Origin of the sequence: Desulfosporosinus shakirovi, assembly GCF_020595055.1 — a bacterium.
GTDB lineage: Bacteria > Bacillota > Desulfitobacteriia > Desulfitobacteriales > Desulfitobacteriaceae > Desulfosporosinus > Desulfosporosinus shakirovi.
Genome location: NZ_JAJDOO010000010.1, coordinates 57,672 through 115,342, shown reverse-complemented (window position 1 = coordinate 115,342; position 57,671 = coordinate 57,672). Strand labels below are relative to the sequence as shown.

General features: G+C 41.6%; 56 protein-coding genes, 1 pseudogene and 1 riboswitch (2 of these 58 cut by a window edge). Of the genes and pseudogenes, 42 read left to right on the top strand and 15 right to left on the bottom strand.

All coding sequences use genetic code 11. The features are described from left to right. The 11 genes from LJE72_RS11050 to LJE72_RS11000 form a co-directional block, all read left to right on the top strand. Nucleotides 1-1,123, top strand: partial view of a nitrogenase component 1 gene (locus LJE72_RS11050; protein WP_229247634.1) — the 3' portion only. The gene continues 122 nt to the left of window position 1, outside the view; 1,123 of the gene's 1,245 nt are visible here — the last part of the coding sequence; the start codon falls outside the window, past its left edge; its stop codon occupies nt 1,121-1,123. Next, entirely contained in the window at nt 1,120-1,362 is a 243-nt protein-coding gene (locus LJE72_RS11045) for a hypothetical protein (protein WP_229247633.1), read from the top strand. The genes LJE72_RS11050 and LJE72_RS11045 overlap by 4 nt, the downstream gene beginning before the upstream one ends. A 24-nt stretch (nt 1,363-1,386) precedes the next feature. Beyond that, a complete protein-coding gene (locus LJE72_RS11040; RefSeq protein WP_312038925.1) occupies nt 1,387-2,319 on the top strand; it encodes a nitrogenase component 1 in 933 nt (310 codons plus the stop codon). Between the two features lie 29 nt (nt 2,320-2,348). Further along, nucleotides 2,349-3,410 (top strand): ABC transporter substrate-binding protein, encoded by a 1,062-nt coding sequence (locus LJE72_RS11035; protein WP_229247631.1) that lies wholly within the window; start codon nt 2,349-2,351, stop codon nt 3,408-3,410. Continuing rightward, on the top strand, nt 3,353-3,544 hold the full coding sequence (locus LJE72_RS11030; RefSeq protein WP_229247630.1) for an iron chelate uptake ABC transporter family permease subunit: 192 nt from the start codon (nt 3,353-3,355) through the stop codon (nt 3,542-3,544). Before LJE72_RS11035 ends, LJE72_RS11030 begins: the two co-directional genes overlap by 58 nt. Further along, complete coding sequence (locus LJE72_RS11025; protein ID WP_229247629.1) at nt 3,541-4,326, top strand: ABC transporter ATP-binding protein; 786 nt, start codon at nt 3,541-3,543, stop codon at nt 4,324-4,326. Before LJE72_RS11030 ends, LJE72_RS11025 begins: the two co-directional genes overlap by 4 nt. Before the next feature lie 18 nt (nt 4,327-4,344). Continuing rightward, entirely contained in the window at nt 4,345-4,875 is a 531-nt protein-coding gene (locus LJE72_RS11020; RefSeq protein WP_229247628.1) for a cob(I)yrinic acid a,c-diamide adenosyltransferase, read from the top strand. Nucleotides 4,876-5,217: 342 nt separating this feature from the next. Continuing rightward, on the top strand, nt 5,218-7,905 hold the full coding sequence (locus LJE72_RS11015) for a sensor histidine kinase (protein ID WP_229247627.1): 2,688 nt from the start codon (nt 5,218-5,220) through the stop codon (nt 7,903-7,905). Then, on the top strand, nt 7,895-8,578 hold the full coding sequence (locus LJE72_RS11010; protein ID WP_229247626.1) for a response regulator: 684 nt from the start codon (nt 7,895-7,897) through the stop codon (nt 8,576-8,578). Before LJE72_RS11015 ends, LJE72_RS11010 begins: the two co-directional genes overlap by 11 nt. A 27-nt stretch (nt 8,579-8,605) precedes the next feature. Then, nucleotides 8,606-9,940, top strand: a complete 1,335-nt coding sequence (locus LJE72_RS11005) for a TrkH family potassium uptake protein (protein WP_229247625.1) — start codon at nt 8,606-8,608, stop codon at nt 9,938-9,940. Between the two features lie 12 nt (nt 9,941-9,952). Then, nucleotides 9,953-10,603, top strand: a complete 651-nt coding sequence (locus LJE72_RS11000; protein WP_229247624.1) for a potassium channel family protein — start codon at nt 9,953-9,955, stop codon at nt 10,601-10,603. A gap of 88 nt (nt 10,604-10,691) precedes the next feature. Here LJE72_RS11000 and LJE72_RS10995 read toward each other — a convergent pair whose 3' ends face one another. Beyond that, nucleotides 10,692-11,741, bottom strand: a complete 1,050-nt coding sequence (locus tag LJE72_RS10995) for a response regulator transcription factor (protein WP_229247623.1) — start codon at nt 11,739-11,741, stop codon at nt 10,692-10,694. A gap of 537 nt (nt 11,742-12,278) precedes the next feature. Here LJE72_RS10995 and ald point away from each other — a divergent pair. After that, nucleotides 12,279-13,418, top strand: a complete 1,140-nt coding sequence (gene ald, locus LJE72_RS10990; RefSeq protein ID WP_229247622.1) for an alanine dehydrogenase — start codon at nt 12,279-12,281, stop codon at nt 13,416-13,418. A 197-nt stretch (nt 13,419-13,615) separates the two neighbouring features. On the opposite strand, the gene LJE72_RS10985 is transcribed toward ald, so the two are convergent. Further along, nucleotides 13,616-14,836 carry a sensor histidine kinase gene (locus LJE72_RS10985; RefSeq protein WP_229247621.1) on the bottom strand — a complete coding sequence of 407 codons (1,221 nt, stop codon included), beginning with the start codon at nt 14,834-14,836 and terminating at the stop codon, nt 13,616-13,618. Nucleotides 14,837-15,213: 377 nt separating this feature from the next. Here LJE72_RS10985 and LJE72_RS10980 point away from each other — a divergent pair, with 377 nt between their 5' ends. The 6 genes from LJE72_RS10980 to LJE72_RS10955 all read left to right on the top strand — a co-directional run bounded on the left by LJE72_RS10980 (nt 15,214) and on the right by LJE72_RS10955 (nt 22,656). Beyond that, nucleotides 15,214-16,716 carry a glycine betaine uptake BCCT transporter gene (locus LJE72_RS10980; protein ID WP_229247620.1) on the top strand — a complete coding sequence of 501 codons (1,503 nt, stop codon included), beginning with the start codon at nt 15,214-15,216 and terminating at the stop codon, nt 16,714-16,716. A gap of 382 nt (nt 16,717-17,098) precedes the next feature. Further along, complete coding sequence (gene mtgA, locus LJE72_RS10975) at nt 17,099-18,019, top strand: [methyl-Co(III) glycine betaine-specific corrinoid protein]--tetrahydrofolate methyltransferase MtgA (protein WP_229247619.1); 921 nt, start codon at nt 17,099-17,101, stop codon at nt 18,017-18,019. Nucleotides 18,020-18,038: 19 nt separating this feature from the next. Beyond that, entirely contained in the window at nt 18,039-19,469 is a 1,431-nt protein-coding gene (mtgB, locus tag LJE72_RS10970) for a glycine betaine--corrinoid protein methyltransferase (protein WP_312038924.1), read from the top strand. Nucleotides 19,470-19,503: 34 nt separating this feature from the next. Further along, nucleotides 19,504-20,151, top strand: coding sequence for a glycine betaine-specific corrinoid protein MtgC (gene mtgC, locus LJE72_RS10965; RefSeq protein ID WP_073030548.1), 648 nt, complete (start codon nt 19,504-19,506; stop codon nt 20,149-20,151). A gap of 209 nt (nt 20,152-20,360) precedes the next feature. Beyond that, the gene (locus LJE72_RS10960) at nt 20,361-21,854 is read left to right on the top strand and encodes a glycine betaine uptake BCCT transporter (protein ID WP_229247617.1); all 1,494 of its coding nucleotides are present in this window, start codon (nt 20,361-20,363) and stop codon (nt 21,852-21,854) included. 106 nt (nt 21,855-21,960) lie between these two features. After that, nucleotides 21,961-22,656, top strand: a complete 696-nt coding sequence (locus LJE72_RS10955; protein WP_229247682.1) for a DUF1638 domain-containing protein — start codon at nt 21,961-21,963, stop codon at nt 22,654-22,656. A 151-nt stretch (nt 22,657-22,807) separates the two neighbouring features. Here the strand turns inward: LJE72_RS10955 and LJE72_RS10950 are convergent, their stop codons facing one another. The 3 genes from LJE72_RS10950 to LJE72_RS10940 all read right to left on the bottom strand — a co-directional run bounded on the left by LJE72_RS10950 (nt 22,808) and on the right by LJE72_RS10940 (nt 25,506). Next, nucleotides 22,808-23,488, bottom strand: coding sequence for a corrinoid protein (locus LJE72_RS10950; RefSeq protein ID WP_229247616.1), 681 nt, complete (start codon nt 23,486-23,488; stop codon nt 22,808-22,810). An 11-nt stretch (nt 23,489-23,499) separates the two neighbouring features. Next, nucleotides 23,500-24,774: a PocR ligand-binding domain-containing protein gene (locus tag LJE72_RS10945; RefSeq protein WP_229247615.1), complete on the bottom strand. Its 1,275-nt coding sequence runs from the start codon at nt 24,772-24,774 to the stop codon at nt 23,500-23,502. Nucleotides 24,775-25,158: 384 nt separating this feature from the next. Further along, nucleotides 25,159-25,506: a YggT family protein gene (locus tag LJE72_RS10940; protein WP_229247614.1), complete on the bottom strand. Its 348-nt coding sequence runs from the start codon at nt 25,504-25,506 to the stop codon at nt 25,159-25,161. A gap of 226 nt (nt 25,507-25,732) precedes the next feature. On the opposite strand from LJE72_RS10940, the gene cooS reads away from it, so the two are divergent. From cooS to LJE72_RS10875, 13 genes are all read left to right on the top strand, one after another. Next, on the top strand, nt 25,733-27,664 hold the full coding sequence (gene cooS, locus LJE72_RS10935) for an anaerobic carbon-monoxide dehydrogenase catalytic subunit (protein WP_229247613.1): 1,932 nt from the start codon (nt 25,733-25,735) through the stop codon (nt 27,662-27,664). A gap of 867 nt (nt 27,665-28,531) precedes the next feature. Continuing rightward, a complete protein-coding gene (locus LJE72_RS10930; protein ID WP_229247612.1) occupies nt 28,532-29,212 on the top strand; it encodes a cobalamin B12-binding domain-containing protein in 681 nt (226 codons plus the stop codon). Next, on the top strand, nt 29,205-29,903 hold the full coding sequence (locus LJE72_RS10925; protein ID WP_229247611.1) for a GntR family transcriptional regulator: 699 nt from the start codon (nt 29,205-29,207) through the stop codon (nt 29,901-29,903). The genes LJE72_RS10930 and LJE72_RS10925 overlap by 8 nt, the downstream gene beginning before the upstream one ends. A 58-nt stretch (nt 29,904-29,961) precedes the next feature. After that, nucleotides 29,962-31,812, top strand: a complete 1,851-nt coding sequence (locus LJE72_RS10920) for an ASKHA domain-containing protein (RefSeq protein ID WP_229247610.1) — start codon at nt 29,962-29,964, stop codon at nt 31,810-31,812. Between the two features lie 480 nt (nt 31,813-32,292). After that, entirely contained in the window at nt 32,293-33,105 is an 813-nt protein-coding gene (locus tag LJE72_RS10915; protein ID WP_229247609.1) for a methyltetrahydrofolate cobalamin methyltransferase, read from the top strand. Nucleotides 33,106-33,216: 111 nt separating this feature from the next. Beyond that, nucleotides 33,217-33,855 (top strand): cobalamin B12-binding domain-containing protein, encoded by a 639-nt coding sequence (locus tag LJE72_RS10910; RefSeq protein WP_229247608.1) that lies wholly within the window; start codon nt 33,217-33,219, stop codon nt 33,853-33,855. 1 nt (nt 33,856) lies between these two features. Further along, complete coding sequence (locus LJE72_RS10905; protein ID WP_229247607.1) at nt 33,857-35,011, top strand: uroporphyrinogen decarboxylase/cobalamine-independent methonine synthase family protein; 1,155 nt, start codon at nt 33,857-33,859, stop codon at nt 35,009-35,011. A gap of 20 nt (nt 35,012-35,031) precedes the next feature. Next, entirely contained in the window at nt 35,032-35,175 is a 144-nt protein-coding gene (locus tag LJE72_RS10900) for a hypothetical protein (RefSeq protein ID WP_200797925.1), read from the top strand. A gap of 247 nt (nt 35,176-35,422) precedes the next feature. Further along, nucleotides 35,423-36,781, top strand: a complete 1,359-nt coding sequence (locus LJE72_RS10895; RefSeq protein ID WP_229247681.1) for an MFS transporter — start codon at nt 35,423-35,425, stop codon at nt 36,779-36,781. A gap of 136 nt (nt 36,782-36,917) precedes the next feature. Beyond that, nucleotides 36,918-37,775: a methyl-accepting chemotaxis protein gene (locus tag LJE72_RS10890; RefSeq protein ID WP_229247606.1), complete on the top strand. Its 858-nt coding sequence runs from the start codon at nt 36,918-36,920 to the stop codon at nt 37,773-37,775. A gap of 45 nt (nt 37,776-37,820) precedes the next feature. Further along, on the top strand, nt 37,821-39,251 hold the full coding sequence (locus LJE72_RS10885; RefSeq protein WP_229247605.1) for an MFS transporter: 1,431 nt from the start codon (nt 37,821-37,823) through the stop codon (nt 39,249-39,251). A 103-nt stretch (nt 39,252-39,354) separates the two neighbouring features. Continuing rightward, a complete protein-coding gene (locus tag LJE72_RS10880) occupies nt 39,355-39,690 on the top strand; it encodes a DUF6951 family protein (RefSeq protein WP_229247604.1) in 336 nt (111 codons plus the stop codon). A gap of 17 nt (nt 39,691-39,707) precedes the next feature. Then, nucleotides 39,708-40,262, top strand: coding sequence for a DUF2284 domain-containing protein (locus tag LJE72_RS10875; protein WP_229247603.1), 555 nt, complete (start codon nt 39,708-39,710; stop codon nt 40,260-40,262). 147 nt (nt 40,263-40,409) lie between these two features. Here LJE72_RS10875 and metA read toward each other — a convergent pair whose 3' ends face one another. From metA to crcB, 3 genes are all read right to left on the bottom strand, one after another. Next, the gene (gene metA, locus LJE72_RS10870) at nt 40,410-41,333 is read right to left on the bottom strand and encodes a homoserine O-acetyltransferase MetA (protein ID WP_229247602.1); all 924 of its coding nucleotides are present in this window, start codon (nt 41,331-41,333) and stop codon (nt 40,410-40,412) included. A gap of 133 nt (nt 41,334-41,466) precedes the next feature. Next, nucleotides 41,467-42,759 (bottom strand): homocysteine synthase, encoded by a 1,293-nt coding sequence (locus tag LJE72_RS10865; protein WP_229247601.1) that lies wholly within the window; start codon nt 42,757-42,759, stop codon nt 41,467-41,469. A gap of 135 nt (nt 42,760-42,894) precedes the next feature. Further along, nucleotides 42,895-43,001: riboswitch (SAM riboswitch) on the bottom strand. A 511-nt stretch (nt 43,002-43,512) separates the two neighbouring features. Beyond that, entirely contained in the window at nt 43,513-43,887 is a 375-nt protein-coding gene (gene crcB / locus LJE72_RS10860; RefSeq protein WP_229247600.1) for a fluoride efflux transporter CrcB, read from the bottom strand. A 288-nt stretch (nt 43,888-44,175) separates the two neighbouring features. On the opposite strand from crcB, the gene LJE72_RS10855 reads away from it, so the two are divergent. Then, a complete protein-coding gene (locus LJE72_RS10855) occupies nt 44,176-45,102 on the top strand; it encodes a LysR family transcriptional regulator (RefSeq protein WP_229247599.1) in 927 nt (308 codons plus the stop codon). Between the two features lie 91 nt (nt 45,103-45,193). After that, nucleotides 45,194-46,270, top strand: coding sequence for a radical SAM protein (locus tag LJE72_RS10850; protein WP_229247598.1), 1,077 nt, complete (start codon nt 45,194-45,196; stop codon nt 46,268-46,270). A gap of 62 nt (nt 46,271-46,332) precedes the next feature. Here LJE72_RS10850 and LJE72_RS10845 read toward each other — a convergent pair whose 3' ends face one another. The 5 genes and pseudogenes from LJE72_RS10845 to LJE72_RS10825 all read right to left on the bottom strand — a co-directional run. Next, nucleotides 46,333-46,752: a YueI family protein gene (locus LJE72_RS10845; protein ID WP_229247597.1), complete on the bottom strand. Its 420-nt coding sequence runs from the start codon at nt 46,750-46,752 to the stop codon at nt 46,333-46,335. 91 nt (nt 46,753-46,843) lie between these two features. Then, nucleotides 46,844-47,314, bottom strand: coding sequence for an HAD family hydrolase (locus tag LJE72_RS10840; RefSeq protein WP_229247596.1), 471 nt, complete (start codon nt 47,312-47,314; stop codon nt 46,844-46,846). A 45-nt stretch (nt 47,315-47,359) separates the two neighbouring features. Then, entirely contained in the window at nt 47,360-47,542 is a 183-nt protein-coding gene (locus LJE72_RS26525) for a sensor histidine kinase (protein ID WP_312038920.1), read from the bottom strand. Nucleotides 47,543-47,735: 193 nt separating this feature from the next. Beyond that, the gene (locus tag LJE72_RS26520; RefSeq protein ID WP_229247595.1) at nt 47,736-48,155 is read right to left on the bottom strand and encodes a hypothetical protein; all 420 of its coding nucleotides are present in this window, start codon (nt 48,153-48,155) and stop codon (nt 47,736-47,738) included. A 55-nt stretch (nt 48,156-48,210) separates the two neighbouring features. After that, a pseudogene (locus LJE72_RS10825) lies at nt 48,211-48,519 on the bottom strand (response regulator); the annotation flags it as partial. 251 nt (nt 48,520-48,770) lie between these two features. On the opposite strand from LJE72_RS10825, the gene LJE72_RS10820 reads away from it, so the two are divergent. The 3 genes from LJE72_RS10820 (at nt 48,771) to LJE72_RS10810 (ending at nt 50,396) form a co-directional block, all read left to right on the top strand. Continuing rightward, nucleotides 48,771-49,250 (top strand): permease, encoded by a 480-nt coding sequence (locus LJE72_RS10820; RefSeq protein WP_229247594.1) that lies wholly within the window; start codon nt 48,771-48,773, stop codon nt 49,248-49,250. Next, nucleotides 49,247-49,786, top strand: a complete 540-nt coding sequence (locus LJE72_RS10815) for a permease (RefSeq protein WP_229247593.1) — start codon at nt 49,247-49,249, stop codon at nt 49,784-49,786. The genes LJE72_RS10820 and LJE72_RS10815 overlap by 4 nt, the downstream gene beginning before the upstream one ends. 88 nt (nt 49,787-49,874) lie before the next feature. Then, nucleotides 49,875-50,396: a DUF2179 domain-containing protein gene (locus LJE72_RS10810; protein WP_248286313.1), complete on the top strand. Its 522-nt coding sequence runs from the start codon at nt 49,875-49,877 to the stop codon at nt 50,394-50,396. A gap of 256 nt (nt 50,397-50,652) precedes the next feature. Here LJE72_RS10810 and LJE72_RS10805 read toward each other — a convergent pair whose 3' ends face one another. Beyond that, nucleotides 50,653-50,916, bottom strand: a complete 264-nt coding sequence (locus LJE72_RS10805; protein WP_229247592.1) for a hypothetical protein — start codon at nt 50,914-50,916, stop codon at nt 50,653-50,655. 278 nt (nt 50,917-51,194) lie between these two features. Here LJE72_RS10805 and LJE72_RS10800 point away from each other — a divergent pair, with 278 nt between their 5' ends. Together LJE72_RS10800 and LJE72_RS10795 are read left to right on the top strand one after the other, a co-directional pair. Then, nucleotides 51,195-51,623 carry a universal stress protein gene (locus LJE72_RS10800; RefSeq protein WP_229247591.1) on the top strand — a complete coding sequence of 143 codons (429 nt, stop codon included), beginning with the start codon at nt 51,195-51,197 and terminating at the stop codon, nt 51,621-51,623. Between the two features lie 197 nt (nt 51,624-51,820). Beyond that, entirely contained in the window at nt 51,821-52,249 is a 429-nt protein-coding gene (locus tag LJE72_RS10795) for a universal stress protein (protein ID WP_229247590.1), read from the top strand. 95 nt (nt 52,250-52,344) lie between these two features. Here LJE72_RS10795 and LJE72_RS10790 read toward each other — a convergent pair whose 3' ends face one another. Beyond that, nucleotides 52,345-52,854: a hypothetical protein gene (locus LJE72_RS10790; protein WP_229247589.1), complete on the bottom strand. Its 510-nt coding sequence runs from the start codon at nt 52,852-52,854 to the stop codon at nt 52,345-52,347. Between the two features lie 756 nt (nt 52,855-53,610). Between LJE72_RS10790 and LJE72_RS10785 the strand changes: the two genes are divergently transcribed. From LJE72_RS10785 to LJE72_RS26515, 4 genes are all read left to right on the top strand, one after another. Then, nucleotides 53,611-55,221 (top strand): sigma-54 interaction domain-containing protein, encoded by a 1,611-nt coding sequence (locus LJE72_RS10785; RefSeq protein WP_229247588.1) that lies wholly within the window; start codon nt 53,611-53,613, stop codon nt 55,219-55,221. A 796-nt stretch (nt 55,222-56,017) separates the two neighbouring features. Continuing rightward, nucleotides 56,018-56,893: an FAD binding domain-containing protein gene (locus LJE72_RS10780; RefSeq protein WP_229247587.1), complete on the top strand. Its 876-nt coding sequence runs from the start codon at nt 56,018-56,020 to the stop codon at nt 56,891-56,893. 4 nt (nt 56,894-56,897) lie between these two features. Beyond that, complete coding sequence (locus LJE72_RS10775) at nt 56,898-57,365, top strand: (2Fe-2S)-binding protein (protein WP_229247586.1); 468 nt, start codon at nt 56,898-56,900, stop codon at nt 57,363-57,365. Between the two features lie 24 nt (nt 57,366-57,389). Beyond that, on the top strand, nt 57,390-57,671 hold the beginning of the coding sequence (locus LJE72_RS26515; RefSeq protein ID WP_312038918.1) for a xanthine dehydrogenase family protein molybdopterin-binding subunit. The gene runs 984 nt beyond the window's last position; the window shows 282 of its 1,266 coding nt (coding positions 1-282); the start codon lies at nt 57,390-57,392; its stop codon lies off the right edge, out of view.

The following is a 57,671-nucleotide window of genomic DNA, read 5'->3' as shown; positions in this document are numbered from 1 at the left end:
AGAATTGGTCAATTTGGCCTTATGTGTGCGGGGCATTGATGTCCTGGCAGCAGGTCCTTCATCCTGCTCAAGAGTATTATATTTTCGAGCCGCGAAAAAGAGGTTGAACGAAAGGTTATTCCTGCTTCAGGTATCCAGCCACGATTTTGCAGCGGGGAAGCATCTGGAAAAATTGGAGGAGGCGCTAGAAGGTCTTGTGAGTTCGCGCCGCTCAAAAGCGATCATCGTTTATATTACCTGTGCCGATATTCTTACAGGTACAGATTTCGTAGGAATAACGAAACGAATTGAAACTCAATATGGAATACCTGTGAAGATTTTTGAGCGGGGACCGCTTTCTCGGAGACGGACACTTCCTAAAGAGCGACTGGGGGATATTTTTATTGATTTACTGCAAAGGGGCATTTCACAAGAGGAGCAATGCCACATCAATGTGTTAGGGGATGCAGGAAAACTTCCTCAGTATTCAGGGCTGAGGCAGATATTCAGAAACTATTGCTCTAGTGAGAAGATTAGAGAATTTGCGGCACTGGATTCCTACGAAGAATTTGAAGACCTGGCAAACGGAAAGCTAAATATTGCTTTGGATTCTTTTGGTTATGATTTGGCGGTGCGCATGCGGAAAAAATGGGACATACCCTTACTATACTTGCCAGCTCAGTACAATATGAAAGATATAAAACATAGCTATTCAGCATTGATGGAGGGATTGCAGGTCACTTGGGATTATAGTCAGGATACCCACGAGTACCATAGGCTTGCTGCTGGAGTCACTGACGCATTAGATGGAAAACGAATTGCGGTGGGAATTGGGCCCAGGTCTTTTGAGCTTGCCCATACGTTAGAGTTGATCGGTCTTCCTGTTGAGGTTATATTTGCCGAAACAGCGAACAAACAAGATATGACGTATATTGAAGCACTCGCCTTTATGGGAAGTAAGGCGGAAGTTTATTTAGTTTCAAACATAGCCTTTGAAACTCAGACGAGGGGGTTTGAAGGGATAGATATAGCTATTGGCGAAAAAGCAGCGTTTTATTGTCTGACATCCAAAGAGGTATTATTGAGTGTGGATTACCATTTCGGGTACGAAGGTATTTTGGGAATTTTGGAGGGTATGCGATGAGTGGACTTTTGACCCGCGTGCCTTCGCTGGCAAGTGATTATTCTGGTGCCTGCTCTCTTCTCTTTGCTCTGCCTTCACTCAACCTTTTGTACTCGCCCGGCGGGTGTAGCAGTGCAGTTATTGAATGTGATGAAATTAGAGATTTGAGTCAAACCTTGTTCTTTAGCTCCAAGCTGGGAGAGCTGGAGGCCGTCATGGGCTCAGAAGATGAATTTCTGTTTCAGGCGGAAAGGCTTTGAGCACAAAATCCTCAGGTCGAATGCATTGCAATTATGGGTACGCCGGTCCCAGCTTTGACGGGAGTCGATATTGACTCAATGGCAACTAAGCTAAGCAGGAGAACAGGCTTGACCACTTTAGCCCTTCCTATGGAAAGATTTGAGACTTATTACTCTGGGGTTTACAATATGCTGCTAACCTTGGGTAAGCATTTTCTGGAAAGGAGGGAGAAGAAGATAAATCAAGTGAATATCATCGGGTATACGCCCCTAAGTCTGGGCAAGGAAATACATTTAACCAAACTTATTGACGAACTGGAGAAGTTCGGACTGGAAATTAATTGTTCACCATTAGAGAAAATAGACATGGCAACCTATAAGAAAATGTCCGCTGCAGCCTTGAACTTGGTTGTGTCACATGAGGGTGTAGGGTTTGCTCAATATATGAAAAATGAATATTCCATACCTTATGTCATGCATGTGCCTGTGGGTTTGTGGGGCATGCAGCGGCTATATCAGGATTTGGCGGAGATAGTAGACATTCCCCTGGGCAATGCAAGCGAGCAACACTACGTTCCGACTGGTAAACCAAAGTTTAGAAAGAGAGCTGTCGTGATAGGCGAACCTCTCTTTGCTTCCTGTACGGCCTCGTGTCTGCGTAACGACTTTGGTCTTGACTATGTTAAGACAACTAGTCTGATAAAAATAGATAGACGAATGCAGAAAGTTTATCAGGAAAAGGCACTTGCCGATGTCCATTTGCTTGAGGATGAAGAAGCACTGGTCCAGTGGATTGATATAATTCAGCCGGATATCATTGTCGGAGACCCGCTGTATCAGAGACTTCTGGGCGAAGGCAGCCCCCAGTATGTGCCTATCCCACATGTGGGTTTGAGCGGACCTATGTATTCCGGTACACATTACGAGTTCATCGGAAAAAGAGGGTATGATTATTTGGCCAGCTTTATCGAGGTATAACATTTTAACAATACATTGGAGGAATTTACATGATCAAGCATTATAAAAGAAGAAAGGCCTTATTATCACTTCTACTAGTAACGTTTTTAATGTTAAGCCTCGCGGGTTGTCAATCCCGTGGGAATGAAATAAAGACGTCATCTAATCAATCCTCTGGGACAAAAATTGTCACAGATTTGCTGGGCAACCAAGTAACAATCAAAGCTAATGTAGAAAAGATTGCCGTTGTGCCTATTCCTTGGGCTACTATTGTCTATGCAGTTGACGGGTCGGGTGAAAAAATTGTGGGGATGCATCCGTCTGCTATGAAGGCCTACGAAAAAAACATTTTGAAGGCTATGGCGCCTGAAATGGCTAACATTAATTCAACCTTCGTCGATAATAATTTTAATGTCAATTACGAAGAGGTAGCCAAGCTAAAGCCTGATTTGGTCGTCATTTGGGATTATCAGCCGGAAGTAGGCAAAAAGCTGGCAGAGATCGGTATCCCTTCTGTGGCTATCAAATATGGGACCCTTGAGGATGTTCAAAAGGGGATCGAGCTGGTGGGTGAGATATTAAACCAGCAAGAGCGGGCAACTGCGCTTATCCAGTATCAACAGGATACTAATAGCTATCTCAAGTCTAAGGAGAGTTCACTAACGAGTCGGGATAAACCTAAGACCCTGTATCTGAGAGATGAACAACTGCAAGTAGCCACAGGTGAATCTGTGAATAAAATCATGATCGATACTGCAGGCGGGGTGAACGTGGCAAATGAGGTGACGGGAGACAACTGGAAGAAAGTTACAATGGAACAGGTTATAGCCTGGAATCCGGAAGTGATCATTCTGAGTAACTTCTCCGAAATATTACCCGAAGATTTATATGAGAACAAGTATTCAGGTCAAGATTGGAGTACAATCGAGGCTGTAAAAAATAAGAGAGTGTATAAAGCGCCTATGGGTATTTATCGCTGGGACGCACCTTGTGTGGAAACTCCCTTGATGATGAAGTGGCTGGGTAAGGATTGGTTATACCCCATATCTGCCGTATGCTTGTGGGAGAAGACCATAAGAACCTGCTTCCTGCCTCTTGTATTATTGGAGTGATTTTTATGATTATTGTCGATATGATTGCGCGTACGGTGACGGCTGCAGAAATCCCGATTGGTATCTTAACGGCCCTTGTGGGAGCGCTATTTTTTGCGATTCTCTTTAAAACAGCGAAAGGCGATTGGCAATGATACTTGAAGTGAAAAATGGATATTTCGGATATACAAAAGACAAGGATATATTACAGGATATCTGCTTTACTCTTGGTGAGCAAGAAATTATGACCATCCTAGGCCAGAATGGTACTGGCAAAACGACGATTTTAAAGTGCGTGACAGGGATTCTAAAATGGCGGCAAGGTCAGACGAGGTTTGATGGAAGGTCTATAGATTATTCCAGGGCAGCTCAAAAGCAGAATTCTATTGGTTATGTTCCGCAAGCCCATGGATTCTCTTTTCCCTATACGGTCAGAGAACTTGTAACCATGGGTCGGGCTAGGCATGTTGGGCTTTTTTCTGTGCCCTCGGGAAAGGATAAAAAAATAGCAGATGAGGCAATTGATGAAGTAGGCATCAGTTCCATTCGAGACAAGTTGTGTAATCATTTAAGCGGCGGACAATTGCAACTAGTCTTCATTGCCAGAGCTTTAGCCAGTGAACCTAAGGTGCTGGTTCTAGATGAACCAGAATCACACTTGGACTTTAGGAATCAATTTATGATCTTAAATCTTATGAGAAGATTGGTCAAAGAACGCTGCCTAGCTTGTATTATCAATACTCATTACCCGGAACATGCTCTGCGTCTGTCTGATACTACGTTGCTCTTGGGTGAAAAATCTTATTTGTTCGGAAGGACTAAAGAAATTATTACGGAAAAAAGAATTGAAGAGTATTTCGGAATTAGTGTAAAGATCTTGCCAGTGCCCTATAAAGGGGAGGAGATCAAAGCCTTTGTCGTATTAGATAGTATTTAAGAGGAAGGAAATGTAAGCATGGAACAAGGACTTATCCATATTTATACTGGTGCAGGGAAAGGAAAGACAACTGCTGCAGTGGGGTTGGGAATCCGGGCCTATGGACAGGGACTTAAGGTCCTGATGGTTCAGTTTTTAAAAGGATGGGATACCGGGGAAATGAAGGTCATCGCTACCTTAGAACCGTGCTTTCAACTCTTTCGATACAAGGAAAATGACAAATTCGTTTGGAATATGACTGATGAAGAAAAAAGTGGGCTGGAAAGAGAAATGCGGATTGGTCTGAACTATATTGTGGAAGCAATCATGAGCGAGAAATGGGACATGATCATCATGGATGAGATTATGGCTGCTGTGAATTATGGATACCTACCACTTGAAGAGGTAGTCGAGATTGTAAAGAACAAACCACTAAAACTCGAACTGGTATTGACCGGGCGAGATGCCCCAGTAAAGCTGATGGAGTTAGCTGATTATGTCTCGGAAATCACTGCTCGCAAACATCCCATGACCAAGGGCATAATAGCGCGAGAGGGAATTGAGTATTAAGATTGGACGGTACTAACAAAAACAACGGGGCAGTAACAGAACTTGTTTAAGGTTTGTTACTGTCTCATTGCTTTTCACTTCTTAAGTAGGGTGGGTTCTTGGTCAAGGTTGCCCATTCCCTTCTCCGATGGGCATTCGAAGCGGCAGTATCAATGGATGCGAATCTAATTTTTGACTTAAACATATAAAAATAAGTATAAATATTTATATTTTCTTTATGGTCCTTTCTTAATTTTTTATGACTTTTATATGGATAATAGATTTATAATAAAGCTTATATTCAGTATTAAAGATTGGGTTTGTTAGACAATAGAGATGTACGAATAAATTAAGGGTGATGTAATGGCAAAGGGAAAACTAACAATTTTCTTAGGTGCTGCTTCAGGGGTCGGGAAAACTTATGCGATGTTAGAAGCGGCCTTAGGCAGATTGTCGGAAGGTATAGATGTGGTTATAGGTTTAGTAGAAACTCATGGTAGAGCGGATACTGAGGGGATGCTCAAAGGTTTAACGGTCATTCCCTGGAGATCTCAAGATCATAGGGGTAAGATTCTTCGGGAAATGGATTTGGATGCAGTCTTGAAACGACGCCCTCAACTTGTCTTGATTGATGAACTTGCCCACTCTAACGCAGAAGGATCTCGGCACAAAAAACGTTATATGGATGTCAAAGAATTATTGTCAGCGGGAATCAACGTTTACACTACCTTGAATATTCAGGACTTAGAGACGCTCAATGATATAGTAATCCAAATTACAGGGGTTACCGTACGGGAGACAGTTCCCGACCAAGTTTTAGAAACGGCGTCCCAGATTCAGCTGATTGATATCCCGCCCGAGGAGTTAATTCAAAGGTTAAAAGATGGTAAGGTGCATGTTCCCGACCGAGAAACAGAAGGTTTCAAAAACTTCTTTCGTCCCGGCAATATCAACGCTCTGAGGGAGTTGGCCCTTCGCTATACAGCTCAACGAGTGGATCGCCAGCTAGAATCCTATAGACGAGTCCATGGAATCAATGGACCATGGCCAACAGGAGAAAAGATTTTGGTTTGTATAAGTGCCAGCCCCTTCTCAGCTCAGGTGATTCGGATTGCAAAAAGAATGTCAGAGAAGGTACAAGGAGAATTATTGGCCGTGCATGTCGAAACTCTGCGACGGTTTCCCGGCAGTGAGGCTGAGAAAGATTCAATGGCTAAAAATCTTCGCTTGGCAGAGGAAATGGGAGCAGAAATTATTGGAATGACGGGAGACAGTGTCGCAGAAGCTATCTTAGAAACAGCTAGAAAACACAATGTTTCTCAGATAATTATTGGAAAACCTGAGCATACGCGTTTTTGGGAGATAATTAATGGGTCCGTCGTGGACAAAGTGATTCGGCAAAGTCAGGGTATTAGTATTCATGTTATCCCTGGAAGCCAACAAGAGATAGGACCAGCTCAAGTTCAGGAAGTGAAGAATAGGGAAGAAGCAGGATCTAATACCCAATGGTGGGCTTCTCCAAAAATCCTTCCCTATCTGGTCTCTAGCTTGATGGTGATGGTAATGACGTTATTTTTTAGCTTAGTAAGTCCATTTTTAGGACTGGTTAATATTTCTTTGGCCTATATACTCCCTATTCTAATCAGTGCGGCCCGCTGGGGAACTTTTCCCGCTATCGCGACTGGGTTAATGGGGACGATCGCCTTTGATCTTTTTTTTGTTCCTCCCATTTTTAAATTTACGGTTGCTGATCTCCGGTATTTAATCAGCTTTGCTATTTTTATGTTGGTGGGTTTAATTACCGGAACTCTATCAGATCGATTGAAAAAACAGGTGAATTATTCTCGGCAGCGCGAGAGCAGCATTTCAGCACTTTATTCTCTAAGTCGAGATATCGCAGCAGCCGATAACCTGGATGCTGTGTTAGATTGTATTGTTAGCAATGTCTCAAAAACGTTGGAGGGGCAAGTCATGTTGCTTTTACCTAATGAAAAGGCTCAATTGGTGCTGAGAAAAGACTCTGGACTTAAGAATTTCTTAGATAACAGTGAACTTTCAGTTGCCACCTGGGTCTATGAAAGAGGACTAAAAGCGGGCAAGGGAACGGAGACATTAGGTACTGCAAAGGCCCTATATTTGCCACTGAGTACAGAGCAGGGAACCCAAGGAGTTCTGGGGATTTATAGCAATGAACGTAAAGAACAATTTGACAGTGAGCGAATCCGCTTGCTAGAAGCCTTTACGGGATTAGCTGCCATGGCCATCAATAGAGTTAAATTAGCGGAACAAGCCAGGGAGTCCCTTTCATTGGTGGAGTCTGAACGTTTACGCACGGCGCTATTTAATTCACTTTCTCATGACTTACGGACGCCTCTCGCCTCCATTATTGGGGCCGTCACCGGACTTCTAGAAGATAGAAATGTCGTCTATAGCCCTGAGGTCCGCAAGGAGTTGCTGAAAACAATTCTACATGGGGCAGAGCGAATGAATCGATTTATTAGTAACTTATTGGATATGGCACGGCTGGAAAGTGGTATGCTTCGATTAAATAAAGATTGGTGCGATCTTCAAGATATCATTGGAGTGGCGATTAATAGGCTTGGAGACGCCTTAACTCGAAGGCCTTTAGACATTGATATTCAGGAAGGCTTACCTTTGGTGCAAGCAGATGGGATTTTGATAGAGCAAGTGTTGATCAACCTGCTGGATAATGCACTTAAGTACTCCGAAGCCGCTAGCAAAATAATGATAGCGATTCGGCAACAAGGAAAGCAGTTAGAGATTGTAGTCGCTAATCGGGGCCATAGCATTCCTGAAGCGGATTTAAGCAAGGTCTTTGATAAGTTTTATCGACTTAGTTCCCCTCTGCAAGTGAGTGGAACGGGGCTCGGTTTGGCAATTTGTAAAGGACTTATTGAAGCTCATGGCGGTGAGATTTGGGCCGAAAACAATAAACTGAGTGGAGTGACAATTACATTCACCTTACCTATAACCGACCAATTTCTCGGTGTTGTTCCAGAGATGAATAAAGGAGAGCAAGATGGAAAATAAAGGTCAACGAATTTTGATTGTTGATGATGATACACAGATCCGGCGTTTTTTACGGGTGGCCTTAACCAGTCACGGATATGTTGTAAAAGACGCTAAGACGGGAAGAGAAGGTCTTGAGGCAGTCGCGATGTTCAGCCCGGACTTAGTGGTCCTTGATATAGGGCTGCCGGATATCGATGGACTAGACGTTGTGCGTCAGTTGCGAGAATGGACTAAAGTGCCAATTATCATTCTTTCGGTTAAGGAACAGGAGGGTGAAAAAATTATGGCCTTAGACCTTGGTGCGGATGATTATGTCACGAAACCTTTTGGCATGGGTGAATTGTTAGCTCGAATTCGAGCGGCAATACGTCACACTATGGGGGTAGAGGAACAGCCTGTATTAAATTTTGAAGATTTGACCCTTGATTTAGTACATCGGCGAGTTACAAGGGATGATATCGAGATTAAGCTTACCTTAACAGAATATGAAATCGTGAGAAATCTAGCGATTAATGCCGGAAAAGTTATCACTCACAGTTATTTACTTCGCACAGTATGGGGGTCGTCCTATGAGAAGGAAGTACAGTATTTGCGGGTTTATATTGGACAAATAAGGCGAAAGCTGGAACGTGACCCATCTCGCCCACGGCATATTATTACCGAACCAGGGGTAGGATATCGTTTATTGTAATGCAGATTCACATGGAGGGAAAAGGAATTGAATGCATTGAGGAAAATCATGTCACCATCTCGAGTCTTAGTTTTGGGATTTGCTATCCTAATTCTGCTTGGGGCGTTATTACTGACCTTGCCACGAGCAACTCAGGATGGATTAGGTTTGCCTTTTTTGAATGCTGCTTTTACATCAACTTCGGCAGTTTGTGTTACAGGGTTAGTGGTTGTGGATACTGCGACGACTTTTACGCCCTTTGGGCAATGGGTCATTCTTTTTTTGATTCAAGTGGGAGGACTTGGTTTTATGACCTTTGCCACTCTGTTCGCTATGATTTTAGGAAAAAAAATTACCCTTAAGGAACGATTGCTGTTGCAAGAGGCCCTAAACCAGGTTTCAGTCGAAGGTATCGTTCGATTAACGAAGTCTGTCCTGCTGATTTCCTTTGCTTTTGAAGCGATAGGTGCCCTCATTCTAACTTTACGTTGGTATTCCGATTTCGGTTGGGGTAAAGCGCTTTATTATGGAGTGTTTCATTCTGTTTCAGCGTTTAATAACGCAGGTTTTGATCTCATGGGCAATTTTTCTAGTCTTACTGCTTTCGTCGGAGATCCCGTTATTAATATTACCATCATGATCTTGTTTATTTGCGGAGGGTTAGGCTTTATCGTTATGGCGGATCTATTGGCAGATCGGAAGAAGTTTAGACTTCATACAAAAATAGTCCTACTGGTTTCCGGAGGCCTGATTTTATTAGGGACCGTGATAATATTGATCATGGAATTTGCAAATCCAGATACCTTAGGGCCACTTCCTATAGGGACAAAGGTTATGGCGTCCTTATTTCAATCGGCTACTTCTCGGACTGCAGGATTTAATACCATTAATATAGGGGGTATGTATGACACAACCTTACTCTCCATGATCGTGCTCATGTTTATTGGAGCTTCCCCCGGAGGAACGGGCGGAGGGATTAAAACAACAACGTTTATAGCGATCGCTTTATCTGTGTTGAGTACCTATCGCAGTGATCCTCAGGTAGTCTTCAAGGGGCGGACTTTACCCAGGGATGTAATTCAGAAAGCTTGGGCAGTTACGACTTCGGCTCTATTTTTGGTTTTCATAATATTATCGATTCTCTCACACACAGAAAACTCAGATTTAATGACCGTATTTTTCGAAGTAACGTCTGCCTTTGGGACGGTGGGCCTTTCTCTGGGGCTTACCCCCACTCTTTCCGATGTAGGTAAAATGGCAATTATTTTAACGATGTTTATAGGACGGTTGGGGCCGTTAACCTTGGCTTTTGTACTTTCCCAGAAAACAAATAAACAAGTAGCCCACATTAAATATCCGGATGAACGAATTATGATTGGATAGGAGATAAATTACGTGCGCAAACAATTTGTGGTTATTGGCTTAGGGAGATTCGGAACGAGTGTTGCTAAGACCCTCACTGCATTAGGTCACGAAGTTCTTGCTTTAGATAAGAACGAAAATGCAGTTCAGGTTGTCATGAATGATGTGACCCAAGCAGTGCAGGCTGATGCACGTGAGGAGGAGACGCTCCGGGGATTAGGGGTGCGGAATTTAGATGTGGCGATTGTAGCAATCGGGGATGATCTTGAAGCCAATATATTAATCACTCTGATGCTCAAAGAAATGGGAATCCCCTATGTTGTCGCTAAGGCCCAGTCGGTCCAACATGGAAAGGTATTAGAGAAAATTGGGGCAGATAAAATTGTTTATCCAGAACAAGATATGGGGATTCGCCTAGCCAACAACCTGATTAGAACTAATGTTATGGATTTCATAGAATTGTCCTTAGACTACAGTATCTTTGAAATAATTGCTCCGGCCCAGTTCGTCAATAAATCACTGGGGAAACTAAATTTACGGGCAGTTTATAGTATTAATGTCATGGCGATTAAGAAAGGTGCAGATCAGATTGTCATTGCCCCAGGCGCAAATGAAGTAGTTGAGGAAAGAGATATTTTAGTAATTGTCTGCAACAAAAAAGCCCTTTCTAAGTTGCCAGACTAAATATTTAAAGTAGTTGATGAAAGTAATAATAGGGACTTAACGCTTTAATTAACGTTAGGTCCCTATTTTGCTAAGTTGACCTCTATTATTAAATCGCATGATTGGCTCGGTAATCGGAGGGGGTAATACCTTCGTTTTTCTTAAAAATAGTGGAAAAATAACTGCTGGAATTAAAACCGTTAGCGGCGGCAATTTGGTCAATGGTTGCAGTTGTAAGGCGCAATTGTTGTTTGGCTTTTTTGAGCCGTACTCGGGCCAGATAATCGGTTAAACTTCCGCCTGTTTTTTTATTAAAGATCCGACTTAGATATGCTGGACTGACGTGAACGTATGCTGCCACCATATTTAGCGAAATATTATTAGCATAGTTTAATTCAACATAGTCCATAGCTTTGCGCGCTAAGAGTTGGCCTTGATCAAACTGTTGATTTAAACCTAATAAACCGATACATTTTTCCAACATTGTGTCTCCCCAAGATTTCAGGTCTTCAAGGGACGAGACATGGCACAAATCTTGAGCGAGGTCATTTTCGAACGAAGTTACCTTAGCGGGATCAGCACCCGCAGATAGGACTGCTTGTGTTACGATGACCATGATTCGTAAGGCGAAAGAATTTAGAAGAGGGGTTAGTGGAAGAGGATTTGAAGTTGCAAGAAGTTCAAGAAGCAACGTCAATTGACGTTTGCTCTCCTTGAGATTTCTTGTCTTTAGTTGCTCTTCAAGGATTGTCAAATCCATGGCAGGACAGGATTGAAACTTTTTGTGGGAAAGCCTCTCTAAAGCAAGTTTTACAGCCTCAATTAGTTGGTGTGGTTGAATTGGTTTGAGTAAATAATCTGTGGCTTGAGCTCTTATAGCTTGCTGAGAAAAAGAGAATTTACCATAGGCTGTTAAAATAATGACTTCTGTGGCAGGGTAAAGTGCCTTAATTTGTCGGGTTGCTTCTATACCATCAATTCCAGGCATTTTAATATCCATGATAATCAAATCGGGGTGCGTAAGATGGACTTTTTCTAAGGCTTCCCGTCCGTTGCCAGCTTCTCCTAATATTGTGATAGGAAGGTCGGAGTTTTGTAAGGTTAACCATAAAATCTTGCGCTCTAATTCCTCATCATCAACCAGTAATACTTTATACATGCTATTACCATCCTCAAAATCAGTTAATAATGATATGAGTTGAAGGATACTCATGCCCACTTACTTATGGAGTTCAGTATAAAATATTTATACCCAAGTGCAATATTCTGATAAGGCTTACTAAATCATAGTAAAATATTCAAATATTATCAGAGGATTGAGCATAGATTTGAATAGACAAATTTCTGAATTATGAGATAATTAAGCCGATTATAGTTCAGCTCCATTTATTATAACGTAACCTTGCTAGGAATGAAATGAAATTGCAAAAGCCAATCTAAATTTTAATGTTTTAGTTTATGTGGTTTTGTGTAATCAAAAAGGCCGTTTGGCTAAGATCATATTCACAAGAATTGGCCGCCTTAAAAGAACAAGAAAAGAAATAACCTGAGTAGTAATTTTCAAAGACATAATTTTAAAGACAGTTACCTGACAATATATTGAGTCTTTTGCACAACATTTTGTATGGTTTAGAGACTTGTATGTGTGAGATGATACTGCTATTAAAAATCCCTAACTGAGAGGAGAGTAATTTAGATGATTATCGGAGTACCGAAAGAAATTAAGAATAACGAAAACCGAGTTGCGCTTACCCCCGCAGGCGTAGTGGCATTTTGTAAAGCCGGTCACCAAGTCGTTATTGAAAATAACGCTGGTGTAGGCAGCGGAATCAGTAATCAGGAATACATTGCCGCAGGAGCCGGAATTTTGGCTACTCCGGAGGATGTTTATACAAGCGCAGAGATGATTATGAAAGTTAAAGAGCCTCTGCCATCAGAATATACTCTGTTTAAAGACGGTCAGCTTTTATTTACCTACCTTCACCTGGCTCCCGAGCCTGCATTGACCGCAGCGTTACTCAAGAAAAATGTTGTAGGTATTGCTTACGAAACTGTTCAGCCTGCTGACGGCAGCCTACCTTTGCTCATACCCATGAGTGAAGTCGCCGGACGTATGTCGGTTCAGATTGGTGCTCAGTTCTTGGAAAAGCAACATGGCGGAAAGGGGATTCTCTTAGGAGGGGTTCCCGGAGTTTCTCCTGCGAAGGTTACCATCGTCGGTGGTGGCATTGTTGGTATTAACGCGGCAAAAATGGCAATCGGTATGGGGGCAGAGGTCACTATTCTGGATGTAAGTACTGCTCGTCTTCGCTATCTGGATGATATCTTTGGCTCACGAATCAAAACATTAATGTCTAACAGTTTTAATATTATGCAGGCTACCGAGAAGGCTGATTTATTGGTTGGAGCAGTTCTGATCCCAGGTGCAAAAGCTCCTAAGCTTGTTACTGAGGAAATGGTTAAAGCTATGAAACCAGGTTCAGTGATTGTGGACGTGGCAATTGACCAAGGCGGAAGCGTGGAAACAATCGATCATGTGACTACTCATGCAGAGCCAACCTATGAAAAGTTTGGTGTCATACACTATAGTGTAGCCAACATGCCTGGAGCAGTAGCTCGGACTTCTACCTTCGCCTTGACCAATGCCACTTTACCATACGCGTTGAAGCTTGCTAACTTAGGCTATGCTGAAGCAATCAGAACTGACTTGGCGCTGGCCCGCGGTGTCAATGTTATCCATGGTAAACTCACCTATAAAGCTGTTGCAGAGGCTCTCGATCAGGAGTACACACCGTTAGGGGAAGTAACTGAAGTACCTGCAAGTTTTTTGACCTAAATAAACTTTTCCTCAGACAGTAAAGGACAGGCGGCAAAGCCTGTCCTTTTTATGCTCTCTTTAAGTTGGACAGGACTTGAAAGGACGTTTGAGGTTAGATGAACCGCCTGATTCGAACGAGGATGTTCGAGTCAGGAACACATAATTGTAATCGCTGGCAAGGTGTTATGATAATGAGAAGGAACCCATACCGGAGTTTACACTCTCTGATTGGGGATTAAGAGAATCACGGTAGTAAGTGCTTGTTTAGGAAACAGCCTGACACCAAATTCTTTGCCGAATTGAAGTTGTAAGCGCCTATGAACATTGCGCAGACCAATCCCTGGGACACACTGATGATCTTGGTTTAAGTCAATAGGAGCATAATGTTCAGGCATGCCCACTCCATCATCTATCACAGAGATTTCCACATGGTCACTTACCTTTTTACCCATAATCCAGAGGTGACCATTACCCTCTTTAGGTTCTAATCCGTGGATACAGGCATTCTCCACCAACGGCTGCAAACTTAAGAAAGGGATTTGGATAGCTTGAAGGTCGATTGGAATATCTATGGTTACTTCTAGCCGCTCTCCAAACCTGTTTTTTTGAATAAGCAGATAGCTTTCGACATAATGAAGTTCTTCCAGCAAGGAAACCAGTTCTTCAGGTTGATCTATATTATGTCTTAGTAAATTGGACAGGGCGAAAAGAGTATTTAATCCCTTGGTGTTTTCACCGAGAGTTACCAAACTGATGATAGTATTTAGAGTGTTGAATAAGAAGTGAGGTTTGATTTGGGCCTGCAGGTTTTTTAGTTCTGCTTTATGCAATGTGTGTTCAAGCTCTACAATAATTCGGGCATCTTCGGCTGCCTTCAATTTCTCTTCACTTAACCCTTCTTGCATCTTAGCTCGATAGATTAGTTCTACTATATAACTTACTACAAATTGTATAAGTCCACCTGCAGCTTGGCATTTTTCCATACTTATAACCTGGATTTCCTGAAAAGTTTGGCTTAAAGATTCAGGGTCCAGGCCTAAGTCCGCAGTAACGTGAAGCATATCCTCAATCTCTGGAGCTTGTGGTTTTTCGAGGTGCATCTGACCGCATGTAATGGACCCGTAGAACTGATTCTCCACAATGATTGGCACCGACATTAGCATGACACCAGCATGACATTTGCCCATACATGAATTACCCTGCTCTACGGTATTGAAACCCAGAGCGGCATTGGAATTAATGCATCGCCTTAGACCGGCATCTTTGGAGCGGATACTGCGGCAAAAGCCGTAAAAGTAATTATGATTTACCACAGGGAAACCAAGAGCATCATTAATATCAATAGTGATGTCTGTGGCCTTAGTGAAAGTTTCGATGATTCGAACCAGCTTATCTTCTTCGATCAGTTGAAATAGGCTCTTTGGTGGATGGTCCATAAGATCCTCTCCTCACCTTACTTTGTCGATACTTCCCAGGGTTAGGTGCCATTATCGGCGCGCAATTAACTAATATATACAGCTTAGAAATAAGTTTCCTTTATGATTATAGACTTAACCCATTGGTGATTGCCAGTGAATTCTGTAAATTGTAATTGGAACTTAATGGTTTTATCCGTATTTAATAATGGATTATATTAGTTTAATTATTAAGGTTGAAATGACAGCATTGAATAACTATTAATCAAAGTAGTTGGAATTTTCGAAAATGGCATAAATGTAGCAAAACGAGCATTGTTGTGGCAACCTAGAATAATAGAAAGATGTTAAGATGAGGAATAGGTAGGGTTATATTTCCCATTTTGGGAGGAGGAAGAATGAGTAATAAAAAGAGTTTTCTTGGCATAATTGATCGTGCCATCTTCTCATTTTCTGCGGCCATTATGGTTCTGTTTGTTCTCTGGACCCTATGTCAGCCTAAAGAGGCCGGTGACACATTCAACGCAGCACAGCAATTCATTACGGAAAATTTTGGCTGGTGTTACTTAATTGGCGTGACTTTCTTTCTGTTTTTTGCTCTATTTATTGCCCTAAGTAAATATGGGAATATTATCTTGGGCAAAGATAGTGAGAAGCCTGAATACAGTACTTTGAGCTGGTTTTCCATGCTCTTTGCAGCTGGTATGGGAATTGGTCTTATCTTCTGGGGTGTAGCTGAACCGATGACGCACTATGCGTCTCCTCCTTCTGGTCAACCTTCTACTATTGAATCAGCTCAGATTGCAATGCGTTATACTTTTTTTCATTGGGGTCTGCATCCTTGGAGCGTTTTTGCTGTTGTAGGCTTGTCAATGGCTTATTTTCAGTTCCGTAAAGGCTTACCAGCTTTAGTGAGCTCCACCCTTTATCCATTGCTTGGAGAAAAAGGAATTAAGGGATGGATTGGCAAGTTAGTTGATATCTTGGCCGTATTTGCAACAATATTTGGGGTGGCTACATCTTTAGGCTTAGGTGCCATGCAGATCGGCACTGGGTTAAATTATGCCTATGGCCTACCCACGGGTAACACGACAACTGTCGTTATCATCGCAGTAATTACAGCATTGTTTATAACATCTGCAGTAACTGGAATCGAACGAGGAATTAAATTTCTAAGCAAAGTCAATATGCTGTTGCTTTCTGTTATTTTAACCTTCATGCTAATCATTGGACCTACTCGATTCATTCTTGATGGCTTTGTCGAAACTATGGGCTCCTACGTTCAAAACATTATTCAAATGAGTCTTTGGGCTGATGCCTATAATACTAATCCTGGTTGGGTAAAGGGCTGGACGATTTTCTACTGGGCATGGTGGGTTGCCTGGGGTCCGTTCGTTGGTGCATTTATCGCCCGAATTTCAAGGGGACGGACGGTTAGAGAATTTATTTTGGGTGTGGTCATTGCCCCTGCTTTGATGAGTTTTATCTGGATGGGAGTCATGGGGAACAGTGCGCTTTATATTGATGTTTTTCAACAGGGCGGTATTGCATCACAAGTAGTAAAAGATATGAGTACAGCCATTTTTGCCATGTTTCAGTATTACCCGCTGACAGGTGTTCTAACAAGCCTAACGACCTTAATTATAGCGATCTTCTTTATTACATCAGCGGACTCTGCCACCTATGTCATGGCTATGTTCACATCAGGTGGGGAATTAAACCCCAAAGCTGAACTGAAAATCTTCTGGGGTTTAGTTTTAGGTGCGGCCGCAATTGCTTTGATGATAGCCGGGGGATTGGGTGCATTGCAGACGGCTTCCATCGTTTCAGCATTTCCTTTTATGTTTGTTATTTTTGCTATGGTTGTTTCGATTGTAAAGGCGTTCAAAAGTGAAATTTAAATAAGAAGTATCTGGCCCTCGCTTAAGACTCCATGCTAATCAGTGTGGGGTTTTTAGTTTTTAACTTTAATAATGTGTGTTAGTGTAACAATATTAATTAAAAATGTGAAAATAATATTAAAAAACATGAATAATCGGAATTTTCATTTTCAGCCTCAAATGTAGTAAAACGAGCATAACTGTAGTGTTAATATCGAAGAACTATGGTGTTATGATGAATGCAGGGAAGATCAATCAAGAAATGTAACATGTCATATAGCATATAGGGGGTGAACTTCTCAGGATTGCGGAACCGCACTAGTAAAGGTTGAAAGTACCCGATGTAAAAGCCGCATTCGCGTTATGAAGGTGTCCAAACAATATAAATATGGAGGAATTTATAATGTTAAATTATACATCAGAACAACATGTCTACGATATTAACGGAGTAAAGGTAGGCGGGCAGCCAGGACAATACCCAACTGTGCTGATTGGCAGCATCTTTTATAGGGGTCACAAAATTGTCAAAGATGGAATGAAGGGAATTTTCGATGAAGATGCTGCGAAAGCGCTTCTGGATCAAGAAGCCGAGCTGAGTGGTGAAACAGGTAATCCTTTTATTCTTGATGTCTTAGGTGAATCGATAGAGGCATTAACTCGTTATGTAGAATTTGTGATGAAGAATTCTAAGGCTCCTTTTTTGTTAGACAGTATCAGTCCAGCTGTACGAATGGGTGCATTGAAAGAACTGGGTAATGATCCTGAAATACGCAAAAGACTGATTTATAATTCCATTGACGAGCATTATTCCGAGGAAGAGTTAGCTGCTATTAAAGAAAGTGGAATTAAAACGGCCGTCATTTTAGCCTTTAGTAATAAAGCATTAAAGCCCAAAGCCAGAATCAAACTCTTGACGGGAGATGGGGAGAAAGAAGGTCTGATTGACGCCGCCAAAAGAGCGGGAATCGAGCAGTTTCTTGTTGACCCGGGTGTCTTGGATGTACCTAGCGCCAGTTGGACAAGTGAGGCCATCCATGTAGTCAATCAAGAATTTGGTTATCCGGGAGGATGTGCTCCTTCTAACGCTGTGTATTTGTGGAAGAAGATGCGATCGAAAGGAACTCCTTTTTTCGAAGTGGCCGGGGCTGCCGTCTTTACCTATCCGGTAACTCAAGGTGCAAGTTTTATTCTCTATGGTCCTATGGTTAACGCGCCTTGGGTATATAGGGCAATGGCAACCACTGATGCAATGATGGCCTATAATAATAAACTTACGGGTGTCAAGTTAGGAACCCAGGAACATCCACTATTGAAGATTTTTTAAAGAAGATACTATTCAAACTATAAAGGGGTGTTTAACTATGTTGCCAAAGTATAATGTGTTGACTGAAGAGCAGGTGCTGATAATCCATAATGAATCAATTAAGATTCTTGAAGAAATCGGTATGGATTTTGAATATGAACCGGCTTTGAAGGTCTTTAGGGCCCAAGGACTAAAGGTAGAAGGAAACCGGGTCCATTTCACAAGAGAATTTATTGAAGGGAAAATTAAGCTGGCACCTGCTGAATTTACTCTGCACGCCCGCAATCCAGAGCACAACTTGGTGTGTGGCGGCGAAAATATAATCTATATGCCTGGTTACGGAGCTCCCTTTATCCAATTAGCTGATGGGACCCGTCGTAAAAGCACGATGCAGGACTACGAAAATATTGTTAAGCTAGCCGGAGCAAGCAAAAACTTGCATATGACAGGGGGGACGGTGGCTGAGCCCCAAGATATTCCGGATGAAATTAGACACCTAAAAATGATTTACAGCTCCATCAAAAACTCGGATAAGTGTTTCATGGGTAGTGCCGAGGGACGGGAACGTGCACAGGACTCTATCGAAATGGCTGGGTTACTTTTTGGAGGCAAAGATGTCATTAAAGAGAAACCGGTGCTCATTTCTCTAATTAACTCCCTGACGCCCTTGAAATTTGACGAGAGAATGCTAGGAGCCTTGATGGCCTATGCAGAAGCAGGACAGGCTGTTGTTGTAGCTTCTCTGGTTATGGCTGGTTCTACAGGACCGGCAGCCTTGGTCGGTACTTTAGCACTGCAAAATGCTGAAGTCTTGGCAGGGATAGCTTTAGCCCAAAGTATTAATCCAGGAACACCGGTTGTATATGGCTCGACTTCCGCTCTCAGTGATATGCGTACAGGCAGTCTCTCTATCGGCAGTCCGGAAACAGCCTTATTTATTTCAGCCAGTGCTCAAATCGCCCGCTACTACGGTGTTCCCAGTCGATCAGGCGGCGGCTTGAATGATTCCAAGATTGTGGATGCTCAAGCTGGTTATGAATCCATGATGACGCTGATGGCGGCTAGCGTAACAGGTATCAACTTTGTTCTTCATACTGCGGGGATTTTACAATATTTCATGGCTATTTCCTATGAAAAATTTATGATGGACGATGAAATGGCAGGAATGCTTTTGCACTATTTGAAAGGCTTCAACTTTGATGAGGACGGTTTAGCTTACGATGCGATTGCTAAAGTCGGACCGGGCGGACACTTCCTCACGCAGAAACATACCCGAAGAAACCATAAAAAGGAGTTCCGCACACCTCAGTTAAGTGATCGTGCCGCCTTTGATGCCTGGTCCAAGGAAAAATTGGACACAAACCAAAGGGCCCATAAACAGTGGCAAGAGGTTTTGGCTAATTACGTACCACCCGCACTTGACGAAAACATTGATAAGAAATTGTTAGAGTTCATCGCTCAACGATCTTAGACTAAATAATTGGGAAATGGGAGGAATAAATCAAATGAAGGAACTATTTTTAGAATTAAAGCAAGCCATTATCGATGGGGATGAAGATATAGTGGGGGAACTTTCCCAAAAGGTCATTGATGAATCAATTAACCCAGTTGACGCCGTGCAAGAAGGCCTGATCAAAGGAATTGAAGTTGTAGGGGAGTTATGGAAAGCAGGGGAAGTCTTTCTGCCGGATGTAATGATGTCTGCTGAGGCAATGAAAGTCGGGTTAGGTCTGCTTGAGCCTGAAATAGCTAAATTGGGTATGAGTGAAGGGGAAAGTAAAGGCAAGATTGTCTTAGGAACAGTAGAAGGGGATATCCACGACATCGGTAAGAATATTACAGGAGCGATGTTTACGGCAGCGGGCTATAAGGTTTTTGATATTGGTACTGATATTAAAGCCGAAGATTTTGTTTTAAAGGCTCAAGAAGTTGGAGCAGACATAATTGGGGCGAGTGCCCTCTTGACAACAACGATGAGCGCGCAAAAGCAGATTATTGATTATTTGATAGAGCATAATCTTAAGGATCAGTTCAAAGTCTTCATTGGAGGAGGTCCTACCAGCCAAGCTTATGCAGATGAGATCGGAGCCGACGGATGGGCTGAATCTGCCGACGAAGCGGTCGCGCTTGCAGACCGTATGCTGGCAAAATAAATTTTTAATTCAGAGAGCTCAATAGCAGAATGCCTAACGAAGTTAAATCCTAGGGACCTTAATAAAACAATTCTTTAAAGTCCCTAGGATTACTTTCGGTTATAAACGGTGACAGAGTGATTCTATAGACTGGCGACTCCACGCACCAGGACTAGGATACAAAAACTAATCCATTAGACGTAAAGTTTACGAGAGGAGTAGTGCTATTCATGACAAATAGTAGAAGCTCAAATAACCGTACTGTTATGTATATCTCTTCAGTCATCATCGTATTATTCGTAATATTCGGCATGTTTCTTCCTGAACAAATGGGTAAAGTCGCTAGTGCTTCCTTCGCATTTTTGACGACTGATTTCGGATGGCTATATCTGTTGGCGGTGGCTTTTTTTACGATTTTTATTTTCGGAATAGCCTTTAGTCGTTTTGGTAAAATCAAGCTGGGAAAAGACGACGACAAGCCTGAGTTCAGTAACTTTCAGTGGTTTTCTATGTTGTTCGGAGGAGGTATGGGTATCGGGCTTGTCTTCTGGTCAGTTGCCGAGCCAATGATGCATTACCTAACCCCGCCGATGGATACAGCGGGTACCCCTGAGGCTATGCGTACAGCCATGCGCATCATGTTTTTTCATTGGGGAATTCATCCTTGGGTAATTTTCGCCATCGGGGGTCTGGCTCTGGCATACTTCCAATTCCGCAAGGATCTGCCCTTCTTAGTCAGCTCAGCTTTCTATCCTTTGATTGGGGAGCGGATTTACGGGCCCATCGGCAAAGGGATTGATATCTTGGCAGTGTTTGCCACCGTGTTTGGTGTAGCCACCAGCTTAGGTCTCGGCTCTAACCAGATAGCCACAGGGCTGCAATATATCTGGGGAATTCAGGCAACGCCTACGACCGTTTCGATAGTCATCGCATTAATGACGCTGCTCTTCACTCTGGCCACAATATCCGGCCTGCACAAGGCTATGCAGATTGCTGCTGACATTAAGATATGGCTTTCGATTGGTTTCATGGTATTCATCTTCTTGTTCGGGGGGACGGTTATTATCCTGAACAACTTTACAGATACTCTTGGCGCCTACTTGCAAAACTTTGTCGGACAGACCCTGTGGATGGGCAATATAGACTGGATAAACGGCTGGACTGTGTTCTACTGGGCGTGGTGGATTGCTTGGGCTCCCTTCGTCGGACAATTCGTCGCCCGTGTCTCCAAGGGTCGTACCATCCGCGAATTTGTGTTAGCCGTAACCTTATTGCCTTCTGGATTCTCCATGATCTGGCTGTCGATTTACGGCGGTGCAGCCTTCAACCTGGATAAGCTCTCCAATGGAGCCATTCAAGCTGCTGTTAAAACAGACTATACTACCGCCTTGTTCGCCATGTTGCAACAGTTACCTTTATATTCAATCACCGCTCCTCTGGCAATTCTCCTCATCGTTGCCTGTTTTGTCGGAGCTGCGAATTCCGCAACCTATGTACTTGCTATGTTGACTTCCAACGGTGACATGGACCCTGGCAAGGGATTACGCAGCTTCTGGGGTATCATACAGGGGTCTTTCACCATCATTCTGATCTTAGTCGGCGGCGGCACTGCAGCTTTATCGGTTTTGCAGACAGTTTCTATTGTCGCGGCCTTCCCCTTCATGTTGATCATGATAGCCATGTGCTTTAGCATTTACAAAGCACTTGGTCAGGAGAAGCTTTAAGTCGGAAAGTCCTGATACAAATCAAAAGAACATCTGGGTTGTGGAGGCCTGGGTGTTCTTATGCGGTTAAGATTCTATGGATTGAGCAAGCTTGTTGTGGAGGATGATGCAGTTGAGAATTAAGCTGATTGGTTGCCAGTCAACTATGAATGAAATCCATGCGCAAGGACTTAACCAGGGAATGGATTGTGAGTTTCTAGATTACAGCTTCCACGCTCGACCGGATAAGTTACATGCTAAACTGCAGGAGATAATTAATCAGAGCCAGGACTATGATTTGATCATACTTACTTATGGACGTTGCTCTAATTCAATGCTTGGGTTGCTGTCGCCGCGCGTACCACTTTTATTTCCGGCGACACACGACTGTATTGGCCTAATGTTAGGATCAACTGCCAGGCATATGGCATTATTCAAGGAGAACTCTCTCACTTATTATTTTAGCCAGGGATGGTTGGACTATGGGCGCACTCCTTTAGCAGAATACTGGGAATATGAAGAGAAATATGGTGAAAAGAAAGCGCGCAAATTGATTAAAACTTTGTATGGCAGTTATCAAAAAGCAATCTTCATTAAGACTCCCGGGATAAAGGATCTTGAACGATACAGAAAAAAAGTTCAGGAGATTGCCGACTTTTTTGGGTGGGGAGTCGGAGAGATAGAAGGGGATCCAGGTCTCCTTACCTCAATTGTCAAAGGAATCAAGGTCCCGGAATCCATCTATGTTGATGCGGGCCAAGTTGTCACATTGGAAACATTAGCAGGAACACAAAATAGAAAAAAAGATCGAGCCGGATCGTGACTTTAAGGACTCTTACCCGGAAAGAACGAATCAATCATATTAGGAGAAGCTTGAGAAGTGGGCGAGTGAAATTAAATTAATTTATCATAAAGCTTATATGCAAAGAACTACTCCTGCAAAAACAAGAGTAGTTCTTTTAGTTAATTATGATTCATTCAGGGGTATGCATTCTTTTATGAGTTGCCTCTTTGGAGGTTAACAGTTTACTTAGATTTTCCTTTAAAAACTTGCGGAATTCAAATGCATCTTCAAATGTATAATCTGCTCCAATTTCCTTGGCAAAGGCATCAGTTATGGGAGCTCCACCTACTATGATTTTTATCCCATTGCGCAATCCCTGAGCTTCCAGTTCATCAATCACATCTTTCATAACAGACATGGTTGTGGTTAATAAGGCCGAAATCATGAGAATATTAGGCTTTTCCTTGCGAACAGCACTGGCAAATTTCTTAGGCGTAACATTAACTCCAAGATCTATGATTTTGGTGCCTGTTGTCATAGCCATGGTTTTGACAATGCCGAGGCCAATATCATGTAAATCTCCTGCGACGGTACCCAAGACTATCTTGCCAAGCCCTTTTTTAGCAGGGGCTGTCAAGATTGGCTCAATAACGGATAGGCCCGCATGCATTGAATTGGTGGCCATTAAAACCTCCGGAACATTAACTTTTTCCGTGCGGTATTTTTCAGCGATGATGTTAATACCAGTAATGAGTCCCTTTTCAAGAATAGAATTAGCAGAATATCCTTGTGCTAAAGCTTGCTTGCAGAATTCTATCGTATCCTCAGATTCCCCTTCAGCAATTGAATAGATAATATCATCAAATATCAATTGAATCGCTCCTAAAATAAGCTATTTTTATAGATCAGTGGGGTGACGCCAATATATTTCCGAAATACTTCAGCGAAATAACTTTGGCTTTTAAAGCCTATTGCTTTAGAAACTTGTTCAACACTGAACTCCGGTTTCTTCATCAGTTCTACTGCTTTTTCAACACGGACTCTAGTTAGGTAATCATTAAAAGTGCAATCTAATTCTAAGCGGAATAAACGAGATAGATGGGATGGGCTAATAAAGAGATGATTGGCAGTTGCTTTAAGTGTCAGTGGTTTATGGTAATTTTCCATAATGAAATTTCGGGCGTTATTAACTAAACTGAGGTGCTTCTTGTCTGCGAGTTTAAAAATCCCATCCAGGAATTCCCCTATGACCTTATGGACTTTGAAGAAGAATTCTTCTATGCGTTCAATGCTGTTAATCTCATTGTTAAAATCTTGAAGTTTAACCATGACCAGTTCAGCATCAGCCCCTCCTTCGACGGCCGCCCTTGATGACAGGGAGGCCAATTCAAGCACCCGTATTTTAATAGTAGCTTTATCCCCGGCGGTTTTAGTTAAGAGGTCAGTTAATAAATTTTTCAAAGTACTTTCGGCCCTGGTTTTATCACCAAGCCGTATATAACTTAGAAAACGCCTTTCATTTTTTAAATAGGTTCCATAGTCTGTAAACTCTGTAGAGTTTTTCTTCTTTCTGTTTTCCAGATCAGCTTTTATTTGAAGGCGTTCTAAATGATAAGCATTTTCCTCCTCCATAGTATGAATGTTTCTTTTCACCAAGTGATTTACCACCACAAAAAGCATGTCTGCCGCAGCTTGGGACTGCTCAGGAGAGGATATGGGGAGTTCTTTTACTTTTTGTTGCAAAGTATCAAAGTCTATATTTTTAGAGTTGGATTTCTTTAATTGTTGAAGAAAAAATTCGTCAGGTTTCCACAGTAATACTTGTCCGCATATGATACTGCCTAAGAATATACTATCTACTATAATCGGGACGGCCCATATAATAAGTCCGGCATGGCAACGGAAGAAATAGGGCTCATTCCATTTGGCGGATTCTAAAGTCGCTTCTTTATATGAATCTAAACATTTCTTTTCTCCTTTACTGTGGCTTCGGATAAACTGACAAAAATCGCTCCTGCATTTATTACCCAATATAGCAAGGGTTTCTCCTTTTCTATTTACGGCTTCAATATGAAGCCCTGTAGCCTTAGAAAAACTGGCGAGGATTTCCTCTAAGTATTGAGGATCAAGAAAACTTTCAATATTTCTCTTAGGCATAGCAGTCTCCTCAATTTGTTGGTAATCGCTGTAGGAATAACCGGGATAAACAAAAAATTCTAACTGTTATAATATTTCGACGTAAAGTGCATAAATCCTTTAGATTATGCAGATAGGAAATACTTCAAATCTCCGTAAGGTACATGTATTTAAGCTGTCTAATTATTAGGATGGCATCTTCTTTGCTGTCAAAAAATTTTTGCTGCTTTTTAGCTGATTCAAGTCTGAAGCCCGTAACAATTAAAAACTGTTACGGGCTGCTCTTAATATCTTCAAGTGGTGTTCCTTATTCTACTTCGGTGACGATACTCTCCACCGGAGACTATCGTACTGGAGATTTATGCCACCCAAGTCTCGATGTTCAGCTTTAGCTGAACGAGTTCACTAACGTTTTTCTGGTGTGTGATGAGGTCTGCTAATCTCAATTAACTTAACAATTCCCCAAGCTATAATTGCATAAACAATCATAGCAATAATCGTCGTTGGCTCTAAAATGGACTGTGCCTCAATCCCTTTGGTGACTGCCGACCGAAAGATACCAGTAAAAGGGGATAAGAATGCTTGTGATACTGAATATATAAATGAAACAAAAAGACTTTGAGGATTTGCTCCAAGAAGTTTGAAGACTAGGCGAAAGGCTAATAACACCTCCAGAACACCCAAGATATAGTATACTATGTTCTTTGCTTTTAAATTCGGTTGGTTCATTTTTATATCCGTACTTTCGTTCATTTAGTATCCCTCCATATCTATTTGTTATCTATTTGTTGATTTTATCTTTCCAATTTGTATTAAGAACTATTACACGCAGAATTGAACGGGAAAAATAGTAACAAAATAACAACCGAGTCAGTTGCTTTGAAGAAGGCTTTAATTAGTTTACAGTTCACAGAACTGTACATATTTAGCAGGGCAGATGAGCAAACTTTCAATAGTAATTATAAAAGGGGGATAGGTAATGTCTGAAACCATATTGGAAAAGACTGAGGGTCGAATAAGTTACCATGATTCAGTTGAAGCAATGATAGGAAGAATCAGGGAAGACGGTATGTCCAATTCCTTCGATCGTTGGACTGAGCAGGAAAAGATTCGCTGTAAATTTTGTCTTCAAGGCTTAACATGTCAACAATGTGCTCAGGGGCCTTGCCGAATCAGTGAGAAGACTGGGCAGGATAAAGGAGTTTGTGGAATCGGACCTGATGCTATGGCTATGAGAAAGTTGTTGCTTCAAAATATTATGGGAGCAGGCACCTACAGCCATCATGCTTATGAAGCATTCAGGACCCTTAAGGCCACAGGAGAAGGGAAAACTCCATTTAAAATTACGGATGTCAATAAACTTAAATGGATGTGTGAAAAGCTTGGACTCAATACGAATCAGGATATTAACCAGATGGCCATACAATTAGCTGATCTGCTCAATGCCCAGATGAACATTGGTGTAGAAGAGCCGAATCTCATGGTTGAAGCCTTTGCTCCAAAGAAGCGGAAAAAGGTCTGGAAGGACTTACATATTTATCCGGCGGGAGCTCTTCACGAGGAGCAAAATTGTGTCGCGAGTTGCTTGACTAATGTCGATGGAGATTATGTTTCCCTCGCGCTTAAAGCCTTGCGCCTAGGCCTTTCCACAATCTATAATGCCCAAATTGGGTTGGAAATGACTCAGGATATTTTGTTTGGTACACCTAAACCACACGAAGTCAATGTTGATTTGGGGATCATGGACCCGGATTACGTTAATATCGTATTTAATGGACACCAACCTTGGCCTGGCGTTGCAACTATCCAAAAGGCTAAAATGGCGGAAGTTCAAGAGCGGGCTAAAGCGGCTGGGGCCAAAGGGCTTAGAATCGTTGGATCTATCGAAACGGGACAAGAATTAGTTCAGAGATTTCCCGTAGATGATGTTTTTGTGGGCTTAATGGGGAATTGGTTGACCATAGAGCCTCTCTTAGCGACAGGAAGCGTAGATGTCCTGGCTATGGATGAGAACTGTTCGCCACCGGCTATTGATATGTATGCAGAACAATACCAAATAACCTTGGTAGCAGTCAGCACCATCATTGGGCTACCGGGTCTTCAACATAAGATTCCGTATCATCCGGCTGAAACGGACGCTATGGCAGATCGACTTATTGAGCTAGGAATTGAGAACTTCAAAAAGCGTAAAGGAAAAATCACTGCAAAGGTCCCTGAAGTTATCCAAAAGGCGATTGCGGGATTCTCCACAGAAGCCGTTTTGGAGGCCCTTGGCGGTAAACTTGATCCACTGGTTGATGTCATTGCCGCTGGAAAAATTAAGGGTGTTGTCGCCTTAGTGAGTTGCTCAACTATCAGAAATGGTCCTCAAGATTGGAACACGGTGAATCTAGCTAAAGAACTTATCAAGAAGGATATTTTGGTAGTATCCGCTGGATGCGGAAATCATGCTTTAGAAGTGGCAGGCCTTTGCAACATGGATGCGGTTAAATTGGCGGGCAGTGGTTTAGGAGAAATATGCGGTGTCCTAAAAATCCCGCCGGTCTTGAGTTTCGGAACCTGTACGGATACAGGAAGAATCTCAATGCTCGTTACAGCGCTGGCAGATCATTTAGATGTAGATGTACCTCAATTACCTATTGCAGTAACTGCCCCTGAATGGATGGAGCAAAAAGCGACGATTGATGGAGTATTTGCTGTGGCATACGGTGCGTATACTCATTTATCGCCGACTCCCTTTGTGACAGGCGCGCCTCAACTCGTTAAATTATTGACCCAAGATGTTGAAGGACTAACCGGAGGGAAGGTCGGTCTCGGAGATGATCCGGTAGAAGTCGCCAATAACATCGAAGCTCACATTATGGCGAAGAGAAAAGGTCTGGGATTGAGCAATAACCAAGCAGCTAAATAAACCCTCTACCAAGGCTGAGAAATCTTCAAAGCATAATCAACTAGAAAAAGAGGCACCTCAAATTATTTTGAGGTGCCTCTTTAATAAGACCGGAATAACGTTATATCCTGTGCAATTCTTAATGGTGTAGGTTTGTTATTTATTGTATTTGTTATAAAGTTTACTAAAGCCTTGCTGAAATAAAAAATGATGCTAGAAAAGTGTAAGAGTAATTATAGAGTAGCCATTCATGCCGCTGCTAAGGCGGCACCATCAGAGGATGAAAATAGGTCCTTTGGGTCGGGCAGCTTCACCCACATCCTGCAAGAAAGCTAATTCGTGCGAAGACAATGTCTTCGTCACTCAGCACTCCGAGGCTCGCCTACTCGCTTTCGCGTGAGCTATCTTCAGCGGATAAGTATTCTTTGGAGATAGCCGCTTCGAGCGAAAATGTCCACCGGACACTTTCGTGCCAAACCTCTGGGTAATACCTGATGTGAACCCGTAGCTGCGCTTCCCAGGTCAGCTTTGTGGTCCTTACCGCCTCTCCATGCAATTCGTTCACTTTTGTGGAAGAATCTGCCTGCCTTTGTGGTCTGTAGATTGTTTAGGTTATTTTTGTAGAATCTTTTTTCAGAGTAGTATTTAGTTAAGACTTAATAAGAGAGATGAGTGTGCCCATCTCTCTTATATGTTGGGGGAATTCGCCATTAACATGTAAACGAAGATTGACCAAATTCTGAAATCTTTGTATAAAGTTTGACAAAACAAATTTTAGATTATAATATTTAATTTGAATATTCATGTTATACCTGTATATATAACATCAAATAAAACAGGCTTCGTTTAAGCTCGTAAAGCCGTAATTTGGTTTAGGGGAGGGAAAAGATGAAAGACTTAGGCGACACAAAGGAGTCATTAGTCAGATGTGTGGAACAGTTAGACGAAGAAAACTCTCTTAAATTGGCTAAGGAAGTCTTAATTGAAGGGACTGACCCTCTATACCTGCTTGATTTAATGAATGAAGGAATGAAGAGAGTAGGGAAACTCTATGACTGCAGAGACTATTATATCGCAGACTTGATCATGGCAGGGCTTATCTTTAGACAAGTATTGGAACTAGAAGAAATGACTGACTTTTTCCATGCGAAGTACAATAAAAAAACCGGAAAGATTGTTATAGGCACTGTTAAAGGAGATATACATGATATTGGAAAAGACATTTTCAGGTATATGTTAGAAGCGAATGGCTTTGATGTGATTGACCTGGGGGTAGATGTATCGAGAGAACTCTTTGTAAAAAATGTGAAAAAACATAATCCGGATATTTTAGCGCTGAGCGGTGTGTTAACGAGCACTGTAGATGAAATGAGAGAAGTCGTAATCTCTTTGACGAAAGTACACCTTAGAGATAAGGTTAAGATCATTATAGGTGCTAATCATCTTACCCAAGAGGCTTTTAGGTTCATTGGTGCAGATGGGTTTGCAACAGATGCTTCAGTAGGGGCCAAATTATGCAGGGAATGGATGAACGTTGGTAATGGACAAGGAGTAGAAGGTAATGGCTGATCCGGTTTATATCAAAATTGTTGAAGACATCAAGAAAAAAGTAAACAGCGCAGAATTAAAACCTGGTGATACCGTTCCTCCTGAAACCGCACTTTGTAAAGAATATGGTGTCAGCCGAATGACGGTTAGAAAAGGCTTGGCTATTTTAGCAAGTGAGGGATACATCTATTCTGTTCCTGGTAAAGGCAGTTACGTCCAAAAACCAGAAGTTAACAAATATACTTTACATTATGATGAGATGAATAACCCTATTAATACTGTTGATAACGCCAGACTGTTAGAAGTCTCAATTATTATGCCCGATGAAAAGTTAGCAGATGAGTTGCAAACTACCAGAAATAAGCACGTTATTATGATTCGGAGGTTATTCTATACAGAAGGAAGTCCTGTAGCTTATGATGTTAAATATTTACTTTATAGCAAAGGCATGCCTATTGTAGAAAAGGAAATTGAACAAGCCACATTTCAGGAAATGGTCTCGAATAGTATGCCCATTTTTGCATTAAAGAAAAGAATTAGTATTAGTGCTCAGATACCTAATAAAGAAATTAAACGATATCTCAATATTTATGATGATCTTGCCTTATTGGTGGTTGAGCAGAAACTTTATAACAATGAGAACAAGCCAATTGGCATAGGTATCACTAGTTATAGGGGAGACTATATAAAATTGCAAGGCAGCAGTGATTAATCCGGAGTCCAAAGTGCAAAGGTTAGAGTTTAATGACACAGGGTGGAGGGAGCTTTCTTTGAAATATCATAAAGTGGTTTTTCAGCCTGGCAATGTATTAGTAGAAGCGGCGGATGGCAGCAAACTTAAGGAAGTTATGAATGAAGCTGGTTTAGAGTTTGATTTTCTCTGCGGCGGCCAAGGAACTTGCGGAAAATGTCGGGTCAAAGTTTCTAAGGGATTGACGACACCGGTTACTAGAGAACAAGAAATACTTCAAGTGAAGGAATTAGACAAAGGTATTCGTTTAGCGTGCTTAACTGCTGTGCACAATGACCTAATAGTGGAGCTTCCAAACCAAAATAAACTTAAACACAATATCTTAATAGCTGCCAGTGAAAGAACTTCCAAAATTGAACCACTGCTCCTCAAGGTACCCATTGAAGTCGATAAGCCTTCGCGTGAAACTCAGAGTTCTGATTGGCGTCGCTTGATAGAAAGTTTAGTCAGACAAGGGTATAAGGAGAGTGAATTAGAGACAACAGTCTCTATTCTAAGGAAGATGCCGGATGTCATTAGAGGTGCCAATAATCGTATTACGGCAGTTATGCATCAAAGTAAAGTAGCTGGAATCGAACCCCAGGATTCTGCGAAATCCATGCTCGGAATGGCCTTCGATATTGGTACAACTACCATTGTGGGCTATCTGCTCGATCTTTATACTGGGAAAGAGTTAAGTGTGGTTTCTACCCTTAATCCCCAGACCGTGTTTGGGGCAGATGTAATTTCGCGGCTCACCTTTGCCAGCCATGAAGAAAATGGTCTAACAAAACTGCAGAGGGCTGTGGTTGAGGCTATTAATAAACTCATTGATGAAGCGGCACAAAAAGCGTCTGTTTTGAGGAATGAAATCTACGCCATTTCTATCGCAGCGAATACTTGTATGCATCATATTTTTCTAGGCATAAATCCTCAGAGTATTGCAGTATCTCCTTATGTACCTGCCCTGAGTGAACCTTTGGCATTAGATGCTTCGGAACTTGAAATAAGCATTAATCAGGCTGGAAAAGTGTTTATGTTGCCAAATATTGCTGGTTTTGTAGGGGCTGACACAGTTGCAGTGTTGTTGACAACCGAGTTGGATCAGAGTGAAGATATTAAGCTTGTTATAGATATTGGCACTAATGGTGAAATTGCCCTTGGTTCCAGAGAAAAAATAGTTGCCTGTTCAGCTGCGGCAGGCCCTGCTTTTGAGGGGGCCCAAATCAGCAGTGGGATGAGAGGTGCCGCGGGTGCCATCGACCATGTTTACTATCGGGACAAGCTTGAGTATTCCGTGATAGGGGGAGGGAAACCCTTAGGAATATGCGGTTCTGCTTTGCTTGACGCTGTCGCGGGATTGGTAGAACTTGGTATTCTCAATAAGAGAGGAAAAATCTTAGCCTTCGACCAATTAACAAATCCTGCGGCCCAAAGGTTTAAGGAAAATCTCATACAATTTGAAGGCCAAGGCGCATTTTTGCTAGCTGAAGCCGGTATAACCGGTCACGGCAGACCTATTATGATTACTCAGTCTGATATCAGAGAACTTCAGATGGCCAAGGGAGCAATGGCGGCAGGGGTCAGAGTATTGATGGAGACCTGTGGCATTCAGGCCCAAGATATTAAAGAAGTCCTCTTGGCAGGGGCCTTTGGAAACTACTTGAATCCCCATAGCGCCTGTGTTATAGGGTTGATTCCCCCTGAACTGGAAAGTAAAATTCGAATGATTGGCAATGCAGCTGGCACTGGCTCAAAATTGGCGTTACTTTCTTCAAGTGAATTCCGTAGAACGAAGGATATTGCTGAGGCTGTTAAATTTGTTGAGTTGGGCAGTTATCCTAGATTTAATAGTATTTTCGGTGAATGCACATATTTTAAAATTCAATAAAGCATGGAAAATAACGATATATTACTAAATGGAAGCAAGGGACTGACAAAGTTCTTTGCTTCTTTTCTTTATCAATTTCGAGACACTCACTTCTTCAAGTGGGTGTTCCTTATGCCACCGAAGTCTCGATGTTCAGCTTTACCTGAACGAGTTCACTCGTTGCATCCAACGGAAAAAACCATAGTTTGAATGGCTATATTAGTCTGTTTCCATGCTTCAAGGAGCACTACTAGAACTGAAATCTTTATTTTAGTTGTTAGAATCGCAACAAGGCACCTATGGCCTGGTGTTATTAAGTTTCCTTTAAAAAGTGGCATGTCCATTAGTTAAAGTAATTTGAGTCAAGATTTTAAATTGTAGCAAGAGTTCAAATTGAATGACTTGTGAAAAAAATAATTTGACAAGTAATTTGAATATTGTTAATATATCTTCATAAGACATGTATATACAGGAGTAGATATGAAGTGAGGAGGGCCTCAAATGATTATTATTGGCGAAAAAATAAACGGAACTATACCAAGTGTTAAAAAGGCCATAGAGCAAAAGGATGAAGAGTTTATTCAAAGCCTTGCCATACGCCAGACAGAAGCAGGTGCAGATTATCTTGATGTCTGTGCCAGCACTTCACCAGATGTTGAAGTAGATACTTTATTATGGATGATGGATATTATTCAGAACGCAGTGGATACTCCTTTATGTATCGATAGTCCAAATCCGAAGGTTATTGAAAAAGTTTTTCCTTATGCTAAACGTCCTGGATTGATCAACTCTGTATCTGAAGAAGGCGGAAAATGCGAGATAATCTATCCGATTATTAAAGGGACGAAATGGGAGGTTATTGCATTGACGTGTGATAACAGGGGGATCCCCAAGGACATTCAAACAAGGGTGGAAATCACAAAGGTTTTAGTTGAAAAGGCTCTAATCTATGATATTACCCCTGACAGGATCCACATTGACCCGCTTGTAATGGCACTGTCTGCAGATAATCAATCTTTGCTGAACTTTGTCGAAACCTTAAAAGAGGTTAAAACCTTATACCCTGCTATTAAAGTAACTTCTGGGTTAAGCAATATATCCTTTGGAATGCCTTTAAGAAAAGTGGTTAATCAACACTTCTTAACCTTAGCGATTGACGCAGGAATGGATTCTGCCATCTTAGATCCTTGTAATCGGGATTTGGTGACAACGCTGTATATAACAGATGCTTTACTGGGTAAAGATCGATTTTGTAGAAATTACTTGAATGCTTACCGCAAAAACAAGATCGGTCCTCTAAAAACGGATGCTTAAGATTTCGGATAAAGAGAACTATTTTTTTCCTTAATCTTGTATATACAGTTAAAGCTAGGTATATTCTGAGCTCCCATAGTTGAGTTATTTAAAATTAGAGGAGGTTTAATCATGATCGATTTACAGGCGCTGACTCAAGCAGTAGGAGACCTTGACGAAAACACGATTTTAACGATGATTAACGATTTTATCGAAACAAACCCCAGTGGTGAAGATGCCCAGAAGGTTGTTTTCGCTTGTCAACAAGGGATGGCGATTGTCGGAGAGTTGTTTGAAAAGAACGAATACTACGTTGGTGACTTGATTTTTGCCGGGGAATTACTATCGAAAACCATTGATTTACTAAAACCTGTTTTAAGCAGTGTTGCCACCCAAAAATTTGGGTCCATCGTTATCGGTACTGTAGAAGGAGATTTACACGATATTGGCAAGAATATTTTCGGGAGTATGGCAGAAGCAGCAGGCTTTGACGTTTACGACTTAGGAATTGACGTTTCACCCAGTGCGTTTGTCGAGAAGGTAAAAGAGGTTAAACCACAAATCGTTGGGATGAGCGGAGTTCTGACCCTTGCCATCGACTCTATGAAAAATACGGTTAATGCGTTGAACGAAGCTGGCTTAAGGGAAAGTGTAAAAATAATCATTGGCGGGAATCCTGTCAATGAAGATGCCTGTAAGCAAATTGGCGCGGACGCTTTCACAACGAACGCTGCTGAAGGGCTGAAAACTTGTCAAGGGTGGGTGAAATAAGATGACGGATGCTGCAGCTAGAACGAATGAACGAAATCAGATCTTCCGCGATCTGTTCAGCGGAAAAACTCCAAAAAGAGTACCGATCAGCAACCCGGCAACCCAAGATTTTGCTATTCAACATGCCGGTTTGGACTTGGCAGAGTGTCAATGGGATCTAACTAAATTAGAGCCAGTGTACGATAAATTTTGTCAAGATTTTTACACCGACACTTATCCTGGCGGTTCCATCAGAATTCCTTCACACTATCAAATTCTAGGGTCAACCCCTATTGTCATGAGTTCCAGCGGATTCATGCAGCATCCCGATGTCGTGGGCATGCTGGCTGAGGAATATGACCAATTTATAGCATCCCCTTATGATTGTATTGTCGAAACGATTTTACCTCGGTTATACACGGGGTTTAACGGGGAACCCGGCAAAGTGGCTATGACGTTAGCTAAGGCGATGCGTGCTCAATCCGATGATCTGGCCCATCTGGGAGCAATAAGGGCAAAAATGAATGCCAAATATGGCTTTGCTGGAATGATTGGTGCTTTAACAGAAGCTCCCTTTGATTTCATGGCTGACTTTCTGAGGAGTTTTAAAGGGATTTCGGGTGATGTCAGACGGTATCCGGATAAGGTGGCGGCAGCCTGTGAAGCTGTATTACCTTTGATGATTAAGAAAGGTACTCTGCCGAATCCCTCAATGTTAGGGTATACCTTTATTCCGCTTCACATGGCGCCCTATTTGCGCGATAAGGACTTTGCAACATTATACTGGCCGACCTTCAAGAAGTTAGTCGAGACATTAGCCAGTATGGGTCAAAATGTCCAGTTGTTTGTGGAACAAGACTGGATGAGATACCTCGATTATCTGTATGAATTGCCAGAAAACACAATTATGAGGTTTGAATACGGAGATGCAAAAGTTATTAAGGAAAAGCTGGGCCAAAAACACATCATCTCCGGGCTCTATCCAGTGACATTATTGCAAACCGGGACTAAGCAACAGTGTGTGGATAAGGCGAAAGAATTATTAGATATCCTCGCTCCAGGAGGAAGATATTGGTGGCAAGCGGATAAAAGCATTATTCACTTGGAAGCCAGTGGTCCGGTTGTGGAAAATCTCAAAGCCGTCTTGGATTATGTTCATGAAAACGGTACCTACTAAAACTGGGGGGAGAGGATAAAATGGATTCGAAATATTATGTAACTTGGGAAGAATATTTAGCAGAGCACCCAGAATTAGAGGGTAAGCCTCAACAAGCAATTGCACCAAAAATCGAAAAGTATGAAGATGCAATGTTTACCTTTATCATGGATTTGTTATTGTAAGTCAATCATATTAAGGCTGATTTTAAGGGCAACACCGGACCTCAGAAAAATCATTAGCACGTGCTGCAAAGGAATGTTTTATTGAGGAAGGAGGTTGCCTTCCTTTGGCCTAAAATATTTCTGAATATTCTAGTAATTGGTAAATAATTACAATAAATTATACGGAAGGAGGTGCGAAGAGGGGAGATTATGAGAATAAAGCTGATTAGCTAAAGAAATTGAGTATGAGAGGAGATTTACTATGGAAATGGAAAAGAGATTAAAAAAGTCGGTTATTAATCTTTACGGATTGCCTTCCTTTGGGTTCCAGTTATTTGTAAACATGGAGGTATTCTATTTCGCGGCATTTTTAACAGATTTCGCCAAGCTGCCTATGGCTTTGGTTGGTACAGTATTACTGATCACTAGTATTTTTGATATTTTATGGGTTCCTACTGCAGGGGTCCTTTTGGAAAAGAGCAATATGAGGTGGGGTAAATACCGTTCATGGCTGCTTGTAGGACCACCTTTTGCTGCCTTGTTCTTTGTTTTACAGTTTTCAAAAATCGGCTCTCCAACAATGAATGCTATTATTATTACCGTCGGATTTGTCGTCAGTCATTTAATCTGGAATATTTTTTATGCTGGACATGTTGCCTTGAATTCATCCATGACTACTGTACGAGAAGAAAGAATTGCTATGTCGACAAACAGGGGGATGTTTAATTCCTTAGGTGCTATCGCCTTTTCCTTAATTGGTATGAAGATGATCTTGGCTCTTGGCGAAGGAAGGAACCCTGCGACAGGTTATACCCTAACCGTTGTAATTACAGGAATTGTCATGATTGCTTCTTATTATGCCTTGTTCTTTATGACCAAAGACTATGCATTTCACGGAACCGCAGTTCAATCAGGAAAACCTGCCGAAAAAATGCCTATTAGCGAGATGCTGAAACAGATCGTGGTAAACCCTCCTCTCATGGGCTTAATGTTAGGCGAACTTGGAAGATATTTAGGCAGGTTTGTTATCTTTGGATTAGCGTTCTATTATTTTAAATATGTTGTCAATAATCTGGCAGTCATTGCAATATTCATGACGGGACTTAACGTGGTCTGTTTCTTTGGCGCTTTGATTGCCAATCCAATTGCTAAGAAATTCGGAGAACGAAATACGTATATCTTGTCACTTTCAATCTTTATAATTGGACTTTTGGCTGTATGGGCCTTACCAATGAATTATGTTTCCTTCATGATTATAATGTTCATTGCCTATTTAGGATATGGAATGCCTGATGCCTTAGGTGTTGTTATGTATTCGTCTACGGTTGACTATGGCGAATGGAAAACCGGCAAGAATGCCAGAGGGTTTATCATGTCCTTAATTAGTTTTCCAATCAAGGCAGCTATTCTTGTCAGAAGTGTCATAATTACGGCTGTACTTGCTGGGGCAGGATATGTTGCAAATATGCAAGCGACACCGGTGCTAATAGACTCTATCAAGAACGGATTAACTCTGATTCCTGCAGTCATAATGCTCGGAGGGTTATTCTTCATTATAGTCTTCTATAAAATTACCCCTCAAAGCCTTGCAAAAATGCAAAGTGAAATCGCGGCAAGAAAAGCCTAGTCAAAACTAGGGGTTTATGCCAATTCCAAAAATAAGAGAGATGATTGTGCTTCATCTCTCTTATTTTCACTTCAAACAGTAAAGCGATTATTCGTCCTTAAGTATTCGTTACTATAAATAGGAGTTGAAGCTAAATATGGAAGAAAAAGATCTGCAAAAATTTATTGATGTAATGCCAATTTTAAACGGAGTGATGCAGGACGATATTACCACTATTGTGTTTGATCTTAGAAAAGAAATAATTGCAGCTTATGAACCAGGCCAACTCAAAATGCCTTCAAAGGTTGGGGACCCCATTAAAAATATGGAAAACTATAATCTTGTTAAGAGAAGTAAAAAGCAATTGCCGTCCATAGTTCCCACGCGATTCTTTGGAGTTCCCGCAAAAGGCCTTCTCACGCCAGTGTTTGATGAAGCTGGAGAGGTTGTTGCCATTGTATCGGTTTCCAAGAGCATCGAAAAAGAAGCAAAAATCGAAGAAGGTACTTCCAAGCTTTTCTCCTCTATGGAACAATTGAACGCTGGTGTTGAGGAAATTGCTTCGAGTTCACAACACCTATCAACTTTCATCAAAGAAATGGATGAATTCAGCACGCAAACTGAAGAAAAAATAAACGAGATCGACAGCATAATAGAGGATATTAAAAACATATCCAAACATTCAAATCTCTTGGCTTTAAATGCGTCTATCGAAGCAGCGAGAGCGGGAGAGGCCGGCCGAGGATTCAGTGTTGTTGCAAAAGAAATGGGCAAACTCTCAAGCTTAAGCAAGGATTCGGCTGAAAAAGTTGCAGGGTCACTTTTGGAAATCAAAAAGGCGATTCAATTTATAAGTGGGGGAATTAATAAAACAAGCCTTTCCTCGGAAAACCAAGCTGCGGCGACTGAAGAAATGGCTGCTACAGCCGATGAGGTTGTTTTAATTGCAAAGCAGCTGGCTGATTATGCTAAGATTCAAACGGTGGATGAATTAATCAGGCAGAAGAAGATATAACTACTTCTTATCTATTTAGAAGGATTGTAGGAGGAGATGGTTAACATGGCAGAACAGAAAGAAAAAGGATGGCAAAGGTATCATACGATTTGGCTAATGCTCTTTATTGGCTGGGTTGTCTCCTATGCTGACCGAACATTGACGGGCCCGGTCGTTACCTGGATGATTGCAAATAACGTTGGTTTTTTAGAAGCGGCCAGTAACCCTCATGCTCTGGGCGGTTTGCTGGGAAGTCTGTTTTTCGCTGGATACATGCTGACACAATTTCCGGGAGGGTACTTTGGTGATAAGTTTGGGTACAGGACGATCGTTGTTATCAGTATCTTTTGGGCGGGCATTACCACCTTATTAACGGGATTAACAGGCGGATTAGTGGCCTTTATTGCCTTGCGGGTCTTCACCGGACTTGGGGAAGGGGTTCTCTATTCTAATGACCGCTCTCTGGTTGCCGAAGTGACTCCGCCTAATAAGCTGGGTTTAGGCATGGGAGTGGTCATGGGCGGACTTACTGTGGGCTTGTCTGCCGCTTTGGTAGGAACAGTATACTTAATTGAGTGGGCCCAACCTTCAATGGGTGTCAATGCTTGGAAAGCGCCTTTTCTTATCTTGGGGACAGTTACAATTATTGTTGCAGTCTTTATTCGTCAGGCTCTAAAACCTCAAGGAAAAATGGGTTCTGAGAACTTCGGCAAGGCCTTATTCAATTTGCTTAAATATGCTATTGTATTCTTGGTGGCCATTATGGCCGTCTATTTCATAACAGATGCTTTGCATTTAAACGATGTGATGATTGCAGTTATCTTAACCTGTTTAGCGTTTGTATTAATTGCCTTTATCTTTATTAAGAAAGGTCATGAAGTTAGCCCGATATTAAAGGACAAAAATCTTGTGCTTATCTATATTTCTTATATTGCGATATTATGGCATCTCTGGTTTTATGGTTTTTGGGGGGGCGCCGTAATCAAGGATTTTGGCGGCGGTACTCTGGCGTCTGCACTGTTGGTTATTTCGTTTAATGCTATAGCTGGGGTAATCGGCTTTCCTTTAGGCGGAAAAATCTCAGATATGGTAGCCCATAAAACTAATGGTCGTCGTAATGTCTTAATTGCGATGGAAGCACTTTTGACAGTCTTTATCTTTGTTTTTGCCGCCTATGTCATGTCCGGAGGAAATGATATGGTTGTGCAATCAGTCATTCTCTTTGTTTCGGGTTTAATCTTTTTTGCCTTGCAAGCGGTTGCCCACGCCCTTACCTCGGAAATTGCTCCTGTTCATTTACGCGGAGCAGCCTTTGGAATGCTGAATCTTGTGTCTGAAATTGGAGCAGTATTATCGCCGGTAATTTCGGGTGCCATTCGAGACAGCACAGGAAGCTGGGGAACACCCTTGATATTAGACGGTGTTTTAATGGGTATCAGCTGTATTATGATCATGGGAGTAAGTACGAAACTTGCGGATAATAGCAAGCAGGTGTAAGGTTTGAATTTGGGAATAAAGAAGTCCCGGGCAACGGTGCCCTCCCAAAAGTACGGGATTTCTCTGAGAGAGCTACATTAACAGAGCATTGGAGGGACTTAAGATGGCAACAGGAATTATTCACTGCGGGGCCTGTGGTTTTACCATTAATGCCAAGGCGGTGAGCGATGACAGTCAGTCAAGTTCTCGAAGAAGCAAGATGATAAAACTGGAGATAACAAGCGATTGTCCTAATTACCAAAAGATTGCCAAAGAGTTGACTGAAGTTGATGCCTACAAGGAAATTCTGCATAAACTTCATACAGGAAAGGTTTATGAAATTTTTGCCAAATATAGCCCCCATCCCAGCTGCCCGGGAGTTTCAGGAATTCTTAAAACCGTGGAAGTGGCGACTGGGATGGCATTGCCACAAAACGCCAGCATAAGCGTAACGAAGTAGAAAAGGTGGCAATTGGAATGGAAACTGTTATAAATAATCTGGTCAAGGACGCCCTTGCCTTAAATGCAACTCATGCTTCAGTTGCAGAAGTGGCTGAGATCAAGTTTAATGAGGATTTCAGAAAGCTGTGTGAGCAGAATTCCTGTGGATCTTACAATAAAAATTGGATGTGCCCTCCTGCAGTGGGTCCTATCAAAGATTTGAAAGAGAGGGCCATAAGATTTAAGCAGGGTCTTTTGTTCCAGACTGTCCACCCAATAGCAAGTTCTCTTGACTGGAAAGGTATGATGGCGGGAGGGGCCAATCACACGAAAATATTCAGAAAGATACTCGAGTGTATGGAAAATAACTACAACTTTAAAGAAATCCTCCCCTTGAATGCCGGTCCCTGTACTTATTGTACAAAGTGTGCCTATCTCGCGGGAGAAAAGTGCCAGTTTCCTGATAAGGCTGTGTCCTCAGTTGAAGCAAATGGAATTGACGTAATGGACTTGGTAAAAACCTCTGGAATACCTTATTATAATGGTAAAAATACAGTTTCCTATGTAGCGCTGATCTTATTTAATAGTTAATTAAGCATCTTCGCTGGTACACCCTGTCAACCGCCCGGAAGGTATGGCGGCCTATAAAGCTCCAAGGGTTGTAGAATATCCAAATAGGGGTCGTGCTGAAAGTTTGAGCACGACCCCTATTTGGATATCGATTTAAATAATCGTTAGTTAACGACCGCCTAAATCATAGGGAGTCTCTTGATAGACATAGTAATTTAACCAGTTTTGGAAGAGTAGACTTGTATGCGAGCGCCAATTGTGAATTGGCGTTTTAGAAGGATCATCATTTGGAAAATAAGTTTTTGGAAGAGCAATAGAAAGTCCTTTGGCAATGTCTCGATCATATTCCTCTTTTAAGGTTAATGTATCGTACTCTGAATGTCCCGTTACAAAGACTTGTCTTCCATCTTTGGATACGACGATGTAAATACCTGCTTCGTCAGACTCGGATAGAATCTCTAATTCTGGGTGTATTTGAAGGTCAGAACGCTTGATTTCGGTGTGCCGAGAGTGGGGAACATAAAATACATCGTCAAAGCCTCGGAGGAGCTGCATTCCATTCAAACCGCTTTTATTAACATTGTGCTGAAAAACCCCAAACATTTTCTCGGCAAGAGGGTATTTAGGGATACCATAATGATGATACAGACCAGCTTGGGCTCCCCAACAGATATGAAGAGTGGAGGTTACATGAGTTATTGTCCAATCCAGGATTGTTGTAAATTCTTCCCAATAGGTGACTTCCTCAAATTTTAAGTGCTCAACCGGGGCTCCTGTAATAATCATACCGTCAAACTTTTGGTGTTTGATTTCATCAAAATTTTTATAAAAAGAATCTAAGTGTTCCTGTGCCGTATTTTTAGATATATGTGTGTCAATACGCAAAAGCACAATATCAACTTGTAAGGGCGAATTGCCGAGCAGTCTCAAAAGTTGTGTTTCGGTAGTTTCTTTAATTGGCATGAGGTTGAGTATCACAATCTTCAAAGGACGGATATCTTGGTGAAAGGCTCGTTCTTCCCCCATGACAAAGATGTTTTCTTGATGCAATATATCTAGAGCGGGCAAATTTTCAGGTATTTTAATTGGCATGGATAAACCCCCTTTTGAGACGTCAGGCTCGATGTACGCGGCGTTTCGAAATTCAAGATACAACTGTCGCACATCGAGTTCGCCTCATATATTTTAGTGCAAGGACTGCGAGAAATAACATTGCTGTTTGAACTTATGCTCGTTGACTGGCCGCCAGGGCTTGATCCAAGTCATACAGCAGATCGTCAATAGTCTCTATTCCGATGGACAGGCGAATCATATCGGGTGAGACTCCTGCACTGCGCTGGGATTCTTCATCAAGCTGTTGATGAGTGGTGCTTGCCGGATGAATGACCAGTGATTTGGCATCCCCGATGTTGGCTAAGTGAGAAAATAGTTTAAGGCTGTTAATGAACTTCTTACCTTCGCTCAGGCCGCCTTTAAGGCCGAAGGTAAAGATTGCACCAGAACCTTTAGGCAAGTATTTTTGAGCAAGTGCATGATAGGGGTTATTTTTAAGGTCAGGATAGTTAACCCAAGTGACTAATTCATGTTGATCGAGAAATTCCGCCACTTTTTTTGCGTTTTCAACATGGCGCTCCATGCGCAAGGGAAGTGTTTCCAATCCTTGCAAGAACAAGAACGAGTTAAAAGGGGAAAGGCAGGCTCCTGTGTCGCGGAGCAAGGATACTCTAGCTTTGGTGATATAGGCAGCATTACCGCAGGCTTCTGTGAAGATAATGCCGTGGTAGCTAGGATCCGGTTGACTTAGTCCCAAAAATTTGCCATTGCTCCAGTCGAATTTTCCGGAGTCGACAATCACTCCTCCAATGGAAGTGCCGTGTCCGCCAATAAATTTGGTAGCAGAATGAACGACGATGTCCGCACCGTATTCGATGGGTCGACATAAATAGGGTGAAGCAAAGGTATTGTCAACGATAAGGGGAAGGCCGTTTTCGTGAGCAATATTAGCGATCTGCTCAAGATCGGCAACATTAATGAGCGGATTTCCGATGGTTTCAGTATAGAGCGCCTTGGTGTTTTCTGTAATTTTGGAGCGGAATTCTTCTGGTTTGTCAACATCAACGAAGTGGACTTTGATGCCAAGCTTAGCAAATGTATAGGCGAATAAGGTGAAAGTGCCACCGTAAAGAGAGCTTGAGGCCACTATTTCATCCCCGGCTTGGGCGATGTTTAAAAGGGCATAGGTTATAGCAGCTTGGCCGGAGGCGGTAGCAAGTGCACCGACCCCTCCTTCGAGCAAGGCAATGCGTTGCTCAAAGACGTCTTGTGTAGGGTTCGTGATTCGAGTGTAGATATTGCCGGACTCCTTTAAGGCGAATAAATTGGCAGCATGGTCCGTGTCGTTGAAGACAAAGGAGGATGTTTGATAAATTGGAACAGCGCGGGAATTTGTCGCAGAATCTGGGCTTTGCCCTCCATGTAAGGAAATAGTTTCGATACCTAGTTGTCGTTTCTCAGTCATGATAAATCCTCCTAGTAATTTTTTAGAGAGATACTAATTGAGTTTAGATTTGCGAGAGGGAGTATTGTTACAGTAGTTGGATAAATAAAAACGACCACTTCAAGAGAAGCGGTCGTGATGTTATTTAACACGCTGCTCTCATCTCTCAGAACCTACGGTTCTGTTGGAATTAGCACCTCATAGCTTATGCTATCGGTTGCCGGGCATCATTGGGCCAGTCCCTCCGCCACTCTTGATAAGAGAAATTCTATATTCAGTTGTCTTGCTTGGAATATAGCTTACTATAAATCAAATTTGGGCTTGTGTCAACATACAGTTATTACTAATTTGGCGTGTTATATATAATCTATTCCTTCATGAATGGTATTGAATGCCATGGGGACGGTTCATAATGACATGTGACAGGGAGACGGTTCTTTTGTCCTGGACAGGAGAAGAACGAAATCGCTGCGCGATGGCTTCTTTACAACAGGCTCCATGTGAGTTAGTATAATCACATAAGTTTCAAAGCCAGATGGAAAATATGTCGAAAAATATTGCTTTCCCATAGCGTATTTCAACCCGCGACTTCATTCTTCTGGGGCAATCAAAAATTTTGCAATTCGATTATGAAGTAGTCTTGATCATATCCCAACAGTCGATATACTCGACAGTTGGGATATTTTACGTGCAAAACTTCCGATTGCGCCCTTTAAGAACCGTCCCCGTGTTTTGGTCCGTGTCTAGCGATGAACGTGTTTGAAAAGGTATCATTTAGAGTAAGCGGGCTAAGCCCACTCCCAGTGCTACCCCAGAAAAACCTACGATGATGCTGAGCAAGGTATATAAACCTGCTGTTAAAAGGCTTCCACCTTCAAGTAAGGAAATCACTTCAAAACCAAAGGTGGAGAATGTCGTAAAGGCACCCAAAAAACCGACGCCGATTCCCAGGCGCCAGAGAGGGCTGACGTTTAGTCGTTCTACAAATAATATATGCAAGAAGCCTAAGAGAAAGGCACCGATGATATTAATTAAAAATGTATGAAGCGGGAATTCATGATTCCATCTATTTGAAAGATATATTCCAAGACCATAGCGGGAAAGAGCCCCGAGTGCACCTCCCACAGCAATGACAAGTATAGTTTGCATTACTTTAACCTCTTATCTATCGCTAAATTTGAAAGAATATTCTAAAATTGAATAGATCTATTATATTATTAAGAGCAGGTATTAGAAATTTGTTTTTCTTTATTTATAATAATATATTAAACTAATGTTAACAACCATGGCTCCCACCATTAGTTGCTGGATAAGATTTTTAATTCAGAAAGGAAAGCTATCTGTTGGTAAAGACGTTGTGGAATCGTTAGAAAAGAAGTATTATTATACAAATCTATTAATGCTGAGATCTAGAAACTTAAAACTGAGGTGTAATCTGTGATTAATGATCCCTTAAAAATCTTCGTTACTATAGTTGAAAACAAGGATTTGTCTCAGGAGGCAGAAGAACTTTATCTATCTCATCCCAATGTCAGTTCGCAAATCCAGAGCTTGGAAGAAGAACTCGGCACAAAGCTTGTTAACAGCTCTTCAAAGCATTTGGAACTTACGCAATCGGGCGAGATATACTATGAATACGCTAAACAAATTTTGCTTTTGCAGGAAAAGGCTAAACAGGAAATCAAGAGGATTTCAAATGTGCTTACAGGGAATCTGAAGGTGGGAGCCAGCTTTACAATCGGAGAATATATTTTGCCCTTTGTAGTGGCGGAATTTGCCGCTCAATATCCAAAGGTAGAGATTGAAACGTCTATCGCTAATACGAGAGAGATAATCCAGGGGGTTCAAGCTAACTCTTTAGACATTGCCCTTGTGGAAGGAGAAGTCGATTATCATTCGGATATTCTCGTCCGTCCATTGATGGAGGATGAAATTATTTTATTAGTACCGAACCAACATCCCTTGGCTAGGCTCCCCATTGTTACCCATGAGCATCTTCAAGACCAAGTGTGGATTCTCAGAGAAAGCGGTTCTGGAACTCGTGCGTTCAGCGATAAACTTTTCCAAGAATGGGGAATCAAGGCCAGAAAATCTTATATCTTTGGAAGTGGTCAAGCTATTAAGCAGGCGGTTACAGCTGGATTAGGAATTGCACTCGTCTCACGTTGGATTGTGCGCAAAGAGTTAAATGCGAAGGAATTAAAGACGATCAGAATTAAAGGAAATCCGCTGACTCGTTCTTTTTACTTAATAGGACCGAAAAATCACGAAACCTCCGAGGCCATGGAAGTCTTCACCGAGCAACTTTTGACTTTAGAGTCTACTACATGGAGGAAATTGGGTAAAAAAGGAATCGTAATTTAATGGGATTCTAAATAGTTGTTTGTCTGCGATTACTGAGCTATTTTGTAAAGAGTATCGTGAAAGGGCTCAGAGTTGAGGGGAGTGACCTAGTATGAAAGATGTGGTTGACTTAGTTTTTCATCCTGCGCCTTCTATTGAACGTCTTTACCTGGAGTTAACCAACCGTTGTAACTTGTCTTGCGAAATGTGTTACCGACAGAAGTGGCAAGAACCCATGGGGGATATGTCGATAGAAGTCTTGAATTCGATTGCCGGTGAGGCAAAGGTTTTCCCTGATCTACAGGAGGTAATCCTTGGAGGGATTGGAGAACCGACGATTGCCAATAATTTTCGACAAGCCGTTGAGCTGTTCGTTTCTAGGTATAAAGTTTCTGTGACTACGAATGGGACTACGTTAGATGATGAATTGATCGATTTTCTGGTTTCTAGGAAAGTAGCAAAGATAATTTTGTCGGTTGATACGACAGATGTTCAGACATTTGCTTCCATTCGCCATCAAAATGTACAAGGGATCTTAGAAAGTACACGTCGTATAGCAGAACAAAGTGTCAAGGGAGGACCAGAGATTATATGGGAGTTTCTAGTTATGAAAAGCACTCTTCCATATCTGGTAGAAACTGTACGCCAAGCGGCAAAATTGGGAGTATCTCGAATCTTTGTTTCCCATGTTATTCCCATGAGAGAAGAGATGCTGGCAGAAACTCTATATTATCCCACTAAGTCTTCCGAGATGGATAAAATTTTCCAAGCAGCTATGATTGCGGGGCTGTCAAAAGGCGTGGAGGTAGTCTTGCCCCAGAGCGAGTTGAAAACAGATCGATATTGCAAGTTTGTAGAAACACAAAGTGCGGTTGTACGTTGGGATGGCCAGATTTCTTCCTGTTATCGATTTCTCCATTCTTATCCTGAGTATGTTTTTGGGAGATATAAGCTGATTGATTCCTATAGTTTCGGTTCACTCGAGAAGCAATCGTTGCTGGGAATCTGGACTGCGCCTAAGTTTATGAGTTATCGTTATAATGTTCTGCACGGGGAATACGCATCGTGTCCTGATTGTAAGTGGGTCGATGGCTGTGACATGGTTCTTCGGGCAGACATGGATTGCTTAGGTCACGCTCCAGCGTGCGGAGATTGCCTTTGGGGGCGAGGAATAACAGTCTGCCCATAAGTCTTATTTTTGATTGGATTATTGTGAAGATATTCCCAATCTACTTTAAACAAGCCCCAAGGTCATATGGCCTTGGGGCTTGTTACATCAATATTTTCTATGTCAACTGCTTCATTGCTCACAACAACCAATCCGGTCTCACCGGTAAGTTCGGGATCATGAATCATAGTATAAGATTTCCCCATTTCTCGGGCGAACTCTATGTACTTATCGGTAAAGCGCGGACTCAAGGTTCCATTTATAAGCATCTTCGAGTTCTTTGTATGATTCAGGGCTTCCTTAATTTCTGGGTAGATTAATTTCTCGGCAACTTGCTTTTTTGTTAAACGCAGGATGATGCGTTCGCGGAATTCGCCGAGATAGTTTAATTTTTCATCGTGTTTCAATTCAGGTATGCCATGTATTCCTAAAGCTATTCTTTGGAGGGATGTGTCCTTATTAACCAGAGTAGGCAAAACATCAGCATTTAGTTCGGATTCCATGTGGGCCTCCTTTTAAGTCTTTGTTACTGATATGATTTACCTTTATCTAGAGGATATACATTTTGATCACGCTGTTTTTTCCTTTTGTGTTTCAGAGTCTTAAGGTTGCTTTGAGACGTTTGGTCTCTAGGAATAAACCAAGGGCATCATCTATGTTATTGACAATTAAATCGGCAGATAGGAGAGCTTGCGCGGAGGCACCCTCGTAGCCGATGACGGCAATGCCCAAGCGGGCATGTTTAAGCATTAATTGATCGTTTGCTCCGTTTCCGATAGCTACAACTTCACGAGTGCCGAACTGTGACACATAATCTGCTTTTTCTTTGACGTGTTCTATGCCCTCTAATACCTTTACCTGTACAGATAACCCTTCGCATTGCTGTACCACAGTACCGAAGGTATCTGAAGTAAGAACATGGATTTCCAGAAAAGGTGACAGACTGCTGATACTTTCTCTGACAGATTTAAACATTTGCCCGTCAAAAGCTAATGTTCCGTTGTAATCAAGAACTAATACCTCGAGGTTCATAGTTTCCCGGCCTGGAATAACAGCTTGAATCATTTCAATTTCCTCCCCTGAATTTAGTTATAGTAAGTGCAGTTTTCATTACAGTGGCAGTTTAATCTCTATTCCGGTACCTTTGCCAAGTTCACTCTGAACAGAAACCTTGCCGTCATGAAGCTCGAGCAGGTGCTTGGCTATAGCAAGTCCCAGTCCTGTGCCTAGGCCTTTACGGGATCTGTCAACTTTGTAAAAACGGTCCCAAATATAGGGGAATTCATCTGCCAAGATTCCATACCCTTGATCGCATTGTCTAAAAAAATAACAAATAATTGACGCAGACGATCATAATCTCCTAGAAAAAGAGGCAGATCTGATTTGGGCTGATAGAGAATTTTAATCTCTTTTTGATCGGCAATTGTTTGCAGACTTTTCGCAAGGTCAGCAAGAAGGCTAGAGATATGAACCCTATTTTTATGAATCATGATTTTGCTGGATTGAAGGCGGGAAAGCTCCATAAGATCTCCGGGCGGGTAAAGAGCAGGGAGTAGAAAATCCCCAACCAATGGCTAGCAGAAGTGCCCACAAAAAGACTGATTGCTAAAATTCTAACTGCCTTATTCAAGGTTGCCGTTACTCCTGTTACATGAGTATGCAACAACACTGAGCCAATAACTCGGTGGTCGGAATCAACGATAGGAACGCCCACTGTAAGAGTAGCTTCATTATAGACGCTGCTGAAACTTTCACTGACGGATTCTTTACCCTTTAAAACCTCTTGAATAACCGCTTCTGCCTCCAAGGGCAGTGGATCAGAGTTATACATCTGTCCCTGACCCATACCTTTTCCAAAACCGAAATTTTGCCCATTGCCATTACCACTGCCTTTGCCCATCTCCATCCCTGACTTCGTTGAGGGGTTTCCTTCTTTGTAAGACTGAGAAGTTGACCGTTTAAGGTTTCACAATGTAGTCATCTGCACCAATGTCCAGCCCCATGATGCGGTCGCCGTCATCTCCCTTGGCAGTAATTAAGATGATGGGTACATTCGAATTACTGCGGATTTCCTTACAAACTTCGAACCCATCTTTTTCTGGTATCATAACATCTAAGAGCAAAAGCACGGGTGCGAATTCATAAAATTTCTTCAAGGCTTCTTCATCATTATGGGTTACAATTGGTAAAAAACCTTCTTCGGTGACATGTCTGTGAAGTATTTCCAGGATGTCATCATTATCATCGGCAATTAGGATATGCTTGTTCAAAATGACACCTCTCTCATTTTTCTAATTCAATTGTAGCACTAAACTAAGTATTGTTTGTGACATAATTGCGTCATAAGGAGTTGACTTATATATTTAGTGGTAAATAGGCCTATCGTCATTAGGACATGCGACTAGAAGCTTTGATTATTGCAGATACAGATATTTACAAAAAAGCAGATGAGGTAGAGACTGGGTTAGAGCAGAATCTGTGCGCTGAAAAGCTGAGGTATTTTAGAAAGGAGTGTATGAACATGTTTGCGATTATGATGTACATTGTGGCTTTCTGCTTGCTTATTCTTTCATTTATAAAAGATAGAAAAAAGACGTTACTAGCTATGAAGAAGGCCTGGAAGTCTTTTGAAAATATTCTGCCCCAGTTCCTAGCGATTATAGTTATTATAGGGATCATGCTGGCAATCTTGAGTCCTGAGGTTATTTCGGGATTAATCGGAGAGAAATCAGGGTGGTTGGGGATGTTAATGGCTGCTCTGGTCGGTTCAATTACCCTAATACCTGGATTTGTAGCCTTTCCATTAACTGCGGCTTTGTTGAAAAACGGTGCCGGTATCATGCAAATCGCGGTATTCATTTCAACCTTAATGATGGTTGGAATCGTGTCAATCCCTCTGGAGATAAAGTATTTTGGAAAAAAGGCAGCCTTACTTAGGAATAGCTTAGCCTTCGTATTTTCGTTTATAGCAGCGATAGCAATCGGGGTGGTGTTGAGATGAAAATGCTGGCTAAACGATACAAGTACTTCTTGGCACTGATTGTAATTAATATCGTGGTTTACGTTTTGTATCCATCAGTTGGCCAAAAGTCAATGAACATCACATGGAACAATACGGTGGAAATGCTTTCGGTAATACCACCGATATTTGTATTATTAGGGCTATTAGATGTATGGGTACAACGAGAAACAATGATCAAATTGATGGGCGAGAAATCGGGGATAGTGGGTATTCTGATAGCGTTTTTCTTAGGTTCGGCTGCAGCTGGGCCATTATACGCAGCTTTTCCTATAGCTGGAGTACTCCTGCACAAAGGGAGCAAGTTTTCTAATGTCTTAATTTTTATTGGGGCTTGGTCTACTACTAAAATACCAATGCTCTTATTTGAGGGGTCTGCGATGGGCTTGAATTTCATGCTGACTCGGTTTGTAATCGACATTCATGGAATTATGGTTATAGCTTATGTCACTGAAAAGCTATTAAATGAAAAAGAAAAACAGTACATTTATGATCAGGCTGGTAATGTTGTAGCATGACGGAAATTAGATCTATTCGGTGACAAGGCGGGTTTAAAAAGGTAGAATATAGGGAGACAGATTAAAGCGAGTGGAAGTGGAGGCTAATATGGAACTTGTTCTTACAATCATTGGAATTAACGTGGTCTATGTGTCTTTATACACCCTGAGAATGATTTTCGTAATAAAAGGGCAGAGGATTTTGGCATCTATTCTTTCTGTAGTTGAGATTTTTGTTTATATGACAGGGCTGGGGATTGTCCTGCAAAATCTTGATAATTATTGGAATCTAGCCGCTTACTGTGTTGGTTATGGATTAGGAGTGTATATCGGCAGTCGAATCGAGGAATATATTGCTTTAGGTTATGTAACTGTTCAGGTAACAGTAGATTGTGTTGAAATAGAATTGCCGTCAATATTACGGGAATCTGGATATGGTGTTACTTCTTGGTTAGCTGATGGTAAAGATGGTAAACGGCTAATGATGCAGGTTTTAGCAAAGAGGAGCAATGAACGTAAGCTGCTTGACATTCTCAATAAGAATTGCCCCAAAGCTTTTGTTGTTTCTTATGAACCTAAAAATTTTAAAGGTGGATTTTGGATTAAACGAATGCCCAAACCTTTTGAATAGTGAAGCAAACAGCCCTTATGGTAGGAATCTATCATAGGGGCTGTTTGTATGGGCATAACTAAGGGGCAGAAAATATATTTTGGGTGAAAGCCGCTCGGCGATACTCTATCCTACGCCGGTAGGCATTTTCGTCGGGGTCACGGCTTCGGCGATACTCTCCACCGGAGATTATCGTACCGAAGACTATCGTCACCGAAGTAGAGTAAGGCGCACCCACTTACAAGAAGTGGGAGTCTCGAAATGATAAAATAGGTAACTAAGCTTTGTATAAAAACCATTTACAAGTATTTAGCTCATATTTGAGTTCGTACAGTTTTAATAGCCCATTGAGTTCGCTTTGGCAACGAAAAATAATCATACGATTACCGGCAAGTTTCTCTTCGGAGCGGGTCAAGATTCGGTCTACCTTAACCACTGCGTTGGAGGCATCAGCGGAAGTCATTTTATATCGAATAGGATTAGGGCTTCCTTCTAGTGTAAACCATGCAATCATTTCGATTGGCTGCATTAAAATCTTCATCTATATCACCTAGCCTGCATTAAAGAATGTACTAATAGCTGTCTATAACGTTACTCTAACAGAACAAATGTTCCCTGTAAAGAGCATATATGTTTTCGGCGTATATTATTCCTCAGAATATATTTTTTGAACCAAAAGCTAGCGAGACTTTTCTGTCTTTATTACTATTTTAAATAGAACTCTTAAAATGTTTATTAAATTAAGAAGGATTCAAATAATAAGTGTAGAATAGAGTGTATAAGCATAGCGAATAATCTAAATAGTTAGGAGCTGAGTTTATGTTTAAAAAGATTTTAGTAGCTACAGATGCCTCGGAGTATTCACAACGAGCGCTAAAGACTGCTTTAGAAATTGCACAGAAATATGGTGCTGATGTTGAACTTCTCTTCGTTACGTACATTAGGGAAGCGTATTGGGGCTATAATGTGACTTATGGCGTTTTAGTTCCTCAGGAACAAATTGACGAATCAGGAGAGCGGGCCTTAGACGCTACACTTGAGGGTATTGAAGTAGGGGATGTCGTTTTAAAACGGAAAAAGGTACAAGGATATCCAGCGACTATGATCTTAGAAGAAGTTGAGAAAGAGGGAGTTGATTTAGTGGTCATGGGGAGCCGTGGCTATGGACCGATTGCGGGTTCTTTGTTAGGAAGTGTGAGTCAGCATGTCCTCCATCGTGCAGAATGCCCTGTTCTTATTGTTAAGTAAATAAGGTCTTAAATAGTTAAAAATTATGAAGACAATATGATTACGCTATTGACTGGCGATATATATAATGATAATCTTCAGATGTAGTCATTATATTCTGTTTTTGCCGTAATTTAGTTTACCAAGTCCGCAGATCCCCATAGAAGGCAGATCATTAGAAAACAGTTGAAAGATCTGAATTAGGAGGAGGGTGAAGCATGTTTAAAAAGATATTGGTAGCCACGGATGCTTCGGAGTATTCACGTCGAGCGTTACAAAATGCTTTGGATCTTGCCCGGAAATTCCAGTCTGAAATCGTGCTTTTGTTTGTCACGTATAATCCGGAAGCTTATTGGGGTTATAATTCAGCTTATACCATAGAAATTACGCGAGAAGAGATTGAAGAAAGAGGGCAGCTGACGTTAGAAGAATCCATTAAAGGAATCGATATTGGCGGCGTCCCCTTTAAGAAAAAAATGATACAAGGACACCCATCGACTGTAATTGTAGAAGAAGTTATCAATGAGAATATCGACTTGGTAGTAATGGGAAGTCATGGCTATGGGCCAATAACAGGAGCTGTATTAGGTAGCGTGAGTCAGCGCGTCCTGAGAAAAGCAACCTGTCCTGTTCTTATCGTGAAATAAAGCAATGCACTGAACATTGAAAAGGCTGTTGACATCAAATTTGTCGACAGCCTTCTTAAATTTGAAATTGTATAAGTTAAGTTTCCGGTAAGGAACTAAAACGGAAGGCCCATACGTCGAATGAGGGCAAATCCTGCTCGCTTTGCGAGAGGGAAGAATACTTTGCGTACAAGAGGCAGGCCGACACGCCGGATGAGAGGAATTCCTACTTTGCGTGCTAAAGGAGGGCCAACGTGTTGTGCGATTGGAAGTCCTACTTTGCGTGCCAAGGGAGGTCCGAATTGCTTCATGAGGGAAGGTCCGTATTTTTTCAGAAGAACTCCAGCCTGTTGTTGCCAGAGGTCAGGAGATTCTGCTGTTGCGGAAGAGGATTGCGGTAAAGTTGTTTGCTTTTGAATAGGAGACGTCGGTTGAGGTACTGGTTGAGTTATAAGTTGACCTACCGGCCTATTCATTGATTCGGAAGCCGGTCTGGAATTCTGTTGTTGGTCAATTGATGGCCCGGGCCCCTGCTGCTGAGCAGGCTTAGTTTCCTGCCGTTGCATGGGGGAGAACCTGTTGTATTGAGTTGGGGAGTAACCCCGTTGCCCCATCAACGATTTCATGGGCAAGCCCCCTTATATAAATGTGTCAATCCTTGAGTTCATAATACAAGGTATGCATTTTCAAGAATAATGTTACATATAAGTTAATAATTGGATCAAACGTGTAGAAGGACAGCTCTTTTAACACAATTAATAGGTTAAAAGACCGTCCCCCTTGTTGTGAAATTAAATAATGTTAAGTAGGGCGAGGACAAAAGAAATGATACAGGTGTCCATAGAGTCAAACATTCAACTTAAGTCGGCCGAGATCAATGAGAGATAATGAAATCTAGAGACTGGTAATGTTTCTAGGCGTTCTGTAAAGGTCATTTCATTTGTCCTTTCTGTTATAATTGTTATGTACTATACATGTATGACATTTTCTGTAGTATTATATAGTTTTCTTACTATGCCTAAAAATACAAAATAAAGGAATTGGAAGGATTATTCAATTTGTCATTTTGGAAGGCTATTTATCAAATTAGTAGTCACTTGGCATTGTTTAGATCTTAAGAATAGCGCCTTTAGGTAAGTGTGTGGCCTGTAATAGTAGATTACTTGGGGTATGAGAGATTGAATAGATTTCTTTTGATAAAAATAAATTTCGACATTTTCCTGTTCAAACGGTTATTATAAAGGTAGCAAATGGGACTGCTTGGGTTTAAGAATGGGGATATTTTTGGATTGCGAAGAGAATTGGATTGATAAGTTTCTACTAAGTTCAGAGGTTATTTAAGTCATCTTGCTTTGTTAATAATTGTATTTGTGGAGGTTGGAATGAGCGATCATTATGATTTGGAAAAACTTATAATGATCTTGCCAATTTTGGCAAGAACAGCCGGTGGCTATGCAACCATTACTGACTCTGAAGGACGGAGATTATGTACAGTTGATTGGAATGGAACGGAAATAAAAGAACTGGATAATGAGATATACGATCTGGCGAGAGAGGCAGCTCAAAAGGCTTGTCCGTTAATCGGCGTTTCTCAAATAATAGATCAGGCTGATGCCTGGGCATTGCCAATGGGTGAATATGTCTTATCGTGCAGTAATGTAGAACGACTTAAAAGAGAACAAAAATTTCTGGATGCCTTAATAAAGGCACTTCCGATGATTGCTCAAGTGGCCGGTGGGGAAGCCGTGATTTTTAACGATATTGGTGAACGGTTATTAAGTTACTATTCCAATGGAAGCGAACGACACCAATTGAAGGGTCAAGCAAGTAAGCAGGCCAGACAAGCCATGGTTTCCCAGGAGCCTGTAGTAGGAAAGTCTTTTTCAGTTAATGGAGCAATGGCGGTACGTATTCCTATTACAGATAAAATTGGTTTCGGATTTAACAATGAAAATGCAGCCCGTCAACATCAAAAATTATATGATGAAGTTAAAAAGTTTCAAAGTGCGAACTATTGCTTTGAAGACATTATAGGAGAAAGTGAAGTACTAGCAAAAACCAAGAGTATGGCAAAATTCGTAGCAAATGGTGTTTCCTCAATTCTTATTTATGGAGAAACAGGAACCGGAAAGGAATTGTTTGCTCAATCAGTTCATAATGCCAGTGAACGTCGATATCGGCCGTTTGTGGCGTTAAACTGTGGGGCTTTACCAGCTTCACTCATTGAGAGCAATCTCTTTGGTTATGAGGAAGGGGCTTTTACTGGGGCCAAGAAAGGGGGAAGCCCTGGGGCTTTTGAACAAGCGAATGGGGGGACTATCTTTCTCGATGAAATTAGTGAGATGGAAATCAGCTTACAAACTAAATTACTAAGAGTTCTTCAAGAAAGAGAAGTAGTACGGGTTGGCGGATTCAAGGCTCAGAAAATTGATGTTAGAGTCATCTCTTCCACCAATAAAGAATTAAACGATCTCATTGCGGATGGAGGGTTTCGGCAGGATCTCTTTTATCGCCTAAATGTGGTCCAGTTAAAAATCCCGCCCTTAAGAGAGCGGGTTGGGGATATTGCTTTACTTGCCAAATATTTTATTCATAAATTTTCTTTTTCCTTTGGTAAACTAGTTGAAGATATTGACCTTAAAACCTTAAAGATATTGCAAAATTATTCTTGGCCGGGAAATGTCCGCGAACTTCAAAACTGTATTGAATCGGCAATGAATATGGTGCGGGAGGAGTCGATACTACTACCGGAACATTTACCTCTTCATTTGCGACAAGGGCAAAGAATTTTGAAAGAATCTGTGATAGTTGAGATTGGGAATGAAGAGCTTAATTTAAAAGAAGCATTGTCAGGGGCAGAAAAACTAATTATTCAAAGGGCGCTGGAAATGGCTAAGTATAAAAAGGTCAAGGCAGCTCGCATTCTGGGAATAAGTACGGCAACCTTATGGCGGAAACTAACTGAATATGGGATGGAACAAGAAAAAATATAATTTTGAAAGCAACTATTACACTCAGGTGTCAATGAAGAGATGTTTCATTTCAAAAATGAAACGAAGCGTGTCGCCGTTGAAATAAAACTGAATAAACAACCTGTTTAATTGGGAGAACTGTTTCAATAATGAGTTGGTGACCCTGCTTTTATTTGGAGATATTAGCCTGAAATATAGAGTGTACCGCCAGAATACTCCCTAAATAGACGAGGTGGAGGTTATTTTAGGGTATAATTATTGGCATAGAATTTGCAATGTAAGTTTAGTAAGCAATTAAGCATTAATCGTTAATCAATTAAGACTTTAGTTGATAATTTGAAAAGTATGCAAGGCAATGGTGCCTTAGGTCGAGTACAAAACTGACCTAAGGCACCATTTTGATTATTTGAAAGAAGGGGTGTTTCTCTCAATGTTAAACCACGGTAATCTTTATGATTATTGGCTCGCAAATTTTGGCTCATTTCCACTGATAATATTTCGCCAAAAAGAAAAGAGAATTCATATTTGCAATAACACATTGCAAATATGAAAGGGATTTAAAAGTAAAATAAACCTAAATTTTTAAAAGATTTAAAAACGTTTCAAGAATGAAGTGTTTTATTAATAATTGCTATGGCAGTCAGTCACTTTCGGAGAAATGAATAATCCCTGGACTCGGCTTGGATAAGGGTTTGAGTCATTAGTATTAAATATAATCAATGAATTTATGGATGGCATAGAAATTGCGTATTACATTATGTGGATTATAACTTGGACAATGAAGGTAGAACAATTTAACAGGGGGGAGGGCTGCTTAGTGAGTAAGTTTGAGTATTATAGACCGAAATGTTTAAACGAGGTGTTTAAACTGATGGCAGAAAATCATGGTTATAGCCTATTGGCGGGCGGGACAGATTTAATGGTCAAGCTTAAAGAAAATCTGATTAAACCGACAGCCGTTATTGATTTAGATGGGCTTGAAGGACTGAAAGGGATTAACCTTGAAGCAGGACGAATTGTGCTGGGCGCTTTAACGACCCACACTCGACTAGAGCAATCTGAACTTATTAATAGATTTGCTCCAGCTTTAGCAAAGGCTGCAGGCCTAGTCGGTTCTCCTCAGATTCGCAATAAAGGAACGGTCGGTGGGAATATGGGCAATGCTTCACCTGCCGCGGACACGGTACCAGTCCTCATTGCACTCGGAGCAGAGGTTGTCTTGTCGAGTAAGGAAGAGATAAGAACAATTCCTTTAGAAGAACTGTTTCTAGGTCCAGGACGTACTGTACTAAAACCCGGTGAGTTAATTACAACTATTTCTTTTGAAGTTTTAAATCATCAAGGATGTAGCTTCCAGAAGCTTGGTAAACGTAAAGCCTTGGCTATATCGGTCATTAATGCAAGTGCTTCGCTGGAGATAGAGCCGGAAACCAAGGTTATTAAAAAGGTAAGAATCGCCTTAGGGTCGGTCGCGGCCACTGCGGTCAGGGTGTCCGCAGGAGAAGAAATACTAATCGGGAACTATTATTCATCAGAACTGATTAAAAAAGCTGCAGAAGAAGTCTCTAAGGCTATTAGGCCAATTGATGATGTCCGTTCTACGGCGATATATCGCAAACGGGTAGCTGAGGTATTGGTTGGACGTGCCTTGGAAGAAGCCTGGAGCCAAGTTACCTGTACTAGAGGGGGATAAGAATATGTCAAAACAAACAATAAACTTCATGTTGAACAGTCAAAAGGTCAGTGCTCAAGTTGAATCAGATAGTCGTTTAGTTGATTTCTTGCATGAAATGGGCTTAACAGGTACGAAGCTTGGGTGCGGGGAAGGGGATTGTGGCGCTTGCACGGTGATTATTGACGGTCAGACCGCTAATTCTTGCTTGGTTTTAGCTCCGCAAATTGATGGCAAAGAAGTGACGACGATTGAAGGGCTCGGTAGTTACGAACAGTTGCATCCTTTACAGGAGGCTTTTATAGAAGAGGGAGCTGTACAGTGCGGTTTTTGTACTCCGGGGATGTTATTGTCGGCTAAGGCTTTGCTTGATGAGAACTCCAACCCTAAGCGCGAGGAAATTATTCGCTCAATATCGGGAAATCTTTGCCGATGTACCGGATATACCAAGATAGCCAACGCCATTGAAAAAGTGGTTAGGAGCAAAAGCTAACAGGCAGAGAGGGGCTGAAACAGAGTGCAGGAATTGAATGTCGTCGGAAAATCAGTCAGACGTAAGGATGCCTTGGACAAGGTATTGGGGAAAAGCCAATATAGCGGAGACATCAAGTTGCCGGGCATGCTTCATGTTAAGGTTTTACGGAGCCCGGTTGCTCATGCTCTCTTAAAAAATATTGACTGTCGAGCAGCGGAATCTTTGCCAGGTGTTCATGCAGTTTTAACAGCAAAGGATATTCCGGAGAGTAACACTCATGGCATTATCATCAAAGATGAACCCGTGTTGGTAATGGATAAAATC

What these genes read in the sequence shown, in the direction of transcription:
- LJE72_RS11045 (WP_229247633.1), top strand. Translation starts at nt 1,120, where the DNA reads ATGAGTGGACTTTTGACCCGCGTGCCTTCGCTGGCAAGTGATTATTCT.
- LJE72_RS11035 (WP_229247631.1), top strand. Translation starts at nt 2,349, where the DNA reads ATGATCAAGCATTATAAAAGAAGAAAGGCCTTATTATCACTTCTACTA.
- LJE72_RS11030 (WP_229247630.1), top strand. Translation starts at nt 3,353, where the DNA reads ATGCTTGTGGGAGAAGACCATAAGAACCTGCTTCCTGCCTCTTGTATT.
- LJE72_RS11025 (WP_229247629.1), top strand. Translation starts at nt 3,541, where the DNA reads ATGATACTTGAAGTGAAAAATGGATATTTCGGATATACAAAAGACAAG.
- LJE72_RS11020 (WP_229247628.1), top strand. Translation starts at nt 4,345, where the DNA reads ATGGAACAAGGACTTATCCATATTTATACTGGTGCAGGGAAAGGAAAG.
- LJE72_RS11015 (WP_229247627.1), top strand. Translation starts at nt 5,218, where the DNA reads ATGGCAAAGGGAAAACTAACAATTTTCTTAGGTGCTGCTTCAGGGGTC.
- LJE72_RS11010 (WP_229247626.1), top strand. Translation starts at nt 7,895, where the DNA reads ATGGAAAATAAAGGTCAACGAATTTTGATTGTTGATGATGATACACAG.
- LJE72_RS10995 (WP_229247623.1), bottom strand. Translation starts at nt 11,741, where the DNA reads ATGTATAAAGTATTACTGGTTGATGATGAGGAATTAGAGCGCAAGATT.
- ald (WP_229247622.1), top strand. Translation starts at nt 12,279, where the DNA reads ATGATTATCGGAGTACCGAAAGAAATTAAGAATAACGAAAACCGAGTT.
- LJE72_RS10985 (WP_229247621.1), bottom strand. Translation starts at nt 14,836, where the DNA reads ATGGACCATCCACCAAAGAGCCTATTTCAACTGATCGAAGAAGATAAG.
- LJE72_RS10980 (WP_229247620.1), top strand. Translation starts at nt 15,214, where the DNA reads ATGAGTAATAAAAAGAGTTTTCTTGGCATAATTGATCGTGCCATCTTC.
- mtgA (WP_229247619.1), top strand. Translation starts at nt 17,099, where the DNA reads ATGTTAAATTATACATCAGAACAACATGTCTACGATATTAACGGAGTA.
- mtgC (WP_073030548.1), top strand. Translation starts at nt 19,504, where the DNA reads ATGAAGGAACTATTTTTAGAATTAAAGCAAGCCATTATCGATGGGGAT.
- LJE72_RS10960 (WP_229247617.1), top strand. Translation starts at nt 20,361, where the DNA reads ATGACAAATAGTAGAAGCTCAAATAACCGTACTGTTATGTATATCTCT.
- LJE72_RS10955 (WP_229247682.1), top strand. Translation starts at nt 21,961, where the DNA reads ATGCAGTTGAGAATTAAGCTGATTGGTTGCCAGTCAACTATGAATGAA.
- LJE72_RS10945 (WP_229247615.1), bottom strand. Translation starts at nt 24,774, where the DNA reads ATGCCTAAGAGAAATATTGAAAGTTTTCTTGATCCTCAATACTTAGAG.
- LJE72_RS10940 (WP_229247614.1), bottom strand. Translation starts at nt 25,506, where the DNA reads ATGAACGAAAGTACGGATATAAAAATGAACCAACCGAATTTAAAAGCA.
- cooS (WP_229247613.1), top strand. Translation starts at nt 25,733, where the DNA reads ATGTCTGAAACCATATTGGAAAAGACTGAGGGTCGAATAAGTTACCAT.
- LJE72_RS10930 (WP_229247612.1), top strand. Translation starts at nt 28,532, where the DNA reads ATGAAAGACTTAGGCGACACAAAGGAGTCATTAGTCAGATGTGTGGAA.
- LJE72_RS10925 (WP_229247611.1), top strand. Translation starts at nt 29,205, where the DNA reads ATGGCTGATCCGGTTTATATCAAAATTGTTGAAGACATCAAGAAAAAA.
- LJE72_RS10915 (WP_229247609.1), top strand. Translation starts at nt 32,293, where the DNA reads ATGATTATTATTGGCGAAAAAATAAACGGAACTATACCAAGTGTTAAA.
- LJE72_RS10910 (WP_229247608.1), top strand. Translation starts at nt 33,217, where the DNA reads ATGATCGATTTACAGGCGCTGACTCAAGCAGTAGGAGACCTTGACGAA.
- LJE72_RS10905 (WP_229247607.1), top strand. Translation starts at nt 33,857, where the DNA reads ATGACGGATGCTGCAGCTAGAACGAATGAACGAAATCAGATCTTCCGC.
- LJE72_RS10900 (WP_200797925.1), top strand. Translation starts at nt 35,032, where the DNA reads ATGGATTCGAAATATTATGTAACTTGGGAAGAATATTTAGCAGAGCAC.
- LJE72_RS10895 (WP_229247681.1), top strand. Translation starts at nt 35,423, where the DNA reads ATGGAAAAGAGATTAAAAAAGTCGGTTATTAATCTTTACGGATTGCCT.
- LJE72_RS10890 (WP_229247606.1), top strand. Translation starts at nt 36,918, where the DNA reads ATGGAAGAAAAAGATCTGCAAAAATTTATTGATGTAATGCCAATTTTA.
- LJE72_RS10885 (WP_229247605.1), top strand. Translation starts at nt 37,821, where the DNA reads ATGGCAGAACAGAAAGAAAAAGGATGGCAAAGGTATCATACGATTTGG.
- LJE72_RS10880 (WP_229247604.1), top strand. Translation starts at nt 39,355, where the DNA reads ATGGCAACAGGAATTATTCACTGCGGGGCCTGTGGTTTTACCATTAAT.
- LJE72_RS10875 (WP_229247603.1), top strand. Translation starts at nt 39,708, where the DNA reads ATGGAAACTGTTATAAATAATCTGGTCAAGGACGCCCTTGCCTTAAAT.
- metA (WP_229247602.1), bottom strand. Translation starts at nt 41,333, where the DNA reads ATGCCAATTAAAATACCTGAAAATTTGCCCGCTCTAGATATATTGCAT.
- LJE72_RS10865 (WP_229247601.1), bottom strand. Translation starts at nt 42,759, where the DNA reads ATGACTGAGAAACGACAACTAGGTATCGAAACTATTTCCTTACATGGA.
- crcB (WP_229247600.1), bottom strand. Translation starts at nt 43,887, where the DNA reads ATGCAAACTATACTTGTCATTGCTGTGGGAGGTGCACTCGGGGCTCTT.
- LJE72_RS10850 (WP_229247598.1), top strand. Translation starts at nt 45,194, where the DNA reads ATGAAAGATGTGGTTGACTTAGTTTTTCATCCTGCGCCTTCTATTGAA.
- LJE72_RS10845 (WP_229247597.1), bottom strand. Translation starts at nt 46,752, where the DNA reads ATGGAATCCGAACTAAATGCTGATGTTTTGCCTACTCTGGTTAATAAG.
- LJE72_RS10840 (WP_229247596.1), bottom strand. Translation starts at nt 47,314, where the DNA reads ATGATTCAAGCTGTTATTCCAGGCCGGGAAACTATGAACCTCGAGGTA.
- LJE72_RS26520 (WP_229247595.1), bottom strand. Translation starts at nt 48,155, where the DNA reads ATGGAGATGGGCAAAGGCAGTGGTAATGGCAATGGGCAAAATTTCGGT.
- LJE72_RS10820 (WP_229247594.1), top strand. Translation starts at nt 48,771, where the DNA reads ATGTTTGCGATTATGATGTACATTGTGGCTTTCTGCTTGCTTATTCTT.
- LJE72_RS10815 (WP_229247593.1), top strand. Translation starts at nt 49,247, where the DNA reads ATGAAAATGCTGGCTAAACGATACAAGTACTTCTTGGCACTGATTGTA.
- LJE72_RS10810 (WP_248286313.1), top strand. Translation starts at nt 49,875, where the DNA reads ATGGAACTTGTTCTTACAATCATTGGAATTAACGTGGTCTATGTGTCT.
- LJE72_RS10805 (WP_229247592.1), bottom strand. Translation starts at nt 50,916, where the DNA reads ATGAAGATTTTAATGCAGCCAATCGAAATGATTGCATGGTTTACACTA.
- LJE72_RS10800 (WP_229247591.1), top strand. Translation starts at nt 51,195, where the DNA reads ATGTTTAAAAAGATTTTAGTAGCTACAGATGCCTCGGAGTATTCACAA.
- LJE72_RS10795 (WP_229247590.1), top strand. Translation starts at nt 51,821, where the DNA reads ATGTTTAAAAAGATATTGGTAGCCACGGATGCTTCGGAGTATTCACGT.
- LJE72_RS10790 (WP_229247589.1), bottom strand. Translation starts at nt 52,854, where the DNA reads ATGAAATCGTTGATGGGGCAACGGGGTTACTCCCCAACTCAATACAAC.
- LJE72_RS10785 (WP_229247588.1), top strand. Translation starts at nt 53,611, where the DNA reads ATGAGCGATCATTATGATTTGGAAAAACTTATAATGATCTTGCCAATT.
- LJE72_RS10775 (WP_229247586.1), top strand. Translation starts at nt 56,898, where the DNA reads ATGTCAAAACAAACAATAAACTTCATGTTGAACAGTCAAAAGGTCAGT.